Here is a 55864-nt window from a genome sequence, read left to right on the forward strand (position 1 = left end):
TACCCACCGGGCAGCCCGGCGCAGCCGCCCGCAGGCGCAAACAACCCGCACACAACCACCGGCCGCAAGGGGCACCCGGACCGCAGGCGCAACGTACCCGCACACGGCAACCGGGGGCACCCCGCGGCGCGGCGCAACCCCCGGAGGGGATGGCGGACAATGGGACGCATGCCATCCGTACTGCCCGACGGGGAGCCCATGCCGGAGGACGGCGCGCTCCCGCCGACCGCGCTGCACGGCGCGGACTCCCGCCCGCTGGGGTTCTACCTGCACGTCCCGTACTGCGCCACCCGCTGCGGGTACTGCGACTTCAACACCTACACCGCCGCCGAGCTGCGCGGCACCGGGGGCGTGCTCGCCTCCCGGGAGAACTACGCGGACACCCTGGTCGACGAGATCCGGCTTGCCCGCAAGGTGCTGGGGGACGACCCCCGCCGCGTGGAGACCGTGTTCGTCGGAGGCGGGACGCCGACCCTCCTGCCGGCCGCGGACCTGGCCCGGATGCTGGGGGCCATCCGGGACGAGTTCGGCCTGGCGGAGGGCGCGGAGGTCACCACGGAGGCGAACCCGGAGTCCGTGGACCCGGCGTACCTGGAGGAGCTGCGGGCCGGGGGGTTCACGCGGCTCTCGTTCGGGATGCAGAGCGCCCGCCCGCACGTCCTGCAGGTGCTGGACCGGCGGCACACGCCGGGCCGCCCGGAGCAGTGTGTGGCGGAGGCGCGGGCGGCGGGGTTCGAGCACGTCAACCTGGACCTGATCTACGGCACGCCCGGGGAGTCGGACGACGACTGGCGGGCGTCGCTGGACGCCGCGATCGGCGCGGGGCCCGACCATGTGTCGGCGTACGCGCTGATCGTGGAGGAGGGCACGCAGCTGGCGCGCAGGATCCGGCGCGGCGAGGTGCCGATGACGGACGACGACGTGCACGCGGACCGCTACCTGATCGCGGAGGAGCGCCTGGCGGCGGCCGGCTTCGGCTGGTACGAGGTGTCGAACTGGGCGACCTCGCAGGCGGCCCGGTGCCGTCACAACGAGCTGTACTGGACCGGCGCGGACTGGTGGGGCGCCGGGCCCGGCGCGCACAGCCACGTGGGCGGGGTGCGGTGGTGGAACGTGAAGCACCCGGCGGCGTACGCGGCGGCGCTCGCCGAGGGCCGCAGTCCCGGGGCGGGGCGTGAGGTGCTGGCGGCGGAGGACCGCCGGGTGGAGCGGGTCCTGCTGGAGCTGAGGCTGTCCGACGGCTGCCCGCTGGACGTGCTCGCCACGGCGGGCGCCGGGGCCGCGGAGCGCGCCGTAAGGGACGGCCTCCTGGAGACCGGTCCTTACCGCGAGGGCCGCGCGGTCCTCACCCTGCGCGGCCGCCTGCTCGCCGACGCCGTCGTCAGGGACCTGGTCGACTGACTCAGCCCGGGGCCGTGACGAAGTCGATCAGCTCCTCCACGCGCCCCAGCAGTTCCGGCTGGAGGTCCTTGTAGGAGTGGACGGCGCCCAGGATGCGCTGCCAGGCGGCGCCGGTGTTCTCCGGCCAGCCCAGGGCGCGGCACACGCCGGTCTTCCAGTCCTGGCCGCGGGGGACGGCCGGCCAGGCGGGGATGCCGAGGGAGGAGGGCTTCACGGCCTCCCAGACGTCGATGTAGGGGTGGCCGGCGACCAGGACGTGCTCGCCCGTGACCTCCGCGGCGATCCGGGACTCCTTGCTGCCGGGCACGAGGTGGTCGACGAGCACGCCGAGGCGGGCGTCCGGGCCGGGGGCGAAGGAGGCGACGATGGCGGGGAGGTCGTCGACGCCGTCCAGGTACTCGACGACGACGCCCTCGACCCGCAGGTCGTCGCCCCAGACGCGCTCGACCAGTTCCGCGTCGTGGCGGCCCTCGACGTAGATCCGGCCGGCGCGGGCGATCCGGGCCCGGGCGCCGGGGACGGCGAGGGAGCCGGAGGCGGTCAGCCGGGGGCCGGCCGCGGGGGCGGCTGAGGAGGGGCGCACGAGGGTGACCACGCGGCCCTCCAGGAGGAAGCCGCGGGGCGCCATGGGGAACACGCGGTGCTTGCCGAAGCGGTCCTCGAGGGTGACCGTGGGGCCCTCGGCGGTCTTCTCGCACCGGACGACCGCGCCGCAGAAGCCGGTGGAGACCTCCTCCACCACCAGGTCCCGCTCGGCGGCGACCTCGGGCGCGGGCGTGGCGGGCCGTTTCCACGGCGGGGTGAGGTCGGGGTCGTAGCTGCGGCTGCGCATGCCTGGGATCGTATCCGCGCGGCGCGCAGCTCAGGCGGATCCGAACCGGGCGGCGAGCGCGTCCCGTTGGGCGCGGACGAAGCGGGCGTCGACGACGGCGCCGTGGCCCGGCACGTACAGCGCGGTCTCGCCGCCCAGCAGGAGCAGCCGGTCCAGGGCGGCGGGCCAGGCGTGCGGGGCGGCGTCGGGTCCGGCCTGGGGCTCGCCGGACTCCTCGACGAGGTCGCCGCAGAAGACCACGGCCGGCGTGCCCGGCACGACCACCACCAGGTCGTGCGTGGTGTGTCCCTCACCCGGGTGGACCAGCAGGACCTGCCGGTCGCCGCCGAGGTCGAGTTCGTAGGAGCCGTCCACGAGGTGGCCGGGGCGCACGAGGGCCTCCGCCGCCTGCGCGGACTCGGCCTCGCCGGCGCCGTGCTCGACCGCGTCCAGGCCCAGGGTGAAGCGTTCGCGGCCGAGGTAGGTGTCGAGGGTCATCTCGCCGAACACCTGGACGCCCTCGAAGGCGGCGGTGCCGAAGACGTGGTCGAAGTGGCCGTGGGTGAGTGCGATGTGCGTCACGTCCCGCCCGGTCAGTTCGCGGACCTCCCGGCGGAGTCCGGCGCCCTCGGGGACGGAGGAGCCCGTGTCGACCAGCAGCACGCCGTCGTCGCCGACGACCACCCCGACGGTCACGTCGAGGAAGGGCAGCCGCCGCCGTGCGACGCCCGGGGCGAGCTGTTCCCAGCCGCCGGGGGAGCCCGGCGCGGTCGGTGTGGTCTCCACAACGTGACGGTATCCCCGCGACGTGCCCCGCGCCCGCTACGGTGGCCGGTCAAGGACGTCCCGGGAGCGGACCCGTGGACGGCCCTTGCCGAGGTCTTGCCACCCCGCCGTACACTGACTTGGGGAAAACTGGCACTCAGCCGAGAGGAGTGCCAGGCCACGGGGGGCGACACGACCCGCACGGTGACCGAGCGACTGGAGGTGCGCGATGCTCAGTGAACGACGGCTGGAGGTGCTGCGTGCCATCGTCCAGGACTACGTGGGCACCGAGGAGCCCGTCGGCTCCAAGGCGCTGACCGAGCGGCACGCCCTCGGCGTGTCCCCGGCCACCGTCCGCAACGACATGGCCGTGCTGGAGGACGAGGGCTACATCCAGCAGCCCCACACCAGCGCCGGCCGCGTGCCGACCGACAAGGGCTACCGGCTCTTCGTCGACCGGCTCACCAGTGTCAAGCCGCTGTCCGGCGCCGAGCGCCGGGCCATCGGGAACTTCCTGGACGGCGCCGTCGACCTCGACGACGTGGTGGCCCGGACGGTCCGGCTGCTGGCGCAGCTGACCCGGCAGGTCGCGATCGTCCAGTACCCGTCGCTCACCCGCTCCACGGTGCGCCACGTCGAGCTGCTCGCCCTCGCCCCGGCCCGGGTCATGCTGGTGCTGATCACGGACACCGGACGGGTGGAGCAGCGGCTGGTGGACGCCCCGGCACCGGTCGGCGAGACCGTGCTGGCGGACCTGCGCGCCCGGCTGAACAGCCGGGTGGTGGGGCGCCGGTTCAGCGACGTCCCGCCGCTGGTGCAGGAGCTCCCCGAGGGCTTCGAGCCCGACGACCGGCCGTCCGTCCAGGTGGTGCTCGCCACACTTCTGGAGACCCTGGTCGAGGAGACCGAGGAGCGGATCATGCTCGGCGGCACGGCCAACCTGACCCGCTTCGGGCACGACTTCCCGCTGACGATCCGCCCGGTGCTGGAGGCGCTCGAGGAGCAGGTGGTGCTCCTCAAGCTGCTGGGCGAGGCCAAGGATTCGGGCGTGACGGTGAGAATCGGTCACGAGAACTTCCATGAGGGCCTGAACTCCACATCGGTCGTCTCCGTCGGCTACGGTTCGGGCGACGAGGCGGTGGCGAAACTCGGCGTGGTCGGACCGACCCGCATGGACTACCCCGGAACGATGGGAGCGGTACGCGCAGTGGCACGTTACGTCGGACAGATCCTGGCGGAGTCGTAGTGGCCACGGACTATTACGCCGTGCTCGGCGTGCGCCGCGACGCAGGACCGGACGAGATCAAGAAGGCCTTCCGCCGTCTCGCGCGAGAGCTGCACCCGGACGTCAATCCGGACCCGAAGACCCAGGAGCGGTTCAAGGAGATCAACGCCGCTTACGAGGTGCTCTCGGACCCGCAGAAGAAGCAGGTCTACGACCTCGGCGGCGACCCGCTGTCCGCCAACGGCGGCGGTGCGGGCGCGGGCGCGGGCTTCGGCCAGGGCTTCGGCAACTTCAGCGACATCATGGACGCCTTCTTCGGCACGGCGTCCCAGCGCGGCCCGCGCTCGCGTACGCGGCGCGGCCAGGACGCGATGATCCGGCTGGAGATCGAGCTGGACGAGGCGGCCTTCGGCACGACCAAGGACATCCAGGTCGACACGGCCATCGTCTGCAACACCTGCCACGGCGAGGGCGCCGCTCCCGGCACGACCGCGCAGACGTGTGACATGTGTCGCGGCCGCGGTGAGGTCTCGCAGGTCACGCGGTCCTTCCTCGGCCAGGTCATGACCTCCCGCCCGTGCCCCCAGTGCCAGGGCTTCGGCACCGTCGTCCCCAACCCGTGCCCGGAGTGCGCGGGCGACGGCCGGATCCGCTCGCGGCGCACGCTGACGGTCAAGATCCCGGCCGGTGTCGACAACGGCACCCGCATCCAGCTCGCGGGCGAGGGCGAGGTCGGCCCCGGCGGCGGCCCCGCCGGCGACCTCTACGTCGAGATCCGCGAACTCCCGCACCAGATGTTCCAGCGGCGCGGTGACGACCTGCACTGCACCGTCACCATCCCGATGACGGCGGCGGCGCTGGGCACCAAGGTCCCGCTGGAGACCCTGGACGGGCTGGAGGAGATCGACATCCGGCCCGGGACGCAGTCCGGCCAGTCGATCCCGCTCCACCAGCGCGGCGTCACGCACCTGCGGGGCGGCGGCCGGGGCGACCTCATCGTGCACGTCGAGGTCCAGACCCCGGGCAAGCTCGACCCGGAGCAGGAGGAACTGCTGCGCCGCCTGGCGAAGCTGCGCGGCGAGGAGCGGCCCCTGGGGCAGTTCCAGCCGGGCCAGCAGGGGCTGTTCTCCCGCCTCAAGGACGCGTTCAACGGACGCTAGGCCGGCACGGCCTCGCTCACCGGCCCGCGGCCGAGGGTGCGCACACCCTGGACCGCGGGCCGTCGCGTGCCGTGAAACGATGGGCGCATGGCCGCCCTGAACCACCGCTCCCCGAGGACCGCGCCGTGACCGCACCCGTCTTCGTCGTCGAACCCGGCGCGCTGGGCCCGGACCGCATCACGCTCTCCGGCCCCGAGGGGCGGCACGCGGTGTCCGTGCGCCGGCTGCGGGCCGGCGAGGAGATCGTGCTCACCGACGGCCTGGGGCGCGGCGCGTACGGCACGGTGGCGGCCGTCGACGGCAAGGACACGCTGGAGGTCGCCGTCGCCGAGGTCCGCGAGGAGGCCGAACCCCGCCCGCGGATCACCGTCGTCCAGGCGCTGCCCAAGGGCGACCGGGGGGAACTCGCCGTCGAGACCATGACCGAGGTCGGCGTCGACGCGGTCGTGCCCTGGGCCGCGGCGCGCTGCATCACCCAGTGGAAGGGCGAGCGCGGCGCCAAGTCGCTCGCCAAGTGGCGGTCCACCGCCCGTGAGGCGGCCAAGCAGGCCCGGCGGCTGCGGTTCCCGGAGGTCGCCGAGCCGATGACGACCCGTCAGTTGGCGGGGCTGCTGTCCGGCGCCGCGTTTGCCGCGGTCCTCCACGAGGAGGGCTCGGAGCCGCTCGCCACGGCCGCGTTGCCGCCCGAGGGCGACATCGTGCTCGTCGTCGGCCCCGAGGGCGGGGTCTCCCCGGAGGAGCTCGACGCCTTCGCCGCGGCCGGCGCCAAGCCGTACCGCCTCGGCGCCAGCGTGCTGCGCACCTCCACCGCCGGTGTCGCCGCCACGGCCCTCCTGCTGGGCCGTACCGGACGCTGGGGCTGACGCGGCCGCCGAGGTGGCGTCCCCCCGGCGGGCAATGAGATCGAAAACCCCTGACCAGCCGGGCGCCGGGTGGTTAATGTGACGACGTGACGCAGCCGCAGCCTTCGCATCCCGCGTACCTCCGCTTCCCGCACCTGCACGGTGACTTGATCACCTTCACCGCCGAGGACGACGTCTGGGCCGCCCCGCTGGACGGCACCGGCCGGGCCTGGCGGGTCAGCGCCGACAACATGCCGGTGGGCCATCCGCGGTTCTCGCCCGACGGGACGCTCATCGCGTGGACCTCCACGCGGGACGGCGCACCCGAGGTGCACGTCGCGGCAGCCGACGGCGGGCCGTCGAAGCGGCTGACGCACTGGGGCAGCGGGCGCACCTCCGTGCGGGGCTGGACGCCCGGCGGCGACGTGCTGGCCATCAGCACCTACGGGCAGGCGTCGCTGCGCCGCAGTTGGGCGCGGGCGATCCCGGTCGACGGCGGTCCCGCCTCGACGCTGCCGTACGGGCCGGTCGGGGCCGTCGCCCACGGGCCGGACGGGGCCGTGCTGCTGCTGTCCGCCACGATGGGCCGCGAGGCGGCGGCCTGGAAGCGCTACCGGGGCGGCACCGCGGGCAAGTTGTGGATCGACCGCACGGGCGAGGGGGAGTTCGAGCGGATCCACGCCGGCCTGGACGGCAACCTGGAGTACCCGATGTGGGTGGGGGACAGGATCGCCTTCCTCTCCGACCACGAGGGCGTCGGCGCGGTCTACTCCAGCCTCCCCGACGGCGCGGACCTGCGCCGCCACACCTCCGTGGCGGACGGCGCCTTCTACGCGCGGCAGGCCGCCACCGACGGCTCCCGCGTCGTCTACACCAGCACCGGCCGGCTGTTCCTGCTGGACGACCTCGACGGTGCCGAGGCCCGCCCGGTCGAGGTGCGCCTCGGCGGCCAGCGCGCCGACCTGCAGCCGCACCCGATCCACGCGGCCTACCACCTCGGCGACGCGCGGCCCGACCACACCGGCCGCGGCAGCGCGGTCGAGATCCGCGGCACCACGCACTGGGTCACCCACCGCGGCGGCCCGGCACGGGCGTTGTCGGCCGAGCCGGGGGTGCGCACGCGGCTGCCGCGGGTGTTCGGGGGCGAGGGCGACCAGCAGGTCGTCTGGGTCACCGACGCCGAGGGCGAGGACGCGCTGGAGATCGCGCCCGCCGCGGCCACCGGCCCGGCAGCGCCCCGCAGGCTGGCCGCGGGGCGGCTCGGCCGGGTCCTGGCGATGACCGTCTCACCGGACGGCCACCGGATCGCCGTCGCCTCGCACGACGGCCGGGTGCTGCTCGTCGAGGCCCAGACCGGCGAGGTGCGCACCGTCGTGGAGGGCGAGCACGGCCACGCCACCGGCCTCGCCTTCTCGCCCGACTCGGCCTGGCTCGCCTGGTCGCACGCCGGGCCCGACCCGCTGCGCCAGCTCAAGCTGGCCTCGACCGCCGACCTCACCGTCGTCGACGCGACCCCGCTGCGCTTCCGGGACTTCTCGCCCGCCTTCACCGCCGACGGCAAGCACCTGGCGTTCCTGTCCGAGCGCTCCTTCGACCCGGTCTACGACGACCACGTCTTCGACCTCGCCTTCCTCCGCGCCTGCCGCCCCCACCTGATCACCCTCGCCGCCACCACGCCCTCGCCCTTCGGCCCGCAGCGCCACGGGCGGCCGGTCGACTCCTCCGCCGAGGACAAGGACGGCGACGACCGCGGCCAGGACGAGGGCAAGAAGGACTCCCGCAAGGAGGACGGCGAGGACCGGCCCCGCACGCCCGTCACCAAGGTGGACGCCGAGGGCCTGGCCGACCGCATCGTGCCCTTCCCGGTGGAGGCGGCCCGCTACTCCACGCTGCGCGCGGCCAAGGACGGCGTCCTGTGGCTGCGTCACCCCGTGCGCGGGGTCCTGGGCGCCAGCCTGGCCTCACCCGAGGCCGAGCCGCCGTCCACCGCGCTGGAGCGCTACGACCTCAAGCAGCTGCGCGTGGAGGACATCGCCGACGACGCCGACGACTACGCCGTCAGCGGCGACGGCAACAAGGTGCTGGTGACGTCCGGTCACCGGCTGCGGGTCGCCGCGGCGGACCACAAGTCGGCCCCGTCCGAGGACGAGACCGACAGCAACGTCACCGTCGACCTGTCCCGGGTCCGCGTCACCGTGGACCCGCAGGCCGAGTGGCGCCAGATGTACGACGAGTCGCACCGCCTGATGCGGGACCACTTCTGGCGCGCCGACATGGGCGGCGTCGACTGGGACGGCGTGCGCGAGCGCTACCGGCACGTCCTGGACCGGGTCGCCACCCACGACGACCTCGTCGACCTGCTCTGGGAGGTGGCGGGCGAGCTCGGCACCTCGCACGCCTACGTCGTGCCGTCCGGCGGCCGCGGTGACGGGCTGCACCGCCAGGGCCTGCTGGGCGCGGACCTCGCCCGGGACGCGGACGGCGTGTGGCGCGTGGAGCGGGTGCTGCCCTCGGAGACCTCCGACCCGATGGCCGGCTCCCCGCTCGCCGCGCCGGGCGCCGCGGTCCGCGCGGGCGACGCGATCCTCGCGGTGGACGGACGGCCCGTGGACCCGCTGACCGGCCCCGGCCCGCTGCTCATCGGCACCGTGCGCAAGCCCGTCGAGCTCACCGTCGGCCCCGCCGACGGCGGTGCGGCGCGCCATGTGGTCGTCGTGCCCATCGCGGACGAGGAGCCGCTGCGCTACCACGACTGGGTCGCCGGGCGCCGGGCGTACGTGCACGAGCTGTCCGGCGGCCGGCTGGGGTATCTGCACGTGCCCGACATGGTCGGCTCCGGCTGGGCGCAGCTCCACCGCGACCTGCGGGTGGAGGTCGTCCGGGAGGGGCTGGTCGTGGACGTGCGGGAGAACCGCGGCGGCCACACCTCGCAGCTGGTCGTGGAGAAGCTGGCGCGGCGGATCGTGGGCTGGAACCTGCCGCGTGGGCTGCCGGCCTCCAGCTACCCGCTGGACGCGCCGCGCGGGCCCGTCGTGGCCGTCGCCAACGAGTTCTCCGGCTCGGACGGCGACATCGTCAACGCGGCGATCAGGGCACTGGGGATCGGGCCCGTGGTGGGCACCAGGACCTGGGGCGGCGTCATCGGCATCGACTCCCGCTACCACCTGGTCGACGGGACGCTGGTCACCCAGCCGAAGTACGCCACGTGGCTGGAGGGCATGGGCTGGGACGTGGAGAACCACGGCGTCGACCCGGACGTCGAGGTCGTCCACACCCCGCAGGACTCGGCCGCCGGGCGCGACCCGCAGCTGGACGAGGCCGTCCGCCTCGCCCTGGAGGCGCTGGAGGCGCATCCGGCCCGCACCGCGCCCCCGTTGCCGTAGCGGCGGGAGCGGGGCCCGGCGCGACCCGGGCCCCGCGACGGCGCGCTGCCGCGGGGGGCACCGGTAGCATGCGGGGCGTACTGATCAACCCCTGGACGGAGGCGTCAGGTGGCGGGAGAGCCGCAGGCGGACTGCCTGTTCTGCAAGATCGTCGCGGGGAGCGTCCCCGCGACCGTCGTGCGGGAGACCGAGACGACCGTCGCGTTCCGCGACATAAACCCCCAGGCGCCGACGCACGTCCTGGTCATCCCCAAGGCGCACTACCCGGACGCCGCCACGCTGGCCGCCCGGGCGCCCCAACTCGCCGCGGACGTGCTGCGGGAGGCGGGCGAGGTGGCGACCGAGGACAAGGTGGACGGCAGCGGCTACCGGATCGTCTTCAACACCGGCGCGGGGGCGGGCCAGACCGTCTTCCACGCGCACGCCCACGTGCTGGGCGGCCGCGGCCTCGAGTGGCCGCCCGGATAACCGCCGGTGTCCGCACGTGAACTGGTCGTGCTCGGCACGGCCAGCCAGGTTCCCACCCGGCACCGCAACCACAACGGCTACTTCCTGCGCTGGGACGCCGAGGGCATCCTCTTCGACCCGGGCGAGGGCACACAGCGCCAGATGCTGCGGGCCGGTGTGGCGGCGCACGACCTGACCAGGCTGTGCGTGACCCACTTCCACGGGGACCACAGCCTGGGCCTCGCCGGGGTGATCCAGCGGATCAACCTCGACCGGGTGCCGCACCCCGTCACCGCCCACTACCCCGAGTCCGGCCGCCGCTTCTTCGACCGGCTGCGCTACGCGACCGCCTACCGCGAGACGGTGGCCCTGCGCGAGGAACCGGTGAAGGGCGAGGCGGTGGTGCTGGTCGACTCCGACGCCTTCCTGCTGGAGGCGCGCCGGCTGTCGCACCCGGTGGAGGCGTACGGCTACCGGCTGGTCGAGCCCGACGGGCGCCGCATGCTGCCGGAGCGCCTGGCCGCGCACGGCATCACCGGCCCGGCGGTGGGGCGGCTGCAGCGCGAGGGCGAGGTGGACGGGGTGACGCTCGCCGACGTGAGCGAGCCGCGCCCGGGGCAGCGCTTCGCCTTCGTCATGGACACCCGGCTCTGCGACGCGGTGTACACCCTCGCCGACGGCTGCGACCTGCTCGTCATCGAGTCGACCTTCCTGGACGAGGACGCCGCGCTGGCCGAGGAGCACGGGCACCTGACGGCCGGTCAGGCGGCCCGCGTGGCGGCCGAGTCCGGTGTCCGGCACCTGGTGCTCACGCACTTCTCGCAGCGCTACACCGAACCGGAGGACTTCGAGCGCCAGGCGCGGGACGCGGGTTTCGAGGGCGAGCTGACCGTCGCCCAGGACCTCGGCCGGGTCACCGTGCCGAAGCGCCGTCAGACCTAGCCGAACGCCCCTGACCTGTACGGTTGCCCGGTGAGCATCCCCAAGGCCGAACTCCATCTGCACATCGAAGGCACCCTCGAACCCGAGCTCGCCTTCGCCCTCGCCGAGCGGAACGGGGTCGACCTGCCGTACGCCTCGACCGAGGAGCTGCGGCAGGCCTACTCCTTCAGCGACCTGCAGTCGTTCCTCGACCTGTACTACGCGCTCATGGCCGTGCTCCGCACGGAACAGGACTTCGCCGACCTCGCCGACGCCTACCTCGCCCGCGCCGCCGCGCAGGGCGTGCGGCACGCCGAGGTCTTCTTCGACCCGCAGGCGCACACCGCGCGCGGCGTCCCGCTCGGCACGGTGGTGGAGGGCCTGGCGAGGGCCCTGGACCGCGCCCCGGAGCGGCACGGCGTCAGCACGCGGCTGATCATGTGCTTCCTGCGGGACGAGTCCGCCGAGTCCGCGCTGGAGACCTTCGAGGCCGCCCGGCCCCACCTGCACCGGATCAGTGCCGTCGGCCTGGACTCCGCCGAGGTCGGCCACCCGCCGTCGAAGTTCCGCGCGGTGTACGAGGCCGCCGCGGCGGCGGGCCTGCGCCGGGTCGCGCACGCGGGCGAGGAGGGTCCGCCGGCGTACGTGCGGGAGGCGCTGGACGTGCTCGGCGTCGAGCGGATCGACCACGGCATCCGCAGCATGGAGGACCCGGACCTGGTGGCCCGGCTGGTCCGCGACCAGGTGCCGCTGACCGTCTGCCCGCTGTCCAACGTACGCCTGCGCTGCGTGGACACCCTCGCCGACCACCCGCTGCCCGCCATGCTCGACGCGGGCCTGATGGTCACCCTGAACTCCGACGACCCCGCCTACTTCGGCGGTTACGCGGGCGACACCTTCGACGCCGTGGCCGGCGCGCTGCCGCTCGGCGAGGACGACCTGCGCAGGCTCGCCCGCAACTCCTTCCTGGCCGCATTCCTCGACGACGACGAGGAGTTGCGCGCCCGCTACCTCGCCGAGGTGGACGCCCACAGGTTCTGAGTGCGGCCGCGCGTGCCGTCTGAGTACGCGCACTCATGCGGGGCCGTGCCGCGCGGGCGGAGCATGGAGTCATGCGAAGGCACCTGATACGGCCCGCAGCGGCCGTCACGCTGATCGTGACCACGCCCGTCGCCACCTGGGGGCTCATGGGCCGGCAGGACGCCGCGGGCTTTGACCCCTCCGAACTGGACTACCTGGTATGGCCCTTCGGCATCCCGGCGGGGGCGGAGACCGCGATCGGCGCGGCCGCGGCCGTGCTGGCCACCGGCGCGGCGGTGCTGCTGGGCCGGGCCTCCCGTCCCGGGCCGGACCGCTTCGACGGCCGGTGGTGGGAGGTCATCGGGCCGCTGCTCGCGGCCGGGCTGCTGACCGGCGCGATCTGGCGGACGGTGACGGCCGGGGTGATCGGCGCCAACATCGGCGCCGGGCTGGCGATGCTGCTCGGCGGGCCCCTGGTCGCCGGGCTGGTGCTCTGGTCGCTGGGCCGGGGCCTGTGGCTGGCCCGCGACCGCCGCCGCGGCCCCCGCCCCCCGCGCGGCGGGACGGGCACCGCGGGCTGGCGGCCCGCCGCCGGTCAGGGCACGTAGGACACCGGGTCGGGGAGCTCGAACGACGTGCCGGCGTGACCGCCGTTCAGGTCGCTGTGTGCCCGTATCCGAGGTCAGTGGCGGTGCCGTCCGGGACGACGCCGCCCCGCCGCCGCGTCCCTCGCGCGGGTGTGCCTCGACAGGGCCGCGCCGCCCGCGCAGAGCACGGCGCCCGCCGCGAACGCGGTGAAGCCCAGCGGTGCCTTCGGCAGCCCCCACAGGGACTCCGCGAAGGGGTCGGGCGGGGCCTGCGCGCTGCCCGCGCCGCCCAGCAGGCTGAGGATCAGGGACGCCCAGACGGCGAACCCGGCGAGCGCCACCAGCACCCCGGCGGCCATGAGCACCCGCCCGGGCCCCCGCACCCGCAGCAGCCCGATGCAGGCCTCCCCGGCTGCCCCGGGGTCCGCCTCGCGCCCGTCACCGCCGTCCCCGTAGCGCCGGCGCCCGGCGAGGTACTGCGCGCGCCCGGAGGGGTAGCGGCGGGTGTCGCCGGGCCCGGACGGGGCCCGGGTGTCCCCGAGGTCGTGGAGGACGGCCGGGGGCGCGGGAGTGCCGCCCGGATCCTCCCCGGGCTCTCCCAGGGGGTCGTCCCCCTGGTCTTCCGGATCGGGCCGCCCCTGCCGGGCCGCCGCCACCGACAGCCGCAGTTCGACGTGGCCGATGCGGAGCAGGTCCCCGTCGCGGAGGGGACGGGGCGCGTCGAGCAGGGTCCCGTTGAGGTAGGTGCCGTTGGTCGAGCCGAGGTCGCTGAGCACGACGTGGCTGCCGGCGCGGTTCATCGCGGCGTGCCGCCGGCTCACGCCCTCCGCGTCCAGCCGGATCGCGCTGCCGGCGAGCCTGCCGATCTCGCAGTAGCCGGCCGGCACGGCGTAGGCCCGTCCGGCGTCCGGCCCCGTGGTCACGATCAGTTGCGGCGGTGCGGCCGAGTGTCCGGGCATCTCCAGCCCCTGGGGTCATCCGCTTTCCCTCAGCATCCGTCCGCGTCCCCGCGCGGACAAACGCTGGTCACGGCCCCGGGCGCGCGTACGATCGGTCGGAACGACATCAGGCCGGGAGGAGCCCGGGTGGAAGACCAGCCCGTCCTCGACCCGCTCGCGGCGGTACGCGGGCCGGACGACCCGGAGACCGATGTGTACCTGACCGGCACGGTCTTCCTGGACATCATCTTCACCGGTCTCGACAGCGCGCCCGTCCGCGGCACCGAGTCCTGGGCGCGCGGCATGGGGTCGAGCCCCGGCGGCGTGGCGAACATGGCGACCGCCCTCGCCCGGCTGGGGCTGCGCACCTCGCTCGCGGCCGCCTTCGGCGACGACGTGTACGGGGACTACTGCTGGGACTCCCTCGCCGGCGGGGAGGGCATCGAGCTGGCCCTGTCCCGCAAGATCCCCGGCTGGCACTCCCCGGTCACGGTCTCCATGGCATACGAGGGCGAGCGCACCATGGTCAGCCACGGCCACGAGGCCCCGCCGCCCGAGGAGCCCGCCCCGCCGTGCCCGCCGCCGAGCCGGGCGTGCGTGGCCTCCCTGGTGCCCGGGGTCCCGCAGCAGGAGTGGATCGGCACCGCCGCCGGGCGGGGCAGCCGGATCTTCGCCGACGTCGGCTGGGACGACAGCGGCCGCTGGGACCGCGCGGACCTCGCCGACCTGGCGCACTGCGAGGCTTTTCTGCCGAACGCCGCCGAGGCCATGCGCTACACCCGCACCGACTGCCCGCGCGCCGCCGCCCGCAAGCTGGCCGAGCTGGTCCCCCTGGCGGTGGTCACGCTGGGCCCCGAGGGCGCGTACGCGGTGGACTCCGCCGGCGGGGAGGCCGCCGAGGTCCCGGCGCTCTCCGTGGAGGCCCTGGACCCGACGGGCGCCGGGGATGTCTTCGTCGCGGGCTTCCTGACCGGCACCCTGGCCGGCTGGGCCCTCGCCGACCGGCTGGCCTTCGCGTGCCTCACGGCGGCACTGTCGGTGCAGGAGTTCGGCGGTTCGCTGTCGGCGCCCGGCTGGATCGAGATCGCGGCCTGGTGGCAGCACGCCAAGGCCTACGACGACCAGGACCGCACCGCGCTGCGCCGCTACGCCTTCCTGGACGACCTGCTGCCCACCGGCACCCGCCGCTGGCCCCTGCGCCGCGCGGTGCCGACGATCGGCTTCCGCCCGCCACCCTTCCGCTGACGCGGTGGCGGAGCCGGCGTCAGGCGATCACGTCGATGGGGCAACGGGCCGCGTTCGCGCGCTCGATGCGGGCGTCCCCCGTGACCAGGGCGCACCCCAGGTGTTCGGCGAGCGCGACGTACGAAGCGTCGTACGCGGAGAGGTCGGCGCGCAGCTCCCAGATCCGATCGAGCAGGGCGTATCCCGGCATGCGCTGGATCGGCAGGGCGGACAGCAGGGAGATCGCCGTCTCCGCCGCGGCCTGGCCCAGCTTCCCTCCGAGCGACAGGCCGCGGATCGCATGGGCGGCCTCGAACTCGATGAGGGCCGGCGCGTGCAGGGTCTCGCCGGCCATCCGTTTGCGCGCGAGATCGCCCAGTGGGCCGGCGTGGGTGAGCGCGAGGACGAGTGTGGACGCGTCGACGACGATCACCCGCGGCGGCCCTCGTCGATGTGTCCGAGCAGGTCCGCCACGGAGTAGTCGGCCGTCGCCGACTTCCGGGCGCTGGCCAGTATGTCGTCGACCGTCGGTGTTCTCGCCTGTTCGATCAGCCTCTGGCGCAGGTACTCGTTCAGGGACTGGTGCGCCTCGATCGCGCGGTGCTTGAGGGTGCGGTGCACGTCGTCGGGGACGTCCTTGATCTGGATGTTCGCCATGTCGTCACGTTAGCATGCGAAACGCATGCTTGCATGCGTTTCGCATGCCGCCGTCAGACCCGGCGCTCCAGGATCTGGCCCGGCCAGTGGTCGCCCTCCGCCCGGCTGACGGCGAAGGGCTGGGCGCGGGTGAAGCCCAGGGCCTCGTACTGCCGCACGAGCCGGCCCTCGCCGCCCGCGTAGCAGTCGACGCGCAGCAGCCGGATGCCGCGCCGCCGGGTCTCGGCGACGGCGTCCTCCACGAGGGCCGCGCCGATGCCGCTGCCGGAGAGCGACCGGTCGGTGACCAGCAGCCGCAGGTACAGCTCGCGCTCGTCCACGGGCGGGGCGTAGTCGGGCCTCTCCTCGGCCAGCACGCAGACGCCCACCACCCGGCCGCCGGTCTCGGCGACGCGGAGCAGGTATTCCTCGGCGTAGCGGGTCACGCGCTCCACCGCCGGGGGCCGGGAGGACCAGGGGCTGGTGCCCCACTGGCCGGTGTGGCCGCGTGCGGTCAGCCACGCGATGGCCTCGTCCAGCAGGTCGAGAGTGGCGGGCAGGTCGCCGGGTCCTCCGGTACGGATCTCCATTCCGCTGTTCTACCCGGCGCGTGACGGAGCGTAAAACCTCTCGGAACCCCAGCCACACCGACGTACCCTTGAACCCCAAGCCCAGTGGCATGCCGAACAGCAGAAGGCGGGATGAACAGGCCGTCGAGCCTGGCCCATGACTCAGACACGGACAACGCAGCAACGGCAGGCGAGCGCCCACTTCGTCGTACCGGCCAAGCACCCCATGGTGACCGTCCTGGGGTCGGGGGACTCGCTGTTGCGCGTCATAGAGCAGGCGTTCCCGGCGGTCGACATCCATGTACGAGGCAATGAGATCAGCGCGAGCGGCGAACCCGCGGACGTCGCACTGGTCCAGCGCCTCTTCGACGAGATGATGCTGGTACTGCGCACAGGCCAGCCGATGACGGAGGACGCAGTGGAGCGGTCGATCGCCATGCTCCGCCAGGACAGCGGAACCGACGGCCTGGAGGAGACCCCCTCCCAGGTGCTCACCCAGAACATCCTGTCCAGCCGGGGGCGCACGATCCGCCCCAAGACCCTCAACCAGAAGCGCTACGTCGACGCGATCGACAAGCACACGATCGTGTTCGGCATCGGGCCGGCCGGCACCGGCAAGACCTACCTGGCCATGGCCAAGGCGGTCCAGGCCCTGCAGTCCAAGCAGGTCAACCGGATCATCCTGACCCGCCCCGCCGTCGAGGCGGGCGAGCGGCTCGGCTTCCTGCCGGGCACGCTCTACGAGAAGATCGACCCGTATCTGCGCCCGCTGTACGACGCGCTGCACGACATGATCGACCCCGACTCGATCCCCCGCCTCATGGCGAGCGGCACGATCGAGGTCGCTCCTCTGGCCTACATGCGCGGACGCACGCTCAACGACGCGTTCATCATCCTCGACGAGGCGCAGAACACCAGCGCCGAGCAGATGAAGATGTTCCTCACCCGCCTCGGCTTCGACTCCAAGATCGTCATCACGGGAGACGTCACGCAGGTCGACCTCCCCGGTGGCACGAAGAGCGGGCTGCGCCAGGTCGTGGACATCCTCGAAGGCCTGGAGGACGTGCACTTCTCGCGGCTGACGAGCACGGATGTCGTACGCCATAAGCTGGTCGGGCGCATCGTGGACGCCTACGAGCGCTACGACGACCTCAACGGCAACCGAAAGTAGCCACCGAAGCACTATGGCGATCGACGTCAACAACGAATCCGGCTGGGACTTCGACGAGGCGGCGGTGCTCGACATCAGCCGCTACGCCCTGCAGCACATGCGCATCCACCCGCTGTCCGAGCTCTCGGTCATCGCGATCGACGCCGACGCCATGGAGCAGCTGCACATCCAGTGGATGGACGAACCGGGCCCCACCGACGTCATGTCCTTCCCGATGGACGAACTGCGTCCCGGGAAGGACGACGAGGAGCCCCCGCAGGGGCTGCTCGGGGACATCGTGCTCTGCCCCGAGGTGGCCAAGAAGCAGGGCGACGAGGCCGTGACCAAGCACTCCATGGACGAGGAGCTGCAGCTGCTCACCGTCCACGGGGTGCTGCACCTGCTCGGTTACGACCACGAGGAGGCCGACGAGAAGGCCGAGATGTTCGGCCTGCAGAAGGCCATCCTCGACGGCTGGCGCGCCGAGCGCGGCATCCAGGGGCCCTCGCCGGCCCCGACGACCACCCACTGATCGCGATGGTGGTCTTCGCCGTCCTGCTGGTCGTCGTCGCCTGGCTGGCCGCCTGCGCCGAGGCCGGTATCGCCCGCACCTCCCGCTTCCGGGCGGAGGCCGCGGTGCGTGCCGGCCGGCGCGGGGCGGACAAGCTGCTGGCGGTCTCCTCGGACCCGACCCGCTACCTCAACGTCGCGCTGCTGGTCCGGGTGGCCTGCGAGATGGCGGCGGCGGTGCTGGTGACCGTCGTGTGCGTCCGGCACTTCGAGCGGACCTGGCAGGCGGTCCTGGTGGCGGTCGCCGTCATGATCGTGGTCTCGTACGTCGCGGTGGGCGTCTCGCCCCGCACCATCGGCCGCCAGCACCCGCTGAACACCGCCACCGCGGCGGCCTACGTGCTGCTGCCGCTGGCCCGGGTCATGGGCCCGGTCCCGGCGCTGCTGATCCTCCTCGGCAACGCCCTCACCCCCGGCAAGGGCTTCCGCCAGGGCCCGTTCGCCTCCGAGGCGGAGCTGCGCGCGCTGGTGGACCTCGCCGAGAGCGAGTCGCTCATCGAGGACGAGGAGCGCCGCATGGTGCACTCCGTCTTCGAGCTCGGCGACACCCTGGTCCGCGAGGTGATGGTGCCGCGGACCGAGCTCGTCGCCATCGAGCGCTTCAAGACGATCCGCCAGGCCATGACCCTCGCCCTGCGCAGCGGTTTCTCGCGCATCCCGGTCACGGGCGAGAGCGAGGACGACATCGTCGGCATCGTCTACCTCAAGGACCTCGCCCGCCGGGTGCACATCAACCGGGACGCCGAGACCGACCCCGTCTCCTCGCTGATGCGCCCGGCCTACTTCGTCCCCGACACCAAGAACGCCGGCGACCTGCTGCGCGAGATGCAGCGCGAGCGCAACCACGTCGCCGTCGTCATCGACGAGTACGGCGGCACGGCCGGCATCGTCACCATCGAGGACATCCTGGAGGAGATCGTCGGCGAGATCACCGACGAGTACGACCGCGAGCTGCCGCCGGTCGTGGAGCTCGGCGGGGGCCGCTACCGCGTCACCTCCCGCCTCGACCTCGGCGACCTGGGCGAGCTCTACGGGGTGGACCTGGACGACGAGGACGTCGAGACCGTCGGCGGCCTGCTCGCCAAGACCCTGGGCCGGGTGCCGATCCCCGGTGCCTCCGCCGTCGTCACGCTCCCCGAGACCGCCTCGGCCCCGAACGCGCCGGCCGCGCTGCGGCTCACCGCGGAGGCCCCGTCGGGCCGTCGCAACCGGATCGGCGCGGTCCTCGTCGAGCCGGTCGCGGCCGTCGTGGACGAGGACGGCGCGGGTCCCGAGCCGGACGGGGCGATGCACGGCGGGTAGTGCCGCGCCGTCCTTCGTGCCGTGATCATGGCAAGGCCCCGTCCTCGAAGGGGACGCGGTCGCGCACTACGCTGACCGCCATGAGCGACGAGCTGCCCCCGGAAGACCGCAAGATCATCACCCTGGCCCGCTCGACCCGGGCCCGCAACGGGGTGCCCGAGGGCGCGGCGGTCCGCGACGAGACGGGCCGCACCTATGTGGCGGGCACCGTCGCCCTGGAGTCGCTGTCGCTCAGCGCGCTGCAGACCGCGGTGGCCATGGCCGTGGCGAGCGGAGCCACGTCACTGGAGGCGGCGGCCGTGGTGTCCGAGGCGGACGCGGTGCCCGACGCGGACCGCGCCGCCGTGCGCGACCTGGGCGGCGCCGACACCCCCGTGCTGCTGGCCGGGCCCGACGGCGCCGTCAGGGCGACGGTCACCGCCGGCTGAGTCCGCGAGGTCCTCAGCCGTCCCGGCCCGCCGGTGGTGGCCGGCGGTCAGCCCGGAGCGGGATCCTTCGCCCGGACCGCGCGCAGGGCGTGCTCCCAGTCGCCGATCAGGGCGCGAGCCGCGGGCAGCAGTGCCTCGCCCTGCGCGGTGAGCGCGACGCTGCGCGACCCGCGGTGGAAGAGGCTGAAGCCGAGCCGCCCTTCGAGAGCCCGGATCTGCTTGGAGAGCGCGGGCTGGGAGATGTGGAGCCGCTCGGCGGCACGGGTGAAGTGCAGCTCGTCCGCGACCTCGGTGAAGTAGCGGAGGTCACGCAGGTTGACGTCCATAGCCATCGGTCATAGCAGTGCCTGCTGGACGGTTCCGTGCTCCCGGCGGAACGCTGGGCGACGGCCCGGGAAACGCACCCCGAGCGCCCGGACCCGCGCGGAAGGCACAGGTCAGCGGGGAGGACGCACCGCCGGCCGACGCGCGCGCCCGCGGCGCGCCGCCCCGCGCCGGACACCGGCGGTTCCGGCCGCCGGGCGAGGGCGTCGGCCGGGCCCGGTGGATCAGGGACAATGGTCGCCATGAGCGTTCGCACCGAGACGACCCCCGCCCCCGCCCACCGGGCCGGCTTCGCCTGCTTCGTGGGCCGCCCCAACGCGGGCAAGTCCACCCTGACCAACGCTCTGGTCGGCACGAAGGTGGCCATCACCTCCAACCGGCCACAGACCACCCGGCACACGGTGCGGGGCATCGTGCACCGCCCCGAGGCCCAGCTCGTCCTCGTCGACACCCCCGGTCTGCACAAGCCGCGCACCCTGCTCGGCGAGCGCCTCAACGACGTCGTCCGCACCACCTGGGCCGAGGTCGACGTGATCGGCTTCTGCCTGCCCGCCGACCAGAAGCTCGGCCCCGGCGACCGCTACATCGCCAAGGAGCTGGGCGAGGTCCGCAAGACCCCCAAGGTGGCCATCGTCACCAAGACCGACCTGGTGGACTCCAAGCGGCTCGCCGAGCAGCTGGTGGCCGTCGCCCAGCTCGGCGCCGAGCTGGGCATCGAGTGGGCCGAGATCATCCCGGTCTCCGCGGTCGGCGACAAGCAGGTCTCCCTCCTCGCCGACCTCATCGTCCCGCTGCTGCCGGAGGGCCCCGCGCTCTACCCGGAGGGCGACCTGACCGACGAGCCCGAGCAGGTCATGGTCGCCGAGCTCATCCGGGAGGCCGCGCTCGAGGGCGTACGGGACGAGCTGCCGCACTCCATCGCGGTCGTGGTGGAGGAGATGCTGCCGCGCGAGGGCCGCCCCGCGGAGAAGCCGCTGCTGGACGTGCACGCCAACATCTACATCGAGCGCCCCAGCCAGAAGGGCATCATCATCGGCCCCAAGGGCGCCCGGTTGAAGGAGGTCGGCACCAAGTCCCGCCGCCACATCGAGGCGCTGCTCGGGACGCCGGTCTTCCTCGACCTGCACGTGAAGGTCGCCAAGGACTGGCAGCGCGACCCCAAGCAGCTGCGCAAGCTCGGCTTCTGACCCTCCGGGACGGAGGCCCGGCCCCGGGCCGGCGGCGCCGTGGGAACCGGACGGCACCGCGGGCGGCGAGGGACGTCAGGCGCCCTCCTTCAGCACCAGTTGGACCAGCTCGCGCTGTTCCTCCGTCAGCCACGGGTCGGCGCAGTGCACCGTGCGGCCGTCGACCGCGATCTCGTACCGGAAGCCGTCCGGAACGCCCTGCGGGGGCCCGCCCTGGTCCCCCGCGAGGACGTCGCGGGCCAGGGTGTGCAGTCGGAAGGCGTCGGGCCGGCCGGCGGTGTCCAGCACGGCCCGGCGCTCGATCCCCGCGAAACCGCCGGAGCGGATCACCTGTATGCGCATGGCGGACGTCTACCCCTGGGCGGGCGGTCGCGCACCTTCCGGGGCGGGGGACTGGCGTGGCACGTCGGTGCCGCCGAGGGCGGTCGCGATGCCGACCTCCGACCACGCCTTCACCACCGCCGCGTGCTCCTCGCCCTCGCCGAAGCGCCCGGCGGCCGCGGCCACCGTCGCCTGGGCGAACTCGGCGAACGTCGCCCTCGGCGGCAGCGCACCACCGGTCAGCACGTCGTACCAGACCAGCCCGGCCCGCTCCCAGGCGTTGCCGCCCAGCGCGGTGGCGAGCAGGTGGAACGCCCGGTTGGGGATGCCGGAGTTGATGTGCACGCCGCCGTTGTCGCGTGAGGTGCGGACGTAGGCGTCCATGTGGCCGGGCTGCGGGTCCTTGCCGAGGACGTCGTCGTCGTACGCCGTGCCGGGGGCCTTCATGGAGCGCAGCGCCACTCCCGTGACGCGCGGGGCGAGGAGTCCGGCGCCGATCAGCCAGTCGGCCTCGTCGGCGGTCTGGCCGAGCGCGTACTGCTTGATGAGGGAGCCGAAGACGTCGGACATCGACTCGTTGAGGGCGCCGGACTGGCCGAAGTAGTCGAGGTTGGCGGTGTACTGGGTGACGCCGTGGGTGAGTTCGTGACCGATGACGTCGAGGGGGAGCGTGAAGTCGAGGAAGATCTCCCCGTCGCCGTCCCCGAAGACCATCTGCTCGCCGTTCCAGAAGGCGTTGTTGTAGTCGCGGTCGTAGTGGACGGTGGCGTCCAGCGGCAGCCCGGAGTCGTCGATGGAGTGGCGGCCGTACGCCGTCAGGTAGAGCTCGAAGGTCGCCCCCAGCCCGTCGTAGGCCCGGTTGACGGTGGCGTCGGCGAGGGCGGGGTCGCCCTCCCCGCGGACGGCCCGCCCGGGCAGGTCCGTACGGTGCTCGGCGTCGCTGATCGTGCGGCGCGGCCGGTCCGACGGCTCCGCCCCGGGCACTGGGAGGGCGCCGATGACGGTGGTCAGCCGGCGGCGGGTGCGCTCCGCGGCGTCGCGTTCCAGGGTGCGGCGGGCGGGTTCGGCGAGTGCGCGGTCCTCGTTCCGGGCGACCTTGTCGAGGACGTGCGGCGGCACGATCGTGCAGAAAACGGGTGTCTGCTCCATGCAGGGCAATGTGGCACGGTGCTCACTGTCTGTCACTAGGTGTCACCATGATCCACGAAAAGGGGGGAAGATATGCGTTTTTCATGTCATCACGGGCGGTCTTGCATACTGAGAAGAACGCCGCAGCGGCTGCAGGGTCCCCGGGGGCTCGGCTATGGTCGACAGCATCATGCGTTTCGGGCTGCTTCTTCTTAGCTGCCGCGGCGAGGGCCTGTAGTCCAGGTCGACTCCCTCCCCGCGGGGTTTGGCGTTGCACCAGCGCCGGTCGGCCGCTTCCACAGCCGCAACCGAGGAGCACCCCCGCAGATGTCCACCCCGAACGCCGTCGGCCGCCCCACGCCCATCACCGCCGCGACCGTGCGTCAGCGCCCGACCGCGATGCCGGTCCACAAGTACACGCCGTACGAGGCCGTGGAGATCCCGGACCGCACCTGGCCCGACCGGCGTGTCACCAAGGCCCCCCGCTGGCTGTCGACCGACCTGCGGGACGGCAACCAGGCGCTGATCGACCCCATGTCGCCGGCCCGCAAGCGCGCGATGTTCGACCTGCTGGTGAAGATGGGCTACAAGGAGATCGAGGTCGGCTTCCCGGCCTCGGGCGAGACCGACTTCGCCTTCGTGCGCTCCATCATCGAGGAGGGCGCGATCCCCGATGACGTCACGATCTCCGTACTGACCCAGGCCCGCGAGGAGCTGATCGAGCGGACCGTGGAGTCGCTGCGCGGCGCGGCGCGCGCGACGGTGCACCTGTACAACGCGACCGCCCCGACCTTCCGCCGGGTGGTCTTCCGCGGTTCCAAGGAGCAGATCCGGCAGATCGCCGTGGACGGCACACGGCTGGTCATGGAGTACGCGGACAAGATCCTGGGCGACGAGACCGTCTTCGGCTACCAGTACAGCCCGGAGATCTTCACCGACACCGAGCTGGACTTCGCGCTGGAGGTCTGCGAGTCGGTCATGGACGTCTGGCAGCCCGAGGAGGGCCGCGAGATCATCCTGAACCTGCCGGCGACCGTGGAGCGCTCCACGCCCTCCACGCACGCGGACCGCTTCGAGTGGATGTCGCGGAACCTGTCGCGCCGCGAGTTCGTGTGCCTGTCGGTCCACCCGCACAACGACCGCGGCACGGCCGTGGCCGCCGCGGAACTGGCGCTGATGGCGGGCGCCGACCGCATCGAGGGCTGCCTGTTCGGCCAGGGCGAGCGCACCGGCAACGTCGACCTGGTCACCCTGGGCATGAACCTGTTCAGCCAGGGTGTCGACCCGATGATCGACTTCTCGCAGATCGACGAGGTCCGCCGCACCGCCGAGTACTGCAACCAGATGGAGGTCCACCCGCGCCACCCGTACGTGGGCGACCTGGTCTACACGTCCTTCTCCGGCTCCCACCAGGACGCCATCAAGAAGGGCTTCGACGCCATGGAGGCCGACGCGGCCGCCCGGGGGAAGACGGTCGACGAGATCGAGTGGGCGGTCCCGTACCTGCCGATCGACCCCAAGGACGTCGGCCGCTCCTACGAGGCCGTGATCCGCGTGAACTCGCAGTCCGGCAAGGGCGGTGTCGCGTACGTCCTGAAGAACGACCACAAGCTGGACCTGCCGCGCCGCATGCAGATCGAGTTCTCGAAGATCATCCAGGCGAAGACGGACGCCGAGGGCGGCGAGGTCACCCCGAAGGAGATCTGGGCGATCTTCGAGGACGAGTACCTGCCCACCCCGGAGAACAACTGGGGCCGCATCGTCCTGCGCTCGGCGCAGACCTCGACCAGCAGCGACGGCACCGACACCCTGACCGTCGAGGCGGTCGTGGACGGCGCGGAGACGGTCCTGACCGGCACCGGCAACGGCCCGATCTCCGCGTTCTTCGACGCGCTGGCCTCGGTCGGCGTCGACGCCCGTCTGCTGGACTACACCGAGCACACCATGAGCGAGGGCGCCAGCGCCCAGGCCGCCTCGTACATCGAGTGCGCCATCGACGGCAAGGTCCTGTGGGGCATCGGGATCGACGCCAACACCACCCGCGCCTCGCTGAAGGCGGTCGTCTCCGCCGTCAACCGCGCGGCCCGTTAGTCACCGCGGACGGTGAACCGGCCACGGCGCCCGCCCGGGCGCCGTGGCCGATTCTTGTATTCGGCCCTCTCGTGGTACTGACTGCGCGTTGCTCATGTGGCTAACATCACGTCATTACGGCGCCGTTGCCGGAGCGTTACCCACGCGTACGGCGCGTAATGGGACGAACCGGTGTAATCGGGATGGCGGCCGGAGGGTGCGAAGTGCTCCAGATCAAGGGCTTGTGCATCTTGGGCGTGCGGACGGTCTGGCACACCGAAGGTGACGGGGAGTTCTTCTGCGCCGGCTGCGGCGGCGACCGCGGCTACCGGCGGCGCACCGGCACCCGCCGGCTGACCCTGCTGGGCCTGCCCCTGCTGCCGCGCGGCTCGGCCGGCACGGTCGTGGAGTGCGTGGTGTGCCGCACGCACCACGGCCCGGAGGTCCTGGAGCAGCCCACCACCACGGTCTTCTCCGCCATGCTCCGCGACGCCGTCCACACCGTCGCCCTCGCCGTGCTCACCGCGGGCGGCGCGATGGGGCGCGGCGCCCGCGAGGCCGCCGTCGGGGCGGTCCGCTCGGCCGGGTTCACCGACTGCACCGAGGACCAACTGCTCGGCCTGCTCGCCGCGATCGTCGCCGACGAGGGCCGGTTCCCCGGCGCCTCCGACGCGCTGGACGCCGACGGGCTCGCGGACGCCCTCGACGGCTGCGGTAGCTGGCTGTCCATCGAACTCCACGAGGCCCTGGAGCCCCTCTCCCGGCACCTGGCCCCCCAGGGCCGCGAGCACGTCCTGCTGCAGGGCGCCCTCATCGCCCTCGCCGACGGCCCCTACCTGCCCGCCGAGCGGGAGGTCCTCGGTGCCGTCGGCCGCTGCCTCGGCCTCGTCGGCGCGGACACCGAACGCATCCTGGAGGCCGCGGCCCGCACGCCGTCCTGACGGCCGCCCCCACGCCAACCCCCGCCACCCCGCCACCGCCGGGCGTACTCCCCGGGGAGTAACGGGACCCGTCCCGCACCCCGGGTAGTAACGCGCGGTTCGCCCTCGGGCCCGACGAAACGGCGCTCCGCGGCCGGGAGTCTGGAAGCCACCAGACCACCGGCCCGGAGGGAGGCCCGCGATGGGGGCCACCAGCACGAAGAGCACGGCGGACGCGCCGGCGCAGGCGCCGCCGCGGCGCGAAAAGGACGGACGGCGCGCGGCGCGCCTGGTGCCCTGGGGGGTGCTCGTCCTGTGGCTCGCGGTGCTCGCGCTCGCCGGCCCGATGGCGGGCAGCCTCGCCGGGGACCAGCAGAACCGCGCCGTCGACTACCTCCCGGCGAGCGCCGGTTCGACGCGGGCGGCCGCGCTGCAGGACGCGCTCCCGGGCGGCGAGGCGACCGGGCTGCTGGTCGTCTACCACCGCGACGGCGGGCTGACCGCCGCCGACCGGGCCACGGCCGCGGGCCAGATGGCCGACGTGGCGAAGGCGCACCGGCTCACCGGCGCCGGGCAGCCGCGCGGCGTCCGGTCGGAGGACGGCAGCACGCTGATGTACCCGGTGGAGAGCACCGAGCCCGGCCAGGACGACGCGGCCGTGGAGGCCTTCGTCGAGGACGTGCGCGCCGTGGCGGCCGGCGGCGACGGGCTGACCGTCCAGGTCGGGGGTCCCGGGGCGGTCGGCACGGACATGAAGGAGGTCTACTCCTCGCTCGACGGGCCGCTGCTGTACACCACGGTGGCCGTCGTCGCCGTCCTGCTGATCCTCATCTACCGCAGCCCGCTGCTCTGGCTGCTGCCGCTCCTGGTCGCCGGTGCCGCCGACGCCACGGCCATGGCCGCGGTCCACGGCCTCCACCGCGCCTTCGACATCACCGTCACCGGCCAGAGCCAGGGCGTGATGACCATCCTCGTCTTCGGCGCCGGGACGGACTACGCCCTGCTGCTCGTCTCCCGCTACCGCGAGGAACTCCGGCGGGTGCCGCGCCCGTACGACGCCATGCGCGCCGCGCTGCGCGGTTGCGGACCCGCGGTGCTGGCCTCCTCCGCGACGGTGGCCGCGGGCCTGCTCTGCCTGCTCGCCGCCGACCTCAACAGCAGCCGCGGCATGGGGCCGATCGCCGCGGTCGGGGTGCTGTGCGCGCTGGCCGCCATGACGACCCTGCTGCCCGCGCTGCTGGTGCTGCTGGGCCGCCGGGTCTTCTGGCCGCTGGTCCCGGTGTACGGCGGCGAACCGCCCGCGCGGCGGGGACTGTTCACCTCGATGGGCGGTTCCGTCGCCCGCCGGCCGCTCGCGGTGCTCACGGGCGGTGCGGTCCTGCTGGGCGCGCTGGCCCTCGGCGCGGTCAACCTGCCCGGCGGCCTGAAGAACGACGGCGCCTTCACCAGCACCCCCGAATCGGTCGCGGCCATGCGCACCCTCGCCCGCGCGGACAGCGACGGCGGCGCCCAGCCGATCACCGTCATGGCGCCCGCCGGCCGGGCCGCGGAGGTCGCGGCGGCCGCCCGGACGACCGAGGGCGTCACCGCCGTGGAACGCGGCCGCAGCGGCGGCGGCTGGACCGAACTGTCCGTCACCGCCCGGGCGGTGCCGGACTCGGCGGGCGAGGCCGCCACCGTCGAGGCGCTGCGCGCGGAACTGGACGGCCGCTACGGGACGTACGTCGGCGGGCCCGGCGCCCAGCAACTGGACCTCGCGGACACCAGCGCGCGGGACCGCCTGCTGGTCGTGCCGCTCGTCCTGCTGTCGGTGCTGCTGGTCCTCGTCGCGCTGCTGCGCAGCATCGTCGCGCCGCTGCTGCTCGTCGCGGCGGTGATCGCCGTGTGGGGAGCGTCGCTGGGCATCGGCGGCCTGGTCTTCGGCCCGCTCTTCGGCTTCGGCGGGACCGACCCGGCGCTGCCGTTGCTCTCCTTCGTCTTCCTCGTCGCGCTCGGCGTCGACTACGGCATCTTCCTGATGCACCGGATGCGCGAGGAGTCGCTCGCCGGTGCCGCGCCCGCCGCCGCGGCCCTCACCGCGCTCCGCACCACCGGCGGGGTCATCGCCTCCGCCGGGCTGGTGCTGGCGGCGACCTTCTCGGTGCTGCTCTCCATGCCCCTGGTGTCGCTGGTCGAGCTCGGCTTCGTCATCGCGGTCGGCGTGCTGCTGGACACCTTCCTGGTGCGGACCTGCCTCGTCACGTCGGCGAGCCTGCTGCTGGGGCGGCGGGTGTGGTGGCCGGGCCGGCTCGGCCGGTCCGCACAGCACCCTGGGAACTCCCCGACCCCGTAACGGAAGATGGAGCCGTGCCCAAGCAGCCACGCATCGTCCTCGCCTCCCACGGCGACGCCCTGCTCGCCGTCGCCGTGCTCGCGGCGCAGTGCGCGCTCGCCGTGTTCTTCCCCGAGCGGAACGGGCACCGGCCGGACGCGGTGGGCTGGACGCTGCTCGTCGTCAGCGCGCTGGTGCTGACGGCGCGGCGGCGGGTGCCGATGGCCGTGATGATCGCGACCGTCCTGACCGTCGGCCCCTACCACGCCCTGGACAACCTCCACGTGGCCGTCGTGCCGGCAAGCATGGTCGCGGTGTACTCGCTGGCCGTGGCCGGGCCGCCGCTGCGGACCTTCCCGACGGTGACGGCGGTCGTCGGGATCATGGCGTCGGTGATGGCCGCGACCCCGGACCGGCACGCGGTCGGCGACATGCTCCGCAGCGGCGGCTGGGTGCTGGCGATGGCCCTGGTCGGCGAGGCGGTGCGGATCCAGCGCAAGTACGTGGCGGCGGTCGTGGAGCGCGCCGAGCGGGCGATGCGCACCCGTGAGGAGGAGGCGGCCCGCCGGGTCGCCGAGGAGCGGCTGCGGATCGCCCGGGACCTGCACGACCTGCTGGCCCACAGCATCACCGTCATCGGCGTGCAGACCTCGGTCGCCGCCCATGTGCTGCTCGCCGACCCGGACCGGCTGGACCGTACGGCCGTCGCCGGGGCCCTGGACAACATCGCGCAGACCTGCCGTGACGCCCGCACGGAACTGCGGGCCACCCTGCAGGTGCTGCGCGGCGACGACGAACGCGGTCCGCTGCCGGGCCTGGCCGGGGTCACCGACCTCGCCCGGTCCGCGGAGGCCGCCGGGGCCCGCGTGGAACTGGCGGTGGCGCCCGGTGCCGACGGGGTCCCCCCGGCCATCGGCGCGGCGGCGTACCGGATCGTGCAGGAGGCACTGACCAACGCGGTACGTCACGCGGGCGGCGGCACCCGGGTCCGGGTGGGCGTGTCCCTGGACGCCGAGGCGGCGGCCCTGCGCATCGCCGTCACCGACGACGGCCCCCGCTGCGGAGAGGCGGAGGCGCCCGCCCCGCCGCAGCAGGACGGCAGATGGCGTCCCTGGCGGGCCGTGGCGCCGTCCGGACCGCCGCAGGAGGAGCCCGCCCCGGCCGGCTACGGCCTCATCGGCATGCGCGAGCGGGCCCGCAGCGTCGGCGGCACCCTGACGGCCGGCCCCTCCGCGGAGGGCGGCTTCGCCGTCGCCGCCGTCCTCCCGCTCGGCGCGGGCGGCGTGTTCGCGGGAGGCCCCGCGTGATCCGGGTCCTGCTCGCCGACGACCAGAACCTGGTCCGCGAGGCCTTCGCGATGCTTGTCGAGTCCGCCCCCGACATGCGGGTCGTCGGGCACGCGGCGACCGGGCGGGAGGCCGTGGCGGCGGCACGTGCCGGCCGCGCCGACGTGGTGATCATGGACATCCGGATGCCGGACCTCGACGGCATCGAGGCCACCCGGCTCATCGCCGCGGACGAGGACCTGGCCGGCGTCCGGGTGCTGGTGCTCACCACGTACGACAGCGACGAACACGTCCTGCCCGCGCTGCGCGCCGGGGCCAGCGGCTTCCTCGTCAAGGACACCCGCCCCGCCGACCTGCTCGACGCCATCCGCACGGTCGCCGCGGGCGAGGCGCTGCTCTCGCCGGGACCGACGGCACGGCTCATCGCCCGGGTGCTGCGCCTGCCCGAGGGGCCGCCGCCGGGCGGCCCGGCGCCGGAACGCCTGGCCGCGCTGTCCGAACGGGAGCGGCAGGTGCTCACCCTCGTCGCGCGGGGCCTGAACAACACCGAGATCGCCGAGGCGCTGGGCCTGAGCCCGCTCACCGCCAAGACGCACGTCAGCCGGATCATGGGCAAGCTCGGCGCCCGCGACCGCGCCCAGCTGGTGATCGCGGCCTACGAGTCGGGGCTGGTCGCCCCCGGCGGGACGGCGGGGCTCAGCGGCTGACCGCCCAGAGGAGGATCGCGGCGGCGACGGCGAAGCAGGCGAGCACGGCCCACACCGTCGTGCCCGGCGTCCGTCCGTCCGCGGCCACCGCCGGCGCCCCGGTGGCGCCGTGGGCCTGCGACAGATGGGCCGGCGCCTTTGTCCCTGGCGCCGCCCCAGGTGATCTGCTCGGGCCATGCGCAGTGCCGGGTCTCCGGCATCCGCCGCTGCCGGTCCGCGTAGCCGCAGCACCTCCAGTTCGGTGCCGTCGGGGCCGGCGGCCGTGATGCGGTGGGTGACGGAGTCCGTCAGCGGGCCGCCAGCACCAGCGCCAGGGCGACGAGCGCAGGCACGGTCTGCACGAAGAGGATGCGCCGGCTCGCCGTCGCGGCGCCGTACAGCCCGGCGACCGCCACGCAGACCAGGAAGAACACCTTCGCCTGGAAGCCCACCGGGTCCGGGGCGACGGCGCCCCACACCAGCCCGGCGGCGAGGAAACCGTTGTAGAGCCCCTGGTTGGCCGCGAGCGCCTTGCTCTCCTGCGCGAACTCCGCGGTGGTCCCGAAGGCTCCCCTGGCACGGGGGGTGGTCCACAGGAACATCTCCAGGACCAGGATGTAGACGTGGAGGGCCGCTATGAGCAGCACGGCGACGGTCGCTGTGATCGACATGAGCCGTAGCGTACGACCCGGGCCGGACCGCTCGCTCCGTACGGGAGAATGGGCGCATGAGTCTGTTCCGCGACGACGGCATCGTGCTGCGCACCCAGAAGCTGGGCGAGGCGGACCGGATCATCACCCTGCTCACCCGCCGGCACGGCCGGGTGCGGGCGGTGGCCCGCGGCGTGCGGCGGACGAAGTCCAAGTTCGGGGCGCGGCTGGAGCCCTTCTCCCACGTGGACGTGCAGCTCTTCGCGCGCGGGGGAGAGCTGATCGGCCGCGGTCTGCCGCTGTGCACCCAGGGCGAGACGATCGCCCCCTACGGCAGCCGCATCGTCACCGACTACGCCCGCTACACCGCGGGCACGGCGATGCTGGAGACCGCCGAGCGCTTCACCGACCACGAGGGCGAACCGGCCGTGCAGCAGTACCTGCTGCTGGTCGGCGGCCTGCGCACGCTCGCCGACGGTGAGCACGACCCGCGCCTGGTGCTCGACGCCTTCCTGCTGCGCTCGCTGGCGGTCAACGGCTACGCCCCCAGCTTCGGGGACTGCGCGAAGTGCGGGATGCCCGGCCCCAATCGGTTCTTTTCGGTCGCGGCGGGAGGAGTCGTATGCGGCGAGTGCCGCCCGGCCGGAAGCGTCGTACCCTCACTGGAGTCACTGGAACTCCTCGGCGCGTTGCTCGGAGGGGACTGGGAGACCGCCGACGCGTGCGAACCGCGCCACTGCCGGGAGGGCAGCGGACTGGTCGCCGCGTATCTGCAGTGGCACCTGGAGCGCGGCTTGCGCAGTCTGCGCTTCATCGAAAAGTAGCGGTACCCGGCGGGCCCGGCAGCACCAAGTCGTGAGGCACAGGAAGTGGAGAGCAAGGTCATGGCAGTACGCGGGATTCTGAGCCGTCCCCGGCGCGAGTACCGGGCTCCCGACCCGCATCCGTCCGGCGCGCAGCCCCCCAAGATCCCGGGGGAGCTGGTCCCCCAGCACGTGGCCATCGTGATGGACGGCAACGGCCGCTGGGCCAAGGAGCGCGGTCTGCCCCGCACCGAGGGGCACAAGATCGGCGAGTCGGTCGTGCTGGACGTCCTCAAGGGCTGCCTGGAGCTGGGGGTCAAGAACCTCTCCCTGTACGCCTTCTCGACCGAGAACTGGAAGCGCTCCCCCGACGAGGTCCGCTTCCTGATGAACTTCAACCGGGACGTCATCCACCGCCGCCGCGACGAGATGCACGAGATGGGCATCCGCATCCGCTGGGCCGGGCGCATGCCCCGGCTGTGGAAGTCGGTCGTCAAGGAGCTCCAGGTCGCGGAGGAGATGACCCGCGACAACGACGCGATGACGCTGTACATGTGCGTCAACTACGGCGGCCGCGCCGAGATCGCCGACGCGGCGGCGCGCCTGGGCGAGGACATAAAGGCGGGTCGCCTCGACCCCTCCAAGGTCGACGAGAAGACCCTCGCCAAGTACATGTACCACCCGGACATGCCGGACGTGGACCTGTTCGTCCGGCCCTCCGGGGAGCAGCGGACCTCCAACTTCCTGATCTGGCAGTCCGCCTACGCCGAGATGGTCTTCCAGGACGTGCTCTGGCCGGACTTCGACCGCCGCGACCTGTGGCGCGCGTGCCTGGAGTACGCCTCCCGCGACCGCCGCTTCGGCGGGGCGATCCCCAACGAGCAGCCGCCGGGCACGGAGAGCGGCGCGGACGGCGAGTAGTCACCCCGCGGTCGCCCACCGGGCGACCGCGGTCACGGGGGGACGGGCATGGAAGGCGTCGACAGCGCGGCCGGTACGCAGGGCGGGCGCGACGGCGACGCGGTGTGGCGGGGACACCGCCGCGCGCGGCTGCACCGCGGCGGTGCTCTTCGCGGCCGGCGCCCGCCTGGTGATGCTCGGCTACCTCGCCACGATGGACATGGAGTCGGGTCTGGGCCTGCGCGACAACACCGCTCCCATGGTCGTCTACCTATGCGCGCTCGCGGCCCTGCTCGCCGCGGGCGGGGTCGCGGTGGCGGTCCGGCGTTCAAGGGCGGCGCGCGGCGCGGCCCTGTGCCTGGCCGCGCTCCTCGCGTGGCGGACGTACACCGTCGGGCCCGTCCTGCACTGCTGGTCGTACGACGCGGTCTCCCGGGCCGACGACGGTTCGTACCTCTGCTACGACCGCTGACCGGCGCGGGATCAGGCCCGCACGGGTCCGCCGCAGCCGGCGCAGTCGGCGCAGGTGCCGAAGATCTCCACCGTGTGGGCGACGTCGACGAAGCCGTGCTCCTCGGCGATGGTGTCGGCCCACTTCTCGACCGCGGGACCCTCGACCTCGACCGCCTTGCCGCAGACGCGGCAGACCAGGTGGTGGTGGTGGCCGCTGCTGCAGCGGCGGTAGACGGACTCGCCCTCCCCGGTGCGGAGCACGTCGATCTCGCCGGCGTCGGCGAGGGACTGCAGCGTGCGGTAGACCGTGGTGAGGCCGACCGAGTCACCCCGGTGCTTGAGGAGGTCGTGCAGTTCCTGGGCGCTGCGGAACTCGTCGACCTCGGCGAGGGCCGCGGCGACGGCGGCACGCTGCCGTGTCGATCGTCCGCGGACGGGGGGCTTGGCGGTCGTCACCGGTGGCCTCCTACTCGGTCGGTTCGGTCGGTCATTCTGCCAGGCCTGGAGCTCATACCCGGACGTCGTCCTCGGTGGGACGCGCCGCGGGTACCTCCAGGGTGCACCGTGTTCCGTCCCCTGCGGCACGGCGTGCACGCTTTTTCGCCAGCGGCGCCGCCAGCAGCGTCAGCGTGACGAAGACGCCGATGGCCAGCAGCACGATGGTCGCCCCGGAGGGCACGTCGGCGTAGTACGAGGTCACCGTCCCGGAGAAGGCGACCACCACGCCGATCACGACCGACAGCGCGAAGGCCGTGGCGAAGCTCCGGGCGATCTGCTGCGAGGCGGCGACCGGGATCACCATCAGCGCGCTGACCAGCAGCAGCCCGACAACCCGCATGGCGACCGTGACCGTGACCGCCGCGGTGACGGCGACCAGCAGGTTGAGCAGCCGCACCGGCAGTCCGGTCACCTGGGCGAACTCCTCGTCCTGGGAGACCGCGAACAGCTGCCGCCGCAGGCCCACGGTGACCAGCACCACGAAGCCGGCCAGCAGGCAGATCGCGGTGATGTCCTGCGGGGAGACGGTGGTGATGGAGCCGAACAGATAGGTGAGCAGGTTGGCGTTGGAGCCGTTCGGCGCGAGCGAGGTGAACAGCACACCGGCCGCCATGCCGCCGTAGAAGAGCATGGCGAGCGCGATGTCGCCGCGCGTCCTGCCGTACCAGCGGATGAGTTCCATGACGACGGCGCCCGCGACCGCCACGGCCGTCGCCATCCACACCGGATTGGCGCTGAGCAGGAAGCCGAGGCCGACACCGGTGAGGGCGACGTGGCCGATGCCGTCGCCCATGAGGGACTGGCGGCGCTGGACGAGGTAGATGCCGATCGCGGGGGCGGTGATGCCGACGAGGACGGCGGCGATCAGCGCCCGCTGCATGAAGGCGTAGGAGAACAGCTCCATCAGAACAGCCCCGTCCGGATCGGCTCGGCCGCGTGACCGGCGTGCGGGTGGACATGGTCGTGGCCGGGCAGCGCGTGCTGTCCCTGGGCCTTCGGCGGGGGGCCGTCGTGGACGACGCAGCCGTCGCGCAGCACCACCGCGCGGTCGATCAGCGGCTCGAGCGGCCCGAGTTCGTGCAGCACCAGCAGGACGGTGGTGCCCAGCGAGACCTGTTCGCGCAGCGTCCCGGCGAGCACCTCCTGGCTGGCGAGGTCGACGCCCGCCATCGGCTCGTCCATGATCAGCAGTTCGGGCTCGACGGACAGCGCGCGGGCGATCAGCACCCGCTGGTGCTGGCCGCCGGAGAGCGCCTCGACCGGGTCGGCGGCCCGGTCGGCCATCCCGACCAGCTCCAGGGCGTGCTCCACGGCCCGGCGGTCCGCCTTGCGGGGCAGGCCCAGCTTCGTACGGGCCAGCCGCCCGGCGGAGACGACCTCGCGGACGGTGGCGGGGACGCCGGAGGCCGCCGTGGTGCGCTGCGGCACGTAGCCGATCCGGGCCCAGTCGCGGAAGCGGTTCAGCGGGGTGCCGAACAGCTCCAGCCCGCCCGAGGTGAGCGGCACCTGGCCGACCACGGCGCGGATCGCGGTGGACTTGCCCGAGCCGTTGGCGCCGAGCAGCGCGACGACCTCGCCGCGCCGCACGGTCAGGTCGACGCCGCGCAGTACCGGCCGTGAGCCGAGCGTGGCGGTCGCACCCCGCATCGATATGACCGTGTCCATTCCAGCCTCCGTACCGGGCTCCGTCATCATCGCCTCACTTCGCGCCGAGCGCCGCGCGCAGGGCCTGAAGGTTGCTGTGCTGGACCTCGAAGTAGTCGCGGCCCGCGGACTTGTCGGTGATGCCCTCGATCGGGTCCAGCACCGCGGTCTTCAGGCCGAGGTCGCCGGCGAGGGTCCTGGCGGTCCTGTCGCTGGCCAGCGTCTCGAAGAATACGGTGCTGACGCCCTTGTCCTCTGCGAGGGTGTGCAGCGTCCTCATCCGGGCGGCGCTGGGCTCGGACTCCGGGTCGATGCCGCTGATCGCCTGCTCGACCAGCCCGTAGCGCTCGGCGAGGTAGCCGAAGGCGGCGTGGGTGGTGATGAAGGTGTCCGAGGAACGGTTCTTCAGCCCGTCCTGGAAGTCGGTGTTCAGCGCGCCGAGCTTCTTCACCAGCGCCGCGGTGTTCTTCTCGTAGACCGCCTCGTGGCCCGGGTCCGCCTTGGCGAGGGCCTTGCCGACGCCCTCGGCGACCTCGGCGTAGCGGACCGGGTCGAGCCAGATGTGCGGGTCGGCGCCGGCGTCCTCGTCCCCGTGCCCGGTGTGGCCGTCCTCGCTGCCGTGGTCGTGGCCGTCGACCTCGGTGCCGTGGTCCTCCAGCGGGGTCAGCGCGGCGGCGTCGACGGTGTTCTCCACGCCGGACTGGGCTATCGCGTCGTCGACGGCGGGCTGCAGGCCCTTGAGGTAGACGACGACGTCGGACTCGCCCAGCTCGCCGGTCTGCCGTGGGGTGAGCTCCAGGTCGTGCGGTTCGGTCCCGGGCTTGGTCAGCTCCGTCACGTCGACGTGCCCGCCGCCGATCTGCTCGGCCAGGAACTGCATCGGGTAGAAGGAAGCGGTGACCTTCAGCCTGCCGTCCTCGCCGCCCGCGCCCGCGGTGGAGCAGGCGGAGAGGGCGGCCAGCCCGGCGAGGGCGGCGAGAGGGACCAGAGCGCGACCTATGTTCATGACACCCATTTTCAACAAAACTGGAAACGATTGTCAATTGACCCCGAGATCGGACGCGGGCCCTCCCGGAGTGCGGAACCGATTTGATACAGCCCCCGCACGCGCCGGTAATCTGAGGTATTCGCCGGACCGCACGCGAGCCGGCGACTCCACCGACCGCTTCGTCGTCTGAAGAGAGCACCGTGGCCGCCGACAAGATCGACACCATCGTCAGCCTGAGCAAGCGCCGTGGCTTCGTTTTCCCCTGCAGCGAGATCTACGGCGGTCAGAAGGCCGCCTGGGACTACGGACCGCTGGGCGTCGAACTGAAGGAGAACATCAAGCGCCAGTGGTGGCGTGCGATGGTCACCTCCCGGGAGGACGTGGTCGGCCTCGACTCCTCGGTGATCCTGGCCCGCGAGGTCTGGGAGGCCTCGGGTCACGTCGCCACGTTCACCGACCCGCTCACCGAGTGCACCTCCTGTCACAAGCGTTACCGCGCGGACCACCTGGAGGAGGCGTACGAGGCCAAGCACGGCCACCTGCCGGCCAACGGCCTGTCCGACCTCAACTGCCCGAACTGCGGCAACAAGGGCACCTTCACCGAGCCCAAGCAGTTCTCCGGCCTCCTCTCCACGCACCTGGGCCCGACCCAGGACTCCGGCGCGGTCGCGTACCTGCGCCCGGAGACCGCGCAGGGCATCTTCACCAACTTCGGCCTCGTGCAGCAGACCTCGCGCCGCAAGCCGCCGTTCGGCATCGCCCAGACCGGCAAGTCCTTCCGCAACGAGATCACGCCCGGCAACTTCATCTTCCGGACCCGCGAGTTCGAGCAGATGGAGATGGAGTTCTTCGTCAAGCCGGGCGAGGACGAGACCTGGCACGAGTACTGGATGCAGCAGCGCTGGGACTGGTACCGGGGCCTCGGCCTGCGCGAGGAGAACATGCGCTGGTTCGAGCACGCCAAGGAGAAGCTCTCCCACTACTCGAAGCGCACCACCGACATCGAGTACCGCTTCAACTTCGGCGGCACCGAGTTCTCCGAGCTGGAGGGCATCGCCAACCGCACGGACTACGACCTCAAGGCGCACAGCCAGGCCAGCGGCCAGGACCTGTCGTACTTCGACCAGGAGGCCGGTGAGCGCTACTTCCCGTACGTCATCGAGCCCGCGGCCGGTCTCAACCGCGCCATGCTCGCCTTCATGCTCGACGCCTACAACGAGGACGAGGCGCCGAACGCGAAGGGCGTGATGGAGAAGCGCACCGTCATGCGGCTCGACCCGCGCCTGGCCCCGGTCAAGGTCGCCGTCCTGCCCCTGTCGCGCAACCCGGAGCTCTCGCCGAAGGCCAAGGGCCTCGCGGCCGACCTGCGCCGCCACTGGAACATCGAGTTCGACGACGCGGGTGCCATCGGCCGCCGCTACCGCCGTCAGGACGAGATCGGCACCCCGTTCTGCGTGACCGTCGACTTCGACACCCTCGAGGACAACGCGGTCACCGTGCGCGAGCGCGACACCATGAAGCAGGAGCGCGTCTCGCTGGACCAGGTCGAGGCCTACCTCGGCGGTCGCCTGCTCGGCTGCTAGGTCCGGACCCGGACGTACGCGAAAGGCGCCCGGCCGCTCCCGAGAGGGGAGCGGCCGGGCGCCTTCGTGCCTGCGCCGGCCCGGGCGTCCGGGCGATCGGGGCTCAGGCCCGCAGGCCGCGCAGGATCAGGTCGTTGACCGCGGAGAACGCGGCGTCGATGCCCGGGGTGAACCACTCGGCGGCGTACGCCGGGTCGTGGAAGCGGACGGTGGCGTCCCACACCGCCTGCGCGGCGGCCTCCGGGTCGCCGGCGGCGAACTCCCCGCCGGCCGCGCCGTCCCGGATGATCCGGGTGAGGAGCCCGACCATGACCGCGACGTGCTCGGCGACCACGGAGCTGTGCTCCTCGGTCAGCGCCATGTACGTGGCGAACAGCTCGGGGTCGCCGCCAGCCTTGCGCCGCTTGGCCGCGAACAGGGCCTCCAGCCAGGCGCGCAGCCGCGCCTGGGCCGGCCGCCCGCCGTCCTCCGCCAGCGCCGACAGCTCCGCGTGGGCCTGGTCCAGCCACCGCTGGGTGACCGCCTCGCGCAGCGCGGCCTTGGTGCGGAAGTGCCGGTAGACGCTGCCGTGGCTGACCCCGAGGGCACGGGCCACGTCGACCACGGTGGCCTTGGCCGGGCCGTAACGGCGCAGCACCTCTTCCGTGGTCTCGAGGATGCGTTCGGCGGTCAGCGTCTCGGGTGGCATGCGCGCCATTCTCCCAGGGCCGGGCGGGTGCCCGTCAGTGCCGGTGCTCACTGTCCAGGTGCGCCATCTGCGACTGCGGGTAGCGCTCGCCGGCGGCCGCGTCGGCCGGGACGGCGGTCTCGATCGCCGCCAGGTCGTCCGAGTCCAGGGTCACGTCCAGCGCGCCCAGCGCCTCGGCCAGCCGCTCGCGGGTGCGGGCGCCGACCAGCGGGACGATGTCCTCGCCCCGGGACAGCACCCAGGCGATGGCGGTCTGGGCGACCGTGACGCCCTTCTGCTCCGCGATCTTGCGCAGCGCCTCGACCAGCCCCAGGTTGTGCTCCAGGTTCTCGCCCTGGAAGCGGGGGCTCATCGCGCGGAAGTCGTTGCCGGCCAGCTGCCGGTCACGGGTGAAGTGCCCGCTGATCAGACCGCGGGACAGCACGCCGTACGCCGTGACGCCGATGCCCAGTTCGCGGGCGGTGGGCAGGATCTCGGCCTCGATGCCGCGGGAGATCAGCGAGTACTCGATCTGCAGGTCGCTGATCGGGGCCACGGCGGCGGCCCGGCGCAGGGTGGCGGCGCCGACCTCGGACAGGCCGATGTGCCGTACGTGGCCGGCCTCGACCAGTTCGGCGATGGCGCCGACGGTCTCCTCGATCGGGACGTCCGGGTCGACCCGGGCGATGCGGTAGACGTCGATGTGGTCGGCGCCCAGGCGCTGCAGGGAGTACGCGGCGAAGTTCTTCACGGCGGCCGGGCGGCCGTCGAGCCCCAGCCACTCGCCGCCGGGCCCGCGCAGGGCGCCGAACTTGACGCTGATCAGCGCCTTCTCGCGGTCGGCGGGGGACGCCGTGCGCAGGGCCTCGCCGACGAGCAGCTCGTTGTGGCCCATGCCGTAGAAGTCGCCGGTGTCGATCAGCGTGACGCCCGCGTCGAGGGCGGCGTGGACGGTGGCGATCGACTCGCCGCGGTCGGCGTCGCCGTAGAGGGCGGACATGCCCATGGCGCCGAGACCGAGGGCGGAGACGGCGGGGCCGGAGGAACCGAGGGTGCGGTTCTGCAAGGGGGACTCCTTGGTCGGATCAGGAGGTGGTGCGGGGATGCTGACAACAGTGACACATGCGCTGACAGATTTCAATATCTGTCAGCGCAACTGTCACTTCCCCTCCGCCTCCCTCTCCGCCTCCCTCTCCGGGACCGGAGACCCGGACCGGCGGCCCGGAACCCGGCCCGGCGGCCCCTCAGGCCACCTGGCGCGGCAGCCGCAGACTGGCCAGCGCCGTCACGACCACCGCCGCCAGCTGCACGATCAGTACCGTGACCAGCGCCTCGCGGGTCCCGTGCGAGGGGACCAGGGCGAGGAAGAGGGTGCCGAGGGTGGCCACGCCCAGGGCCAGCGCCGACTGCTGGGTGGTCACCATGACCCCGCTGCCCACCCCGGCCCGCTCGCCCGGTACGTCCGCGAGCACCAGCCGGAACAGCACCGGCAGTTGCAGCCCCTGGCCGAGTCCGGCCAACGCCACACCGGGCAGCAGCGCCCACGCCGTCATCCCGGGTTCCCAGCTGCGGGCCACGGTCAGCGCCAGCACCGCGACGCCGGCGCCCTGCAGGACTCCGCCCGCGGTGACCACGCGCCCGCCGTACCGGCCCACCAGATGCGGCCCGGCCAGCGAGGCCAGGAAGAACGCCACGGCCATCGGCACGAGCGTGGTGCCCGCCTCCACCGGCCCGTACCGCAGGCCCTGCTGCAGCGCGACCGCGATCACGAACATGAAGCCGCCGAAGCCGATGGAGAACGGCACCAGCAGGGGCAGCGCCCGCCGCATCCCGGTGAGGGCGAACAGGCTCGGCGGTACGAGCGGGATCCGCCCGGCCCGGTCGGCCCGCCGCTCGACCACGAAGAAGGCCACGGCCGCGAACGGGAAGACGGCCAGCGACACCCACGTCCACACCGGCCAGCCGGCCGCACGGCCCTCCGTCAGCGGCGCCAGCAGGGTCACCAGCGACACCGCCAGCAGCAGGGTGCCCGGCCGGTCGACCGGCGCGGGCCGCTCGGAACGGGTCTCCGGCACCGAGCGCAGCGCGAGCAGCAGACCGGCCGCCGCGACCGGCACGTTGACCAGGAACACCGCGCGCCAGCCGGTGCCGGCGATGTCCGCCGCGACCAGGACGCCGCCCAGGATCTGGCCCGCGACCATGGACAGGCCCGCGGTCGCGCCGTACAGGCTCAGCGCCTTGGCCCTGCGGTGCCCGGCGGTCGTGGAGTGGATGGTGGCCAGCACTTGGGGCAGCATCAGCGCGGCCGAAGCGCCCTGTGCGACGCGGGCGCCCACCAGCACCCACGCGTCGGGCGCCAGGCCGCAGGCGAGCGAGGTGAGGCCGAAGGCCGCCATGCCGGCGAGGAAGAGCCGGCGGCGGCCGAAGGAGTCGCCGAGCCGGCCGCCGAGCACCAGCAGCACGGCGTACGCCACGCCGTAGCCGGCCACGACCAGCTCCAGCAGCGCCGCCCCGGCGTGCAGGTCGGTCTCGATGGCGGGCAGGGCGACGTTGACGATGAAGAAGTCGATCAGCGGCAGTGCCGCGCCCAGCAGCACGGTGAACAGGCCCAGCGGGCTGAGCAGCGGTGCCGCGGGGCCGGGCGGCGCCTCGGCGGCCGGTGGCGCGGTTCTCGCGGCCGGTGCCGTTCCGGTGGCGCCGACCCGGATGACGCGGGGCCGCACCTGGGCCCGGGAACGGAGGCCGGCGGAGGCGGAGGATTCGTTGTGATCGGTCACGTATGCCACGATGACCTTGTTCCAAGGGGGGTACCAGAGAGCGTTTATCCAGGTATCGCGACCACCTGGCAATGGTTTGGGACGTGAGGCACCCTGGAGGTATGACGTCTCCCAGCGCCGCAGCGCGGAGCGAGCTCGCTTCCTTCCTCCGCAGCCGCCGTGAACGGATCTCCCCCGAGCAGGTCGGACTCCCGCCCGGCCGCCGGCGCCGCACCCCCGGGCTGCGCCGCGAGGAGGTGGCGCAGCTGGCCGCCGTCGGTGTCACCTGGTACACGTGGCTGGAGCAGGCCCGGGAGATCCAGATCTCCGCGCAGGTGGCCGACTCCATCGCCCGGGCCCTGATGCTGGACCCCAACGAGCGCACCCACCTCTTCCTGCTCGCCGGGGTGCCGGACCCCAACCCGCGCGCCCAGTGCCCGGGGATGTCCGACCAGATCCGGGAGATGCTGGCGAAGCTGGAGCCGCTGCCGGCCGCGGTCCTCAACAGCCGCACCGACGTCATCGCCCACAACCGCACCTACGCGCGGCTGGTCGACGACCTCGACAGACTGCCCTTCGAGGACCGCAACATCATGTGGCTGGCCTTCACCGACCCCGCCTGGCGCGAGGGCCTGCCCGACTGGCACGAGACCAGCCGGCAGCTGGTCGCCAAGTACCGTGCGGCGATGGCCGAGCACCTCGCGGAGCCCGCGTGGAAGTCTCTGGTCAAGCGGCTGGAGCAGGCCTCCCCCGAGTTCTGCGAGCTGTGGGAGCGGCATGAGGTGCAGGAACCGGAGAACCGCACCAAGCGCTTCCTCAACCCCCGGGTCGGTCTGCTGACCTTCCACTTCACGCACCTGTGGCTCGGCCCCAGCCAGGGCCCGCGGCTGGTGACCTACTCCCCGGCGGACGCCGCCACCCGCGAACGGCTGGACCGGCTGTACGAGATCGCCGCGTCCGCGCCGAGCGTCATGCCGATGCCGGTGTGAGCAGCCGCTGACGTGTCTCCATGAGGGCGAAGCCCAGCAGGTTCAGCCCGCGCCACTGCGCGGGGTCGGCGGCCCTGTCGTCGTCGGCCGCGAGGCCGATGCCCCATATGCGGTCCAACGGGCTGGCCTCCACCAGCACGCGCGAGCCGGTGCCCAGCAGGTAGTCGCGCAGGGCCGGGTCCTGACCGAACTTGGCGACGTTGCCCTCGACGACCAGTTCCTCGCGGTGCCGCTCCCAGGTCGCGTTGTCGAAGCCGCGCACCTGGCGGCCCAGCTTCTTCGCGGCGTGCGGGTGCGGGGCGGCGAGGATTGCGGCGAGGGTCCGGTCGTCGTCGAAGAGCCGGGCCTTGCCGGCCATCATCCAGTGCTCCGCCGTGGCGTAGCCGATGCCGTCGACGGTGAACTCCGAGGGCCACCACTGGCTCAGGCAGCCCGCGCCCACGCTGCCGTCGCGCTGCGGCCGGTGGCCCCAGAAGAACAGGTACCTCGGCCGGACGCCGCGCGCGGTCAGCTCCGTCAGGGCGGCCCGGGAACGGGCGTCGCGGGGCTCGGTGCTCTGCGTCGTCATGCTCGTGACGGTACCGCCGGGCACCGACAACGGCCCCCGGTTTTCCCCGCTCACCCCGGCGCGGGCCCCAGCAGCTTGGTCACCACCCGGTCCAGCGCCGCGAGTTCCTCCGGGTCCAGGGCCACCAGGCCCGGCGGGGGAGTGCCGAGGATGCGGTCGGCCTCCTCCGCGGCTGAGGCGCCTGCCGGCGTGACGCTCAGGAGCTTGCGGCGCCGGTCCCGCGGGTGCGGCGTGCGCTCCACCAGCCCCCGCCGGGCGAGGTCGTCGACGACGAGCGTGACGTACGGGCGGTCCGTCATGAGGTCCGCGGCGAGGTCGCCCGGGGTCACGGGGTCCGCCGCGATCCGGCGCAGCGCCTTGACCCGGAAGAAGCTCATGCCGAGGGCGTCGGCGACCTCGCGGCGGCGTTCGTTGCGCTCGAGGACGAGGGTGCGCAGGTCGCGCCAGACCCGGGTGGCCGTGGCCTCGCTCACCGGGCGCCCACCGGCTCGCGGGCGGTGTCCGCGCTGAGCCGCTCGGCGGCGCGTTCGGCGGTGGCCGCCGCCCAGCGGCCCGAGGTCAGCCAGCCCAGCGTCAGGATCGCCACACCGCAGCCGGTGATGATCCACCACGCCGTGAGGTCGAGGCCGGCGGCGAGCGCGGCGCCCATGACGGCCACGCCCAGGGACTGACCGACCTGCCGGCTGGTCGAGGCCACCGCCGCGGCGACCCCCGCCTGGGTCCGCGGCATGCCGGAGACGGCGGTGTTGGTGATCGGCGCGTTGACGAAGCCGAAGCCGATGCCGAACAGGACGTACGCGGTGAACAGCTTCGGGTCCGAGGCGGTCGCGTCCAGCGCGGCGAACATCACGCCGCTCGCCGTGGTGGCCACACCCGCCAGCAGCAGCGGCAGCCGCGGCCCGCGGCTGCCGACCATGCGTCCGGACAGCGGGGCGCAGACCAGGGCCATGGCCGCCATCGGCAGCAGGTGCAGACCGGCGTCCAGGGCGGACAGGCCGCGCACGTCCTGCAGGTACAGGGTGTTGAGGAAGAGGAAGCCGGCGAGCGCGGCGAAGGCGCTCACCGCTATCACCGTCGCCCCGCTGAAGGGCGCGCTGCGGAAGAAGCGCGGGTCGATCAGCGGTTCCCTGCGCCGCCGTTCGTAGGGGACCAGGGACGCCGCGGAGAACAGGGCGAGTGCGAGGCAGCCGACGATGACCGGGGAGCCCCAGCCCGCCGCGGGCGCCTCGATGATGGCGTAGGTCAGCGAGCCGAGCAGCGCGATGACCAGCAGCTGACCGACCGGGTCGATCCGGCGCGGCCGGGGGGCACGGGACTCGGGCACGTACAGCGCGGTGAGCACCAGGGCGAGCAGCCCGATCGGCAGGTTGATCCAGAACACCGAGCGCCAGCCGACCGTCTCCACGAGCGCGCCGCCGATGATCGGCCCGGCGGCCATGCTGATGCCGACGACGCCGCCCCACGCCCCGATCGCCCGCGCGCGTTCGCGCGGATCGGTGAAGACGTTGGTGATGATCGACATCGCGACGGGGTTGAGCATCGAACCGCCGATCGCCTGCAGCATGCGGAAGACCACCAGCCACTCCAGGCTGGGGGCGATGCTGCACAGGGCGGACGCCACCGTGAAGATCACCAGGCCGGTGCGGAAGATCCGGCGCCGGCCGATCCGGTCGGCGGTCGAGCCGGAGAGCATCAGCAGCGAGGCCAGCACGAGCGTGTAGGCGTCGATGGTCCACTGCAGTCCGGAGATGGAGGTGTGCAGGTCCCGGCGCATGGCGGGCAGCGCGACGTTGAGGATCGTGTTGTCGAGGCTGACGATCAACAGGCTCATGCAGCAGATGGCCAGCACCAGAAGGCGCCTGCCCCGGCTCAGCTCGGGCATCGGCTGTTCGGTCTCCTTGATCCGGATTGATTGTACGTGTGTAACCATTTCACGCTACACCCAACCTCGCCCCGGTGATACGGGAGAATGGTCCGCATGACTGCAGACGCCACCGCTCCCGCACTCCGCATCGGCCCGCACACCGTGTGGCCCCCGGTCGTGCTGGCACCGATGGCGGGGATCACCAATGCGCCGTTCCGCACGCTGTGCCGTGACTTCTCCGGCGGCAAGGGGCTCTTCGTCTCGGAGATGATCACCACCCGGGCCCTCGTCGAGCGCAACGACAAGACCATGCAGCTGATCCACTTCGACGGCAGCGAGAAGCCGCGCTCGATCCAGTTGTACGGGGTCGACCCGGTCACCGTCGGCAAGGCGGTCCGGATGATCGTCGACGAGGACCTCGCCGACCACATCGACCTGAACTTCGGCTGCCCGGTCCCCAAGGTGACCCGCAAGGGCGGCGGCTCGGCCCTGCCCTACAAGCGCAACCTCCTCCGCTCGATCCTGCGCGAGGCGGTCGGCAACGCGGGCGACCTGCCCGTCACGATCAAGATGCGCAAGGGCATCGACGACGACCACACCACCTATCTGGACGCCGGCCGGATCGCCGTCGAGGAGGGCGTCACCGCCGTCGCGCTGCACGGCAGGACGGCCGCCGAGCACTACGGGGGCACGGCCGACTGGGAGGCGATCGCCCGCCTCAAGGAGCACGTCCCGGAGATCCCGGTGCTGGGCAACGGCGACATCTGGAGCGCCGCGGACGCGGTCCGGATGATGCGGGAGACCGGCTGCGACGGCGTCGTCGTCGGCCGCGGCTGCCTCGGCCGCCCCTGGCTCTTCGGCGACCTCGTGGCCGCCTTCGAGGGCGGCGGCGCCCCGGCCGCCCCGACGCTGCGCGAGGTCGCCGGCGTCATGCGGCGCCACGCCGGGCTGCTGGGGGAGTGGCTGGGCGACGAGGAGCGCGGTGTCATCGACTTCCGCAAGCACGTCGCCTGGTACACCAAGGGCTTCTCGGTGGGCTCGGAGATGCGCCGCAAACTGGCGATGACCTCCTCCCTCGCCGAGCTCGACGCCCACCTCGCCGACCTCGACCTCGACCAGGAATGGCCGGATGGCGCCGAGGGGCCGCGCGGCCGGACGGCCGGGAGCAAGCGCGTGGTGCTCCCGGACGGCTGGCTGGAGGACCCGTACGACTGCTCGGTGGTCGTCGGCGCCGACGCCGAGCTGGACACTTCGGGCGGCTGAGGACGTTTCGCGGACCCGGGCGACGTCCGGACCGTAAGACGAAGCGCGCGCGGGGCGAGTGATTCTCGCCACGCCTGATAGGGGTATCGCTCAGATGAGCGGCCCGAGTGTCATCACATCTCTCCAATGCGTGGCACTGGGTGCCATCGTTGTCGTGGACACATGCTCAAGCCATCCGACACGTGGAGTGACCGACTCCGAGTGTGGCGATCACGTGGCGAGAGCATGTGTTCGACGATTGAACGCATCGGTCGTTCACCCGTAGGGGCGCCACGACTTTCGATCTCTCGGCGGATGGGTGGTTACGACCGTGTGACCTGGTGATTGACGTACTGCAGCGCCTTCGAGATGGGTACGCTCCCCGCCGTCAGGGCATCCCGGCCGCGAGGAGCGAGTCCCGTGTCGGAAGAACAAGTAATCCAGAAGTTCGTCTACGACTTCACTGAGGGCAACAAGGACCTCAAGGACCTGCTCGGCGGCAAGGGCGCGAACCTCGCCGAGATGACCAACCTCGGTCTGCCCGTCCCCCCGGGCTTCACGATCACCACCGAGGCCTGCAAGGTCTACCTGGAGTCTGGCGCCGAACCCGCGGCGCTGCGCGACGAGGTGAGTGCGCACCTCGACGCGCTGGAGCAGCGGATGGGCAAGAAGCTCGGGCAGGCGGACGACCCGCTGCTGGTCTCCGTCCGCTCCGGGGCGAAGTTCAGCATGCCGGGCATGATGGACACGGTCCTCAACATCGGCCTCTCCGACGCCTCGGTCGTGGGCCTGGCCGCGCAGGCCGGCAACGAGCGCTTCGCCTGGGACTCCTACCGGCGCCTGATCCAGATGTTCGGCAAGACCGTGCTGGGCGTCGACGGCGAGCTCTTCGAGGACGCGCTGGAGGACGCCAAGCGCGCCAAGGGCACCCACGACGACCTCGACCTGGACGCGGCCGACCTGCGGGGCCTGGTCGAGCAGTTCAAGGCCGTCGTCGCCAAGGAGACCGGACGGGACTTCCCGCAGGACCCGCGCGAGCAGATGGACCTGGCCGTGCGCGCCGTCTTCGACTCGTGGAACGGCGAGCGGGCCAAGCTCTACCGCCGCCAGGAACGCATCCCCGGCGACCTCGGCACCGCCGTCAACATCTGCTCGATGGTCTTCGGCAACCTCGGCTCCGACTCCGGCACCGGCGTCGCCTTCACCCGCGACCCGGCCACCGGCCACCAGGGCGTCTACGGCGACTACCTGTGCAACGCGCAGGGCGAGGACGTCGTGGCGGGCATCCGCAACACCGTGCCGCTCGCCGAGCTGGAGCAGCTGGACAAGACGTCCTACGACCAGCTGATGCAGATCATGGAGACCCTCGAGACGCACTACAAGGACCTGTGCGACATCGAGTTCACCATCGAGCGCGGCAAGCTGTGGATGCTGCAGACCCGTGTCGGCAAGCGCACCGCTGCCGCCGCCTTCCGCATCGCGACCCAGCTGGTCGACCAGGGCCTGATCGACGAGGCCGAGGCGCTGCAGCGGGTCAACGGCGCGCAGCTGGCGCAGCTGATGTTCCCCCGCTTCGACGAGAAGGCGAAGGCCGAGCGGATCGGCTGGGGCATCGCCGCCTCGCCGGGCGCCGCGGTCGGCAAGGCCGTCTTCGACTCGTACACCGCGGTGAAGTGGTCGCGCTCCGGCGAGAAGGTCATCCTCATCCGCCGCGAGACCAACCCCGACGACCTCAACGGCATGATCGCCGCCGAGGGCATCCTCACCTCGCGCGGCGGCAAGACCTCGCACGCCGCCGTCGTCGCCCGCGGCATGGGCAAGACCTGTGTGTGCGGCGCCGAGGAGCTCGAGGTCGACACCAAGCGCCGCCGGATGACGGCCCCCGGCGGGGTCGTGGTCGAGGAGGGCGACGTCATCTCCATCGACGGCTCCTCCGGCAAGGTCTACCTCGGCAAGGTGCCGGTCGTGCCCTCCCCGGTCGTGGAGTACTTCGAGGGCCGTATGCACGCCGGCGCCGACGACGCCGACGAGCTGGTGCGGGCGGTGCACCGGATCATGGCGTACGCGGACCGGGTCCGCCGGCTGCGGGTACGCGCCAACGCCGACAACGCCGAGGACGCCTCCCGCGCCCGCCGCTTCGGCGCCCAGGGCATCGGCCTGTGCCGCACCGAGCACATGTTCCTCGGCGAGCGCCGCGAGCTGGTGGAACGGCTGATCCTCGCCGACACCGACTCCGAGCGCGACAAGGCGCTCTCCGCGCTGCTGCCGCTGCAGAGGTCCGACTTCGTCGAGCTCCTCGAGGCGATGGACGGGCTGCCGGTGACCGTGCGCCTGCTGGACCCGCCGCTGCACGAGTTCCTGCCCGACATCACCGAGCTGTCGGTGCGCGTCGCGCTCGCCGAGGCGCGCAAGGACTCCAACGAGAACGACCTGCGGCTGCTGCAGGCCGTCCACAAGCTCCACGAGCAGAACCCGATGCTGGGCCTGCGCGGCGTGCGCCTGGGGCTCGTCATCCCCGGCCTGTTCGCCATGCAGGTGCGGGCCATCGCCGAGGCGGCGGCCGAGCGGCGGAACGCCAAGGGCGACCCGCGGGCGGAGATCATGATCCCGCTGGTGGGCACCGTCCAGGAGCTGGAGATCGTCCGCGACGAGGCCGAGGCCGTCATCGCCGAGGTCGAGGCCGCCACGGGCACCGAGCTCAGTCTCACCCTCGGCACGATGATCGAGCTGCCCCGCGCCGCCCTGACCGCCGCCCAGATCGCCGAGGCCGCCCAGTTCTTCTCCTTCGGCACCAACGACCTGACCCAGACGGTCTGGGGCTTCAGCCGCGACGACGTCGAGGCGAGCTTCTTCACCGCCTACCTGGAGAAGGGCATCTTCGGCGTCTCCCCGTTCGAGACCATCGACAAGGACGGCGTCGGCTCCCTCGTCCGCTCCGCCGTCGAGGCCGGCCGCGCCACCCGGCCCGACCTCAAGCTCGGCGTGTGCGGCGAGCACGGCGGCGACCCCGAGTCCGTCCACTTCTTCCACGAGGTGGGACTGGACTACGTCTCCTGCTCCCCGTTCCGCATCCCCGTCGCGCGCCTGGAGGCGGGCCGGGCCGCGGCGTTGAGCAGGGGCAGCGACAGCCGGTAACCCCGGCCCGGAAGACCATCTCCAACCCTCACCGGGGGCGGCACCTTTGTGCGAAGGTGCCGCCCCCGCTTCCGTTCCGCCCGGTTACGAGCGGAACGGGCCGCGCACCTCGTAGGTGATGCCGCCGGACGAACTGCCGCTCGTGCCGCGCTGGGAGGAGAAGTACAGCCGGGTGCCGTCGGGGGAGAAGGCGGGACCGGTGATCTCGGAGCCGGACTGGCCGCTGACGCGCAGGAACGGCGAGACGACGTCGGCCGGGGTGATCAGGCAGATCTCCATGTTGCCGCCGTCCTCGGCGACGTAGAGGTCGCCCGAGGAGGAGCCGGTGATGTTGTCCACGCCCGTCAGAGGGGCGCTGCCGGAGACGAGGGAGTCGTCGTAGGCCAGCGCGTAGGTGCCGGCGGCCAGGTCGAGGCGCCAGACGCGGTTGTCGCCCTTGGTGGTGAACCAGACGGTGTCGTCGGCGTAGTGGCAGCCCTCGCCGCCGTTGAACTTCTTCGCGCCGGAGACCTGGCTGCGGGTGGTGGTCGGGGAGCCGTCGGGGTCGGGCACGTTCGCCCAGGTGAAGGAGCCCGAGGCGGCGGTGCCGGCGACCAGCACCTGCAGGGTCCCGGCGGACAGGTCGCCCCAGGTGGCCGGGATGAACCGGTAGAAGCAGCCGTTGGTCTCGTCCTCGGTCAGGTAGACCACCTTGCGCACGGGGTCGGCGGCGGCCGCCTCGTGCTTGAACCGGCCCATGGCGGCGCGGCGGACGGCCGATTCCACGCCGCGGGGGTCGGTCTCGTAGACGTAGCCGAGGCTGACCTCCTCGCAGGACAGCCAGCTGTTCCAGGGCGTACTGCCGCCGGCGCAGTTCTGCCGGGTGCCGGAGAGGATCCGGTAGGCGCCCGTGACGTTGCCCGAGGAGTTGAACCGCACCGCGCTCGCGCCGCCGTTCGGGTTGACCTCCGAGTTGGAGACGTAGATCCAGCCGGTGCCGTCGGCGAAGCACGCGCCGCCGTCGGGCGCGCTGTGCCAGGTGTACGAGGTGCCCGCGACGGTCTGGCCGGAGCGGGCGATCACACGGCTGGTGAAACCACCGGGCAGGGCGATGCCGTTGGCGTCGGGCGCCAGCAGCGCGCCGTAGGGGCCGGTACCGGGCTGGGCGGGTGCGGCGTAGACCGCCCCGCGCATCAGGGTGCCGCCGAAGGCGGCCGCCGAGCTGCCGACCACCGCTCCGCGCAAGAAGGTTCGACGTTCCACGATCACTCCAGGGACGACGGGTGGCCCACCCGGACCCAACGCCGCGGGCGGGTCGCGCACCGGAAGGCTAGGGCGCGCCCCCTGACGCGGGCACCAACGCAGCGTGAACCCTCCGCCACGGTCTGCCGGATTCACCGTCATGGCAGACGCCGCGGGGACGCTCGGTTCATCCCGCCGCGGGCAGCTCGTAGCGGACGCCCGTGAGCTGCTCGGAAGCCGCCCACAACAGCTCGCCCGACCGGTCGTCGCGCGCCCACGGGGCCCGCCAGGAAGGAACGGGGGAGCCGCGCCACCCCAGGAAGCGGGGGCCGGTGAAGGAGTCGGGGAGCACACCGGGCGCCGTGGCGGCGTACAGCAGCGGGAGCGCGCCGGCGTCCGCGGACTGGGCGATCACCCGGTTCCCGAGGTCGATCACCCGCTCGACGGTCCGGCGGTTCTCCATGCGCGCCGCGCGGGTCTGCAGTGCGGTGCTCGCGTAGCCGGGGTGCGCCGCCGCGGCGACGGTCCCGGAGCCCGCGGCCGCCAGCCGCCGGGACAACTCGTGGACGAAGAGCAGGTTGGCGCTCTTGGACCGGGCGTAGGCGATCCAACGGCGGTAGCGGCGCTCGCTGTTGAGGTCGCCCGGGTCGATGGTGGCGATCGCGTGCATGCCGCTGGAGACGGAGACGATCCGGGCGCCCGGCGTGGCCAGCAGGCGCGGCAGCAGCAGCCCGGTGAGGGCGAAGTGGCCGAGGTGGTTCACGCCCATCTGGGTCTCGAAGCCGTCGGCGGTGGTGCCGTAAGGCAGCGCCATCACACCGGCGTTGTTGACCAGCAGGTCGAGGGCGTCGCCGTCGTACCCGCTGGCGAAGGCGCGCACCGAGGACAGGTCCCCGAGGTCGAGATGGCGGTATCCGGCGCGGGCGTCGGGCACTTCGGCCTTCAGTCGGTCGACGGCCTCCTTGCCGCGTGCCTCGCTGCGGCAGGCGAGCAGCACCCTCGCGCCCCTGCGGGCGAGTTCGCGGGCGGTGCAGTAGCCGATGCCGCTGTTCGCTCCGGTGACGACGGCCGTGCGGCCGCTCTGGTCGGGGATGTCGTGCGCGGTCCACAGCATGCGGGCCAGCGTAGGGCCGCCGCGCCGCCCTTCACACGGGTGCGCGACGGCCCTTCGGCGTCAGGAGTGCGGGGGACGGTCCTCGCCGGTGCCGCCGGTGCCGAACTCGTCGCCCATCTTGTCCTGAGCGGTGTCGACCTGGCGCTGGTACTTCCCGCCGGTCTTGTCGTCCAGCATGTCGCCGCCCTTGTCGATGCCCTTCTGGGCCTGGCTCTCGTGGCCCTTCAGCTTGGCCTTGATCTTGTCGAACATGGACATCGCTGTCCTCCTCGCCGTCAGTGGCACTTCTCTCAGCATCACCGCCCCGACGAAGATCCGCATCCGGAGCCCGCGGCGTCACGAATCCGCAGGTCAGAGGGCCCGTAAGAGCTCGCGATCGCGGTGGCCGCCCCCGTGGCGGCCGCCCGCCGGACGGTGTACGCGAATCCCGGGGCGCCCCGCGCGGCGCGGCCGCACACGCCCGCCGTGGCGCCGGGGCCGCCGGGCACGGGCACCACCGGCCGGTCCGGTGTCGTGCGGCGGTTGCCATCGGCCGGTTACTTCCGATGCGGCCGCAGTGGCTTGGTGCCGCCAGGGCGCGACCTGTCGGCGATCGGCATGGGGGAAGGGGGTGCGATGTGCCGTCCCGGGCGAGGGCGGACGGCCGGCGGGTCCGAGTCGGCCGGGGCGACGCAAGGCGGCGACTGCCTGGTGCCGCGAGCCGACCGTGGCACGCCGGCCACGGTGGCCACCGGACGAAGTCCGCCGCGGCAGCAGCCACGACGCCGTGCGCCGGGGCGGTGCCGGATCGACGGCGGGTCAGGGGGCGGGGGAGACCCGGCCGCCGATGTCGACGGTGCCGTCGGGGTGGGGGCGGGTCAGGATCTGCGAGGCCGCGCCCTGGCGGACGTCCAGCGGGCGTCCGAGTTCGGCGGTGAGCACCAGCGCGGCGGCACCGGTCGCCTCGTCCTCGACGATCCCGTCGCCGCGTCGCGGGAAGGCCCGCGCGCGGACGCGCCCGGCCGCCTCGTCGGCCCAGGCCCACGCGTAGAGCCAGCCCTCACCGGGCGGCGGCGCGGGGAGCGCGTCCACCTCCGCGGGTGAGCCGAACCGCTGGGTGCGACGTCCCGACGCCCACTCCGCGCGCCCGCGTACCCAGGTGAGGTCGCCCTCCGTCCAGGCCTTCACCTCGCCGGCCGGCGGTCGCAGCACCTCGGCGCCGAGCAGCCACGCCGTCCCCACCGTCGGATGGCCCGCGAAGGGCAGCCGCACGCTCGGCGTCCAGATGTCGACGACGCCGCGTTCGGTGTCGTCGACGAACACGGTCTCGCTGTAGCCGAGCTCCGCGGCCAGTCGCTGCCGCGCCTGTGCCCCGGGCACGGACGCGCCGTCCCGCACCACCCCGAGCAGGTTCCCGCCCCGCCCGTCGGGACCGACGAACACCCGCAGCACCTCGACTTCTGCCATGGACCGATTCAAGCAGGCGCCGCGCCGGTCACCGCATCCGCACGGGGAAGGCCGGGACCGAGACCGCCTCGTCGTCGAGGCAGCGGCCGTTCTCGAGGTCGAAGCGCTGCTTGAGCAGCGGGGAGGCGACGAAGGCCCGGCCCTCGGCGGTGGAGCCGATCAGGCCGCGGGACAGGACGTAGGCGCCCGTGAAGGGGTCGCGGTTGTCGATGGCGTACGCGCGCCCGTGCCGGTCGGTGAACAGGGCCGCCTGCCGGCCGTCGGGGAGGAGGGCGGCGACGCCGCGGCCGGGGGTGAGGGCGTCGTGGTCGCAGACGGCGAACCAGTCGGCGGTGCCGGGGAGGAGGACTTCGACGTTCATGCGGTGGTGGTCCCTTCGAGGGTGCGGACGGCGAGCACGGGGCCGGCGAGCAGGCCGAGGTCGGGCTTGACCTGGTCCCGCTCGGGGACGAAGCGCACGGAGGGGTCGGGCACGCCGGGCGCGTTGACGAAGGAGACGAAGCGCCGCAGCCGCTCCGGGTCGTCCAGCGTCTCGGCCCACTCGTCGCGGTAGCCGGCGACATGGCCGGCCATCTGCCGCTCCAGCTCCTCGCAGATGCCGAGCGAGTCGTGGACGACGACGTCCCGTACGTGGCCGAGCCCGCCCTCGATCCGCTCCAGCCAGGCGGACGTGCGCTCCAGGCGGTCGGCGGTGCGGATGTAGAACATCAGGAAGCGGTCGATCAGCCGCACCAGTTCGGCGTCGCTCAGGTCCTGGGCGAGCAGGTCCGCGTGGCGCGGGGTGGCGCCGCCGTTGCCGCCGACGTAGAGGTTCCAGCCGCCCACGGTGGCGATGACGCCGAAGTCCTTGCTCCGCGCCTCCGCGCACTCGCGCTGGCAGCCGGAGACGGCGGACTTGAGCTTGTGCGGGGAGCGCAGGCCCCGGTAGCGCAGCTCCAGGTCGATGGCCATGCGGACGCTGTCCTGCACGCCGTAGCGGCACCAGGTCTGCCCGACGCAGGACTTCACGGTGCGCAGCGCCTTGCCGTACGCGTGCCCGGACTCGAAGCCGGCCTCCACCAGCCGGGCCCAGATCACCGGGAGCTGGTCGACCCGGGCGCCGAACAGGTCGATCCGCTGCCCCCCGGTGATCTTGGTGTAGAGGCCGAAGTCGCGGGCCACCTCGCCGATCACGATCAGCTTCTCCGGGGTGATCTCGCCGCCGGGGATGCGGGGCACGATCGAGTACGAGCCGTTGCGCTGCAGGTTGGCCAGGAAGTGGTCGTTGGTGTCCTGAAGCGCGGCCTGCTCGCCGTCCAGCACGTAGCCGGAGGCGCCGATCGACGGGGCGAGCGAGGCGATGATCGAGCCGACGGCCGGCTTGCAGACCTCGCAGCCGTCGCCCCCGCGGGCGCCCTCGCGGCCGTGCCGGTCGAGCAGCTCGCGGAAACCGGTGATCCGCAGCGCCCGCACGATCTCGAAGAGCTCCTGGCGGGTGTGGGCGAAGCAGCCGCACAGCCCCTTGTCGACCTCGACGCCGGAGGCCTCCAGCTCGGCGGTGACCAGTTGGCCCAGCACCTTCACGCAACTGCCGCAGCCGGTCCCGGCCCTGGTGCACTTCTTCACCTCGGGGACGGTCGCGCAGCCGTGCTCGGTGACCGCGCCGCGGATCGTGCCCTTGGTGACGTTGTGGCAGGAGCAGATCACCGCCTCGTCCGGCAGCGCGGACGGGCCCAGCGCCACGGGGGCGCCCGCGCCCGCCGGGAGCACCAGATGCTCCGCGGGGACCGGCGGCACCGAGCCGGTGAGCGGGCGCAGCATGCCGTACTGCTCCGCGTCGCCGACGAGGATGCCGCCCAGCAGCACGCCGTCCCGTGAGACGACCAGCTTCTTGTAGACCCCGGAGCGGGAGTCGGAGTAGACCACGTCGAGGCAGCCCGCGGTCGCGCCGTGCGCGTCGCCGAAGGAGGCCACGTCCACGCCGAGCAGCTTCAGCTTGGTGGAGGTGTCGGCGCCGGTGAAGGAGCCCTCCTGGCCGGCGATGGCCTTCGCCGCGGTCTCCGCCATCTCGTAGCCCGGCGCCACCAGGCCGTACACCCGGCCGTCCGAGGCCAGGGCGCACTCGCCGATCGCGTAGACGTGCGGGTCCTCGGTGCGGCAGGCCGCGTCGACCACGATGCCGCCGCGCTCGCCGACCGGCAGTCCGCACTCACGGGCGAGCTGGTCGCGCGGCCGTACGCCCGCGGAGAAGACCACCAGGTCGGTCTCGAGGGACGAGCCGTCCGACAGCGCCATGGCCCGGACCGAGCCGTCGCCGGCCGTGAGGATCTCCTGCGTGCCCACTCCCGTGTGGACGGTCACGCCCATCTCCTCGACGGTGCGCCGCAGCGCCTCGCCGCCGCCCTCGTCGACCTGTACCGGCATCAGCCGGGGGGCGAACTCCACGACGTGCGTGTCCAGTCCGAGCCCCTTGAGGGCGCCGGCCGCCTCCAGCCCGAGGAGCCCGCCGCCGACGACCGCGCCGGTGCGGGAGGTCATCGCGTACTCCTCGATCGCCAGCAGGTCCTCGATGGTGCGGTAGACGAAGCAGCCGCCCGCGTCCCTGCCGGGGACCGGCGGTACGAAGGGGTACGAGCCGGTGGCGAGCACCAGGGTGTCGTAGCCGACGGTGAGGCCGGAGCGGGCGGTGACGGTCCTGGCCTCCCGGTCGACGGCCACCGCCGGGTCGCCCAGGTGCAGTTCGATGCCGTGCTCCGCCATGAAGCCGGCCTCCACCAGGGAGAGCGCCTCGGGGCCGGTGCCGGCGAAGTACGAGCTGAGGTGCACGCGGTCGTACGCCAGGCGGGGCTCCTCGCAGAGCACCACCACCCGCGCGCGGGAGGTCAGGCCCCGGTCGGCCAGCGCCTCCAGGAACCGCTGTCCGACCATCCCGTGGCCGACGAGCACAATGGTGGGCGTGGTCATGTCAGGACCCTCCGTTGTCGGTGAGCAGGTGGAGCGGGGGAGAGGGCAGTGGCTCGTCGCCCTCCCAGGTGCGGGCGAGGGTGCCCACGGTGCCGAGGTCGCCGAGGAGGATGCCGCCGACGAGGCGGTCACCGCGCAGCACGACCTTCCGGTACGCGCCGCGCGTGGCGTCGGCGAGCCGGAGCACGTCGTCGCCCGGGGCGGGGGTGGTCTCGCCGAAGGAGGCGATGTCCAGGGCCGCCGGGCCGTTGAGGGTGAGCCGGGTCAGTGAACGGGTGCCGCCGTACCGCGGCGCCGGGCCGGCCGTCAGGACGTCCGCCAGCGCGTCCGCCTGCTCGGTGGCCGGGCCCGCGAGACCGTAGACGACACCGGCGTGCTGGGCGCAGTCGCCGATGGCGTGGACCGACGGGTCCGAGGTGCGCAGCGCGTCGTCCACCACCACCCCCTTGGCGACCGCCAGCCCCGCCGCCTGGGCGAGCCCGACGCGCGGCCGGACGCCGCAGGCCAGCACGACCAGGTCGGTGTCCAGGCGGTAGCCGTCGGCGAGTTCGACCGCGGTGACGACGGGACGTGCCGTGCGGCCCTCGCCGCCCGCCCCGCGGGACAGGGCCGGCCGCAGCTGCCGCGAGGGCTCCGCGCCGCCGTCCGCGTCGCGGGTCAGCAGACCGCGCACCCGGCACTGGGTGTGCACCTCGACCCCCAGCCCCTCCAGGTGCGCGCGCAGCAACTCGGCCGATGAATCGTCGAGATGGCGTTCCATCAGGTGCTCGCCCTGGGTGGCGACCACC

General features: G+C 73.1%; 54 protein-coding genes (1 of these 54 cut by a window edge). 27 read left to right on the plus strand and 27 right to left on the minus strand.

What is annotated here, in order from left to right; translation table 11 throughout:
• Positions 1-168 precede the first annotated feature (168 nt).
• On the plus strand, positions 169-1401 hold the full coding sequence (gene hemW, locus CHF15_RS00005; protein WP_089221481.1) for a radical SAM family heme chaperone HemW: 1233 nt from the start codon (positions 169-171) through the stop codon (positions 1399-1401).
• A 1-nt stretch (position 1402) separates the two neighbouring features.
• Here hemW and CHF15_RS00010 read toward each other — a convergent pair whose 3' ends face one another.
• Positions 1403-2233, minus strand: coding sequence for a DUF3097 domain-containing protein (locus CHF15_RS00010; protein ID WP_089221482.1), 831 nt, complete (start codon positions 2231-2233; stop codon positions 1403-1405).
• Positions 2234-2263: 30 nt separating this feature from the next.
• A complete protein-coding gene (locus tag CHF15_RS00015; protein WP_089221483.1) occupies positions 2264-2998 on the minus strand; it encodes an MBL fold metallo-hydrolase in 735 nt (244 codons plus the stop codon).
• A gap of 208 nt (positions 2999-3206) precedes the next feature.
• On the opposite strand from CHF15_RS00015, the gene hrcA reads away from it, so the two are divergent.
• The 8 genes from hrcA (at position 3207) to CHF15_RS00055 (ending at position 12583) form a co-directional block, all read left to right on the plus strand.
• On the plus strand, positions 3207-4223 hold the full coding sequence (gene hrcA, locus CHF15_RS00020; protein ID WP_026250542.1) for a heat-inducible transcriptional repressor HrcA: 1017 nt from the start codon (positions 3207-3209) through the stop codon (positions 4221-4223).
• Entirely contained in the window at positions 4223-5362 is a 1140-nt protein-coding gene (dnaJ, locus tag CHF15_RS00025) for a molecular chaperone DnaJ (protein ID WP_089221484.1), read from the plus strand. The genes hrcA and dnaJ overlap by 1 nt, the downstream gene beginning before the upstream one ends.
• Positions 5363-5487: 125 nt before the next feature.
• Positions 5488-6225: a 16S rRNA (uracil(1498)-N(3))-methyltransferase gene (locus tag CHF15_RS00030; RefSeq protein ID WP_089221485.1), complete on the plus strand. Its 738-nt coding sequence runs from the start codon at positions 5488-5490 to the stop codon at positions 6223-6225.
• A gap of 86 nt (positions 6226-6311) precedes the next feature.
• Positions 6312-9587, plus strand: a complete 3276-nt coding sequence (locus CHF15_RS00035; protein ID WP_089221486.1) for a S41 family peptidase — start codon at positions 6312-6314, stop codon at positions 9585-9587.
• A gap of 108 nt (positions 9588-9695) precedes the next feature.
• Positions 9696-10055: a histidine triad nucleotide-binding protein gene (locus CHF15_RS00040; RefSeq protein ID WP_089221487.1), complete on the plus strand. Its 360-nt coding sequence runs from the start codon at positions 9696-9698 to the stop codon at positions 10053-10055.
• A gap of 6 nt (positions 10056-10061) precedes the next feature.
• Entirely contained in the window at positions 10062-10976 is a 915-nt protein-coding gene (locus tag CHF15_RS00045; RefSeq protein ID WP_089221488.1) for a ribonuclease Z, read from the plus strand.
• A gap of 30 nt (positions 10977-11006) precedes the next feature.
• Positions 11007-11996 carry an adenosine deaminase gene (locus CHF15_RS00050; RefSeq protein WP_089221489.1) on the plus strand — a complete coding sequence of 330 codons (990 nt, stop codon included), beginning with the start codon at positions 11007-11009 and terminating at the stop codon, positions 11994-11996.
• Between the two features lie 71 nt (positions 11997-12067).
• A complete protein-coding gene (locus CHF15_RS00055; RefSeq protein ID WP_089221490.1) occupies positions 12068-12583 on the plus strand; it encodes a hypothetical protein in 516 nt (171 codons plus the stop codon).
• A 74-nt stretch (positions 12584-12657) separates the two neighbouring features.
• Here the strand turns inward: CHF15_RS00055 and CHF15_RS00060 are convergent, their stop codons facing one another.
• The gene (locus tag CHF15_RS00060) at positions 12658-13521 is read right to left on the minus strand and encodes an FHA domain-containing protein (protein ID WP_089221491.1); all 864 of its coding nucleotides are present in this window, start codon (positions 13519-13521) and stop codon (positions 12658-12660) included.
• 126 nt (positions 13522-13647) lie between these two features.
• Here CHF15_RS00060 and CHF15_RS00065 point away from each other — a divergent pair, with 126 nt between their 5' ends.
• Positions 13648-14745, plus strand: coding sequence for a carbohydrate kinase family protein (locus tag CHF15_RS00065; RefSeq protein ID WP_089221492.1), 1098 nt, complete (start codon positions 13648-13650; stop codon positions 14743-14745).
• 19 nt (positions 14746-14764) lie between these two features.
• Here CHF15_RS00065 and CHF15_RS00070 read toward each other — a convergent pair whose 3' ends face one another.
• The 3 genes from CHF15_RS00070 to CHF15_RS00080 are packed head-to-tail and all read right to left on the minus strand — an operon-like array spanning position 14765 to position 15950.
• Positions 14765-15157, minus strand: coding sequence for a type II toxin-antitoxin system VapC family toxin (locus CHF15_RS00070; RefSeq protein ID WP_089221493.1), 393 nt, complete (start codon positions 15155-15157; stop codon positions 14765-14767).
• Positions 15154-15381, minus strand: coding sequence for a FitA-like ribbon-helix-helix domain-containing protein (locus tag CHF15_RS00075; RefSeq protein WP_089221494.1), 228 nt, complete (start codon positions 15379-15381; stop codon positions 15154-15156). Before CHF15_RS00075 ends, CHF15_RS00070 begins: the two co-directional genes overlap by 4 nt.
• Before the next feature lie 53 nt (positions 15382-15434).
• Positions 15435-15950 carry a GNAT family N-acetyltransferase gene (locus CHF15_RS00080; protein ID WP_179279596.1) on the minus strand — a complete coding sequence of 172 codons (516 nt, stop codon included), beginning with the start codon at positions 15948-15950 and terminating at the stop codon, positions 15435-15437.
• A gap of 136 nt (positions 15951-16086) precedes the next feature.
• Between CHF15_RS00080 and CHF15_RS00085 the strand changes: the two genes are divergently transcribed.
• The 4 genes from CHF15_RS00085 to CHF15_RS00100 all read left to right on the plus strand — a co-directional run bounded on the left by CHF15_RS00085 (position 16087) and on the right by CHF15_RS00100 (position 19379).
• Positions 16087-17100 carry a PhoH family protein gene (locus CHF15_RS00085; RefSeq protein WP_089221495.1) on the plus strand — a complete coding sequence of 338 codons (1014 nt, stop codon included), beginning with the start codon at positions 16087-16089 and terminating at the stop codon, positions 17098-17100.
• A gap of 13 nt (positions 17101-17113) precedes the next feature.
• Positions 17114-17611, plus strand: coding sequence for an rRNA maturation RNase YbeY (gene ybeY / locus CHF15_RS00090; protein ID WP_089221496.1), 498 nt, complete (start codon positions 17114-17116; stop codon positions 17609-17611).
• Between the two features lie 5 nt (positions 17612-17616).
• The gene (locus CHF15_RS00095) at positions 17617-18951 is read left to right on the plus strand and encodes a hemolysin family protein (RefSeq protein ID WP_089221497.1); all 1335 of its coding nucleotides are present in this window, start codon (positions 17617-17619) and stop codon (positions 18949-18951) included.
• An 80-nt stretch (positions 18952-19031) separates the two neighbouring features.
• The gene (locus CHF15_RS00100; protein WP_089221498.1) at positions 19032-19379 is read left to right on the plus strand and encodes a cytidine deaminase; all 348 of its coding nucleotides are present in this window, start codon (positions 19032-19034) and stop codon (positions 19377-19379) included.
• 47 nt (positions 19380-19426) lie between these two features.
• Here CHF15_RS00100 and CHF15_RS00105 read toward each other — a convergent pair whose 3' ends face one another.
• Positions 19427-19711: a LysR family transcriptional regulator gene (locus CHF15_RS00105; RefSeq protein WP_410169610.1), complete on the minus strand. Its 285-nt coding sequence runs from the start codon at positions 19709-19711 to the stop codon at positions 19427-19429.
• A 225-nt stretch (positions 19712-19936) separates the two neighbouring features.
• On the opposite strand from CHF15_RS00105, the gene era reads away from it, so the two are divergent.
• Entirely contained in the window at positions 19937-20890 is a 954-nt protein-coding gene (era, locus tag CHF15_RS00110; protein ID WP_089221500.1) for a GTPase Era, read from the plus strand.
• A gap of 75 nt (positions 20891-20965) precedes the next feature.
• On the opposite strand, the gene CHF15_RS00115 is transcribed toward era, so the two are convergent.
• Both CHF15_RS00115 and CHF15_RS00120 read right to left on the minus strand, forming a co-directional pair.
• Positions 20966-21232, minus strand: a complete 267-nt coding sequence (locus CHF15_RS00115; RefSeq protein ID WP_089221501.1) for a protealysin inhibitor emfourin — start codon at positions 21230-21232, stop codon at positions 20966-20968.
• Between the two features lie 9 nt (positions 21233-21241).
• Complete coding sequence (locus CHF15_RS00120; protein WP_089221502.1) at positions 21242-22360, minus strand: M4 family metallopeptidase; 1119 nt, start codon at positions 22358-22360, stop codon at positions 21242-21244.
• Positions 22361-22666: 306 nt separating this feature from the next.
• Here CHF15_RS00120 and leuA point away from each other — a divergent pair, with 306 nt between their 5' ends.
• The 5 genes from leuA to CHF15_RS00150 all read left to right on the plus strand — a co-directional run bounded on the left by leuA (position 22667) and on the right by CHF15_RS00150 (position 29633).
• A complete protein-coding gene (gene leuA, locus CHF15_RS00130) occupies positions 22667-24430 on the plus strand; it encodes a 2-isopropylmalate synthase (RefSeq protein WP_089221503.1) in 1764 nt (587 codons plus the stop codon).
• A 182-nt stretch (positions 24431-24612) separates the two neighbouring features.
• The gene (locus CHF15_RS00135; protein WP_089221504.1) at positions 24613-25350 is read left to right on the plus strand and encodes a TerB family tellurite resistance protein; all 738 of its coding nucleotides are present in this window, start codon (positions 24613-24615) and stop codon (positions 25348-25350) included.
• Between the two features lie 181 nt (positions 25351-25531).
• Positions 25532-27661, plus strand: coding sequence for an MMPL family transporter (locus CHF15_RS00140; RefSeq protein ID WP_245938605.1), 2130 nt, complete (start codon positions 25532-25534; stop codon positions 27659-27661).
• 14 nt (positions 27662-27675) lie between these two features.
• Positions 27676-28947, plus strand: a complete 1272-nt coding sequence (locus tag CHF15_RS00145) for a sensor histidine kinase (protein WP_410169611.1) — start codon at positions 27676-27678, stop codon at positions 28945-28947.
• On the plus strand, positions 28944-29633 hold the full coding sequence (locus CHF15_RS00150) for a response regulator transcription factor (RefSeq protein ID WP_089221506.1): 690 nt from the start codon (positions 28944-28946) through the stop codon (positions 29631-29633). Before CHF15_RS00145 ends, CHF15_RS00150 begins: the two co-directional genes overlap by 4 nt.
• Positions 29634-29920: 287 nt before the next feature.
• Here the strand turns inward: CHF15_RS00150 and CHF15_RS00160 are convergent, their stop codons facing one another.
• Complete coding sequence (locus tag CHF15_RS00160; RefSeq protein ID WP_089221507.1) at positions 29921-30283, minus strand: DUF1304 domain-containing protein; 363 nt, start codon at positions 30281-30283, stop codon at positions 29921-29923.
• 56 nt (positions 30284-30339) lie between these two features.
• Here CHF15_RS00160 and recO point away from each other — a divergent pair, with 56 nt between their 5' ends.
• From recO to CHF15_RS00175, 3 genes are all read left to right on the plus strand, one after another.
• Positions 30340-31086: a DNA repair protein RecO gene (gene recO, locus CHF15_RS00165; RefSeq protein WP_089221508.1), complete on the plus strand. Its 747-nt coding sequence runs from the start codon at positions 30340-30342 to the stop codon at positions 31084-31086.
• 60 nt (positions 31087-31146) lie between these two features.
• Positions 31147-31986: an isoprenyl transferase gene (locus CHF15_RS00170; RefSeq protein WP_089222136.1), complete on the plus strand. Its 840-nt coding sequence runs from the start codon at positions 31147-31149 to the stop codon at positions 31984-31986.
• Positions 31987-32128: 142 nt separating this feature from the next.
• Positions 32129-32437 (plus strand): hypothetical protein, encoded by a 309-nt coding sequence (locus CHF15_RS00175; protein ID WP_089221509.1) that lies wholly within the window; start codon positions 32129-32131, stop codon positions 32435-32437.
• Between the two features lie 11 nt (positions 32438-32448).
• Here CHF15_RS00175 and CHF15_RS00180 read toward each other — a convergent pair whose 3' ends face one another.
• Genes CHF15_RS00180 through CHF15_RS00195 form a run of 4 tightly spaced genes read right to left on the minus strand, consistent with a single transcriptional unit; the run spans position 32449 to position 35566 of the window.
• Complete coding sequence (locus CHF15_RS00180; RefSeq protein ID WP_089221510.1) at positions 32449-32874, minus strand: Fur family transcriptional regulator; 426 nt, start codon at positions 32872-32874, stop codon at positions 32449-32451.
• A gap of 52 nt (positions 32875-32926) precedes the next feature.
• Positions 32927-33820, minus strand: coding sequence for a metal ABC transporter permease (locus tag CHF15_RS00185; RefSeq protein ID WP_089221511.1), 894 nt, complete (start codon positions 33818-33820; stop codon positions 32927-32929).
• Positions 33820-34581, minus strand: a complete 762-nt coding sequence (locus CHF15_RS00190; RefSeq protein WP_089221512.1) for a metal ABC transporter ATP-binding protein — start codon at positions 34579-34581, stop codon at positions 33820-33822. The genes CHF15_RS00185 and CHF15_RS00190 overlap by 1 nt, the downstream gene beginning before the upstream one ends.
• 34 nt (positions 34582-34615) lie before the next feature.
• The gene (locus CHF15_RS00195; protein ID WP_089221513.1) at positions 34616-35566 is read right to left on the minus strand and encodes a metal ABC transporter substrate-binding protein; all 951 of its coding nucleotides are present in this window, start codon (positions 35564-35566) and stop codon (positions 34616-34618) included.
• 182 nt (positions 35567-35748) lie between these two features.
• Between CHF15_RS00195 and CHF15_RS00200 the strand changes: the two genes are divergently transcribed.
• Positions 35749-37131: a glycine--tRNA ligase gene (locus tag CHF15_RS00200; protein WP_089221514.1), complete on the plus strand. Its 1383-nt coding sequence runs from the start codon at positions 35749-35751 to the stop codon at positions 37129-37131.
• A 103-nt stretch (positions 37132-37234) separates the two neighbouring features.
• On the opposite strand, the gene CHF15_RS00205 is transcribed toward CHF15_RS00200, so the two are convergent.
• From CHF15_RS00205 to CHF15_RS00215, 3 genes are all read right to left on the minus strand, one after another.
• Positions 37235-37819, minus strand: a complete 585-nt coding sequence (locus CHF15_RS00205) for a TetR family transcriptional regulator (protein ID WP_089222137.1) — start codon at positions 37817-37819, stop codon at positions 37235-37237.
• Positions 37820-37853: 34 nt separating this feature from the next.
• The gene (locus CHF15_RS00210; protein ID WP_089221515.1) at positions 37854-38864 is read right to left on the minus strand and encodes an aldo/keto reductase; all 1011 of its coding nucleotides are present in this window, start codon (positions 38862-38864) and stop codon (positions 37854-37856) included.
• Between the two features lie 178 nt (positions 38865-39042).
• On the minus strand, positions 39043-40521 hold the full coding sequence (locus CHF15_RS00215; RefSeq protein WP_378360739.1) for an MFS transporter: 1479 nt from the start codon (positions 40519-40521) through the stop codon (positions 39043-39045).
• A gap of 155 nt (positions 40522-40676) precedes the next feature.
• On the opposite strand from CHF15_RS00215, the gene CHF15_RS00220 reads away from it, so the two are divergent.
• On the plus strand, positions 40677-41543 hold the full coding sequence (locus CHF15_RS00220; protein ID WP_089221516.1) for a helix-turn-helix transcriptional regulator: 867 nt from the start codon (positions 40677-40679) through the stop codon (positions 41541-41543).
• On the opposite strand, the gene CHF15_RS00225 is transcribed toward CHF15_RS00220, so the two are convergent.
• Genes CHF15_RS00225 through CHF15_RS00235 form a run of 3 tightly spaced genes read right to left on the minus strand, consistent with a single transcriptional unit; the run spans position 41524 to position 43993 of the window.
• On the minus strand, positions 41524-42111 hold the full coding sequence (locus tag CHF15_RS00225) for an NADAR family protein (RefSeq protein WP_179279598.1): 588 nt from the start codon (positions 42109-42111) through the stop codon (positions 41524-41526). The genes CHF15_RS00220 and CHF15_RS00225 overlap by 20 nt on opposite strands.
• A gap of 50 nt (positions 42112-42161) precedes the next feature.
• A complete protein-coding gene (locus tag CHF15_RS00230; protein ID WP_089221518.1) occupies positions 42162-42584 on the minus strand; it encodes a MarR family winged helix-turn-helix transcriptional regulator in 423 nt (140 codons plus the stop codon).
• Positions 42581-43993: an MFS transporter gene (locus CHF15_RS00235; protein ID WP_089221519.1), complete on the minus strand. Its 1413-nt coding sequence runs from the start codon at positions 43991-43993 to the stop codon at positions 42581-42583. The genes CHF15_RS00230 and CHF15_RS00235 overlap by 4 nt, the downstream gene beginning before the upstream one ends.
• Before the next feature lie 96 nt (positions 43994-44089).
• On the opposite strand from CHF15_RS00235, the gene dusB reads away from it, so the two are divergent.
• A complete protein-coding gene (dusB, locus tag CHF15_RS00240) occupies positions 44090-45238 on the plus strand; it encodes a tRNA dihydrouridine synthase DusB (protein WP_089221520.1) in 1149 nt (382 codons plus the stop codon).
• Between the two features lie 417 nt (positions 45239-45655).
• The gene (gene ppdK, locus CHF15_RS00245) at positions 45656-48352 is read left to right on the plus strand and encodes a pyruvate, phosphate dikinase (protein WP_410169614.1); all 2697 of its coding nucleotides are present in this window, start codon (positions 45656-45658) and stop codon (positions 48350-48352) included.
• Positions 48353-48436: 84 nt separating this feature from the next.
• Here the strand turns inward: ppdK and CHF15_RS00250 are convergent, their stop codons facing one another.
• From CHF15_RS00250 to CHF15_RS00280, 7 genes are all read right to left on the minus strand, one after another.
• Complete coding sequence (locus tag CHF15_RS00250; protein ID WP_089221522.1) at positions 48437-49594, minus strand: alkaline phosphatase PhoX; 1158 nt, start codon at positions 49592-49594, stop codon at positions 48437-48439.
• A gap of 166 nt (positions 49595-49760) precedes the next feature.
• Positions 49761-50687 (minus strand): oxidoreductase, encoded by a 927-nt coding sequence (locus CHF15_RS00255; protein ID WP_089221523.1) that lies wholly within the window; start codon positions 50685-50687, stop codon positions 49761-49763.
• Between the two features lie 60 nt (positions 50688-50747).
• Positions 50748-50945 carry an antitoxin gene (locus CHF15_RS00260; RefSeq protein WP_089221524.1) on the minus strand — a complete coding sequence of 66 codons (198 nt, stop codon included), beginning with the start codon at positions 50943-50945 and terminating at the stop codon, positions 50748-50750.
• A gap of 540 nt (positions 50946-51485) precedes the next feature.
• Positions 51486-52133 (minus strand): PhzF family phenazine biosynthesis protein, encoded by a 648-nt coding sequence (locus tag CHF15_RS00265; protein ID WP_089221525.1) that lies wholly within the window; start codon positions 52131-52133, stop codon positions 51486-51488.
• Between the two features lie 28 nt (positions 52134-52161).
• A complete protein-coding gene (gene nirD / locus CHF15_RS00270; RefSeq protein ID WP_089221526.1) occupies positions 52162-52494 on the minus strand; it encodes a nitrite reductase small subunit NirD in 333 nt (110 codons plus the stop codon).
• On the minus strand, positions 52491-55076 hold the full coding sequence (nirB, locus tag CHF15_RS00275) for a nitrite reductase large subunit NirB (protein ID WP_089221527.1): 2586 nt from the start codon (positions 55074-55076) through the stop codon (positions 52491-52493). Before nirB ends, nirD begins: the two co-directional genes overlap by 4 nt.
• A 1-nt stretch (position 55077) precedes the next feature.
• Positions 55078-55864 carry the 3' portion of an NAD(P)/FAD-dependent oxidoreductase gene (locus CHF15_RS00280; RefSeq protein ID WP_089221528.1) on the minus strand. It continues 494 nt past the right edge of the window, so only the last 787 of its 1281 coding nucleotides appear in the window; its start codon lies off the right edge, out of view; the stop codon is at positions 55078-55080.

Origin of the sequence: Actinacidiphila glaucinigra (assembly GCF_900188405.1) — a bacterium.
GTDB lineage: Bacteria > Actinomycetota > Actinomycetes > Streptomycetales > Streptomycetaceae > Actinacidiphila > Actinacidiphila glaucinigra.

Excerpts from the sequence above, each read along its gene's own strand:
- hemW (WP_089221481.1), top strand. The coding sequence starts at position 169 with ATGCCATCCGTACTGCCCGACGGGGAGCCCATGCCGGAGGACGGCGCG.
- CHF15_RS00010 (WP_089221482.1), bottom strand. The coding sequence starts at position 2,233 with ATGCGCAGCCGCAGCTACGACCCCGACCTCACCCCGCCGTGGAAACGG.
- hrcA (WP_026250542.1), top strand. The coding sequence starts at position 3,207 with ATGCTCAGTGAACGACGGCTGGAGGTGCTGCGTGCCATCGTCCAGGAC.
- CHF15_RS00055 (WP_089221490.1), top strand. The coding sequence starts at position 12,068 with ATGCGAAGGCACCTGATACGGCCCGCAGCGGCCGTCACGCTGATCGTG.
- CHF15_RS00060 (WP_089221491.1), bottom strand. The coding sequence starts at position 13,521 with ATGCCCGGACACTCGGCCGCACCGCCGCAACTGATCGTGACCACGGGG.
- CHF15_RS00075 (WP_089221494.1), bottom strand. The coding sequence starts at position 15,381 with ATGGCGAACATCCAGATCAAGGACGTCCCCGACGACGTGCACCGCACC.
- CHF15_RS00080 (WP_179279596.1), bottom strand. The coding sequence starts at position 15,950 with ATGGAGATCCGTACCGGAGGACCCGGCGACCTGCCCGCCACTCTCGAC.
- CHF15_RS00085 (WP_089221495.1), top strand. The coding sequence starts at position 16,087 with ATGACTCAGACACGGACAACGCAGCAACGGCAGGCGAGCGCCCACTTC.
- ybeY (WP_089221496.1), top strand. The coding sequence starts at position 17,114 with ATGGCGATCGACGTCAACAACGAATCCGGCTGGGACTTCGACGAGGCG.
- CHF15_RS00095 (WP_089221497.1), top strand. The coding sequence starts at position 17,617 with ATGGTGGTCTTCGCCGTCCTGCTGGTCGTCGTCGCCTGGCTGGCCGCC.
- CHF15_RS00100 (WP_089221498.1), top strand. The coding sequence starts at position 19,032 with ATGAGCGACGAGCTGCCCCCGGAAGACCGCAAGATCATCACCCTGGCC.
- CHF15_RS00105 (WP_410169610.1), bottom strand. The coding sequence starts at position 19,711 with ATGGCTATGGACGTCAACCTGCGTGACCTCCGCTACTTCACCGAGGTC.
- era (WP_089221500.1), top strand. The coding sequence starts at position 19,937 with ATGGTCGCCATGAGCGTTCGCACCGAGACGACCCCCGCCCCCGCCCAC.
- CHF15_RS00115 (WP_089221501.1), bottom strand. The coding sequence starts at position 21,232 with ATGCGCATACAGGTGATCCGCTCCGGCGGTTTCGCGGGGATCGAGCGC.
- CHF15_RS00120 (WP_089221502.1), bottom strand. The coding sequence starts at position 22,360 with ATGGAGCAGACACCCGTTTTCTGCACGATCGTGCCGCCGCACGTCCTC.
- leuA (WP_089221503.1), top strand. The coding sequence starts at position 22,667 with ATGTCCACCCCGAACGCCGTCGGCCGCCCCACGCCCATCACCGCCGCG.
- CHF15_RS00135 (WP_089221504.1), top strand. The coding sequence starts at position 24,613 with ATGGCGGCCGGAGGGTGCGAAGTGCTCCAGATCAAGGGCTTGTGCATC.
- CHF15_RS00140 (WP_245938605.1), top strand. The coding sequence starts at position 25,532 with ATGGGGGCCACCAGCACGAAGAGCACGGCGGACGCGCCGGCGCAGGCG.
- CHF15_RS00160 (WP_089221507.1), bottom strand. The coding sequence starts at position 30,283 with ATGTCGATCACAGCGACCGTCGCCGTGCTGCTCATAGCGGCCCTCCAC.
- recO (WP_089221508.1), top strand. The coding sequence starts at position 30,340 with ATGAGTCTGTTCCGCGACGACGGCATCGTGCTGCGCACCCAGAAGCTG.
- CHF15_RS00170 (WP_089222136.1), top strand. The coding sequence starts at position 31,147 with ATGGCAGTACGCGGGATTCTGAGCCGTCCCCGGCGCGAGTACCGGGCT.
- CHF15_RS00185 (WP_089221511.1), bottom strand. The coding sequence starts at position 33,820 with ATGGAGCTGTTCTCCTACGCCTTCATGCAGCGGGCGCTGATCGCCGCC.
- CHF15_RS00190 (WP_089221512.1), bottom strand. The coding sequence starts at position 34,581 with ATGGACACGGTCATATCGATGCGGGGTGCGACCGCCACGCTCGGCTCA.
- CHF15_RS00195 (WP_089221513.1), bottom strand. The coding sequence starts at position 35,566 with ATGAACATAGGTCGCGCTCTGGTCCCTCTCGCCGCCCTCGCCGGGCTG.
- CHF15_RS00205 (WP_089222137.1), bottom strand. The coding sequence starts at position 37,819 with ATGCCACCCGAGACGCTGACCGCCGAACGCATCCTCGAGACCACGGAA.
- CHF15_RS00220 (WP_089221516.1), top strand. The coding sequence starts at position 40,677 with ATGACGTCTCCCAGCGCCGCAGCGCGGAGCGAGCTCGCTTCCTTCCTC.
- CHF15_RS00225 (WP_179279598.1), bottom strand. The coding sequence starts at position 42,111 with ATGACGACGCAGAGCACCGAGCCCCGCGACGCCCGTTCCCGGGCCGCC.
- CHF15_RS00235 (WP_089221519.1), bottom strand. The coding sequence starts at position 43,993 with ATGCCCGAGCTGAGCCGGGGCAGGCGCCTTCTGGTGCTGGCCATCTGC.
- dusB (WP_089221520.1), top strand. The coding sequence starts at position 44,090 with ATGACTGCAGACGCCACCGCTCCCGCACTCCGCATCGGCCCGCACACC.
- CHF15_RS00255 (WP_089221523.1), bottom strand. The coding sequence starts at position 50,687 with ATGCTGTGGACCGCGCACGACATCCCCGACCAGAGCGGCCGCACGGCC.
- CHF15_RS00260 (WP_089221524.1), bottom strand. The coding sequence starts at position 50,945 with ATGTCCATGTTCGACAAGATCAAGGCCAAGCTGAAGGGCCACGAGAGC.
- CHF15_RS00265 (WP_089221525.1), bottom strand. The coding sequence starts at position 52,133 with ATGGCAGAAGTCGAGGTGCTGCGGGTGTTCGTCGGTCCCGACGGGCGG.
- nirD (WP_089221526.1), bottom strand. The coding sequence starts at position 52,494 with ATGAACGTCGAAGTCCTCCTCCCCGGCACCGCCGACTGGTTCGCCGTC.
- nirB (WP_089221527.1), bottom strand. The coding sequence starts at position 55,076 with ATGACCACGCCCACCATTGTGCTCGTCGGCCACGGGATGGTCGGACAG.